The organism is Actinomycetospora corticicola (genome assembly GCF_013409505.1).
GTDB classification, from domain to species: Bacteria; Actinomycetota; Actinomycetes; order Mycobacteriales; family Pseudonocardiaceae; genus Actinomycetospora; species Actinomycetospora corticicola.
In genome coordinates, this window is sequence record NZ_JACCBN010000001.1 from 4,987,787 (window position 1) to 5,044,808 (window position 57,022).

Annotated in this window: 55 protein-coding genes (1 of these 55 only partly in view); 42 read left to right on the forward strand and 13 right to left on the reverse strand. The window is 73.3% G+C overall.

What is annotated here, in order from left to right; genetic code table 11:
- Positions 1-174: 174 nt before the first annotated feature.
- The 4 genes from BJ983_RS24245 to BJ983_RS24260 all read left to right on the forward strand — a co-directional run bounded on the left by BJ983_RS24245 (position 175) and on the right by BJ983_RS24260 (position 5,741).
- Positions 175-2,958, forward strand: coding sequence for a helix-turn-helix transcriptional regulator (locus tag BJ983_RS24245; protein WP_179796146.1), 2,784 nt, complete (start codon positions 175-177; stop codon positions 2,956-2,958).
- 81 nt (positions 2,959-3,039) lie between these two features.
- On the forward strand, positions 3,040-3,651 hold the full coding sequence (locus tag BJ983_RS24250; protein WP_179796147.1) for a sulfite oxidase-like oxidoreductase: 612 nt from the start codon (positions 3,040-3,042) through the stop codon (positions 3,649-3,651).
- Positions 3,641-4,351, forward strand: coding sequence for an FAD-binding oxidoreductase (locus tag BJ983_RS24255; RefSeq protein ID WP_179796148.1), 711 nt, complete (start codon positions 3,641-3,643; stop codon positions 4,349-4,351). The genes BJ983_RS24250 and BJ983_RS24255 overlap by 11 nt, the downstream gene beginning before the upstream one ends.
- Complete coding sequence (locus BJ983_RS24260; RefSeq protein WP_179796149.1) at positions 4,344-5,741, forward strand: dihydrolipoyl dehydrogenase family protein; 1,398 nt, start codon at positions 4,344-4,346, stop codon at positions 5,739-5,741. The genes BJ983_RS24255 and BJ983_RS24260 overlap by 8 nt, the downstream gene beginning before the upstream one ends.
- Before the next feature lie 66 nt (positions 5,742-5,807).
- Here BJ983_RS24260 and BJ983_RS24265 read toward each other — a convergent pair whose 3' ends face one another.
- The 3 genes from BJ983_RS24265 to mgtA are packed head-to-tail and all read right to left on the reverse strand — an operon-like array spanning position 5,808 to position 9,738.
- A complete protein-coding gene (locus BJ983_RS24265) occupies positions 5,808-6,446 on the reverse strand; it encodes an NAD(P)-dependent oxidoreductase (protein ID WP_179796150.1) in 639 nt (212 codons plus the stop codon).
- Positions 6,447-6,489: 43 nt separating this feature from the next.
- Entirely contained in the window at positions 6,490-7,089 is a 600-nt protein-coding gene (locus BJ983_RS24270) for a methyltransferase domain-containing protein (RefSeq protein WP_179796151.1), read from the reverse strand.
- Positions 7,090-7,125: 36 nt separating this feature from the next.
- A complete protein-coding gene (gene mgtA / locus BJ983_RS24275; protein WP_179796152.1) occupies positions 7,126-9,738 on the reverse strand; it encodes a magnesium-translocating P-type ATPase in 2,613 nt (870 codons plus the stop codon).
- A gap of 106 nt (positions 9,739-9,844) precedes the next feature.
- Here mgtA and BJ983_RS24280 point away from each other — a divergent pair, with 106 nt between their 5' ends.
- From BJ983_RS24280 to BJ983_RS24295, 4 genes are all read left to right on the forward strand, one after another.
- Positions 9,845-10,195, forward strand: coding sequence for an ArsR/SmtB family transcription factor (locus tag BJ983_RS24280; RefSeq protein WP_179796153.1), 351 nt, complete (start codon positions 9,845-9,847; stop codon positions 10,193-10,195).
- A 136-nt stretch (positions 10,196-10,331) separates the two neighbouring features.
- Positions 10,332-11,720: an LCP family glycopolymer transferase gene (locus BJ983_RS24285; RefSeq protein ID WP_179796154.1), complete on the forward strand. Its 1,389-nt coding sequence runs from the start codon at positions 10,332-10,334 to the stop codon at positions 11,718-11,720.
- A 22-nt stretch (positions 11,721-11,742) separates the two neighbouring features.
- Positions 11,743-13,212 (forward strand): FtsW/RodA/SpoVE family cell cycle protein, encoded by a 1,470-nt coding sequence (locus tag BJ983_RS24290; protein WP_179796155.1) that lies wholly within the window; start codon positions 11,743-11,745, stop codon positions 13,210-13,212.
- Complete coding sequence (locus BJ983_RS24295; RefSeq protein WP_179796156.1) at positions 13,209-13,385, forward strand: hypothetical protein; 177 nt, start codon at positions 13,209-13,211, stop codon at positions 13,383-13,385. Before BJ983_RS24290 ends, BJ983_RS24295 begins: the two co-directional genes overlap by 4 nt.
- Here BJ983_RS24295 and BJ983_RS24300 read toward each other — a convergent pair.
- Positions 13,374-14,327, reverse strand: a complete 954-nt coding sequence (locus BJ983_RS24300) for a TIGR03557 family F420-dependent LLM class oxidoreductase (protein ID WP_179796157.1) — start codon at positions 14,325-14,327, stop codon at positions 13,374-13,376. The two genes, BJ983_RS24295 and BJ983_RS24300, sit on opposite strands and share 12 nt — an antisense overlap.
- Before the next feature lie 53 nt (positions 14,328-14,380).
- On the opposite strand from BJ983_RS24300, the gene BJ983_RS24305 reads away from it, so the two are divergent.
- Positions 14,381-15,736 carry a serine hydrolase domain-containing protein gene (locus tag BJ983_RS24305; protein ID WP_343054337.1) on the forward strand — a complete coding sequence of 452 codons (1,356 nt, stop codon included), beginning with the start codon at positions 14,381-14,383 and terminating at the stop codon, positions 15,734-15,736.
- Here BJ983_RS24305 and BJ983_RS32540 read toward each other — a convergent pair.
- Positions 15,726-16,316: a TMEM165/GDT1 family protein gene (locus BJ983_RS32540; protein ID WP_179796158.1), complete on the reverse strand. Its 591-nt coding sequence runs from the start codon at positions 16,314-16,316 to the stop codon at positions 15,726-15,728. The two genes, BJ983_RS24305 and BJ983_RS32540, sit on opposite strands and share 11 nt — an antisense overlap.
- A 313-nt stretch (positions 16,317-16,629) precedes the next feature.
- Between BJ983_RS32540 and BJ983_RS24315 the strand changes: the two genes are divergently transcribed.
- Complete coding sequence (locus BJ983_RS24315) at positions 16,630-17,085, forward strand: BLUF domain-containing protein (RefSeq protein WP_179796159.1); 456 nt, start codon at positions 16,630-16,632, stop codon at positions 17,083-17,085.
- Positions 17,086-17,178: 93 nt separating this feature from the next.
- Positions 17,179-18,075, forward strand: a complete 897-nt coding sequence (locus BJ983_RS24320; RefSeq protein WP_218890453.1) for an ERCC4 domain-containing protein — start codon at positions 17,179-17,181, stop codon at positions 18,073-18,075.
- Here BJ983_RS24320 and BJ983_RS24325 read toward each other — a convergent pair.
- On the reverse strand, positions 18,072-19,649 hold the full coding sequence (locus BJ983_RS24325; protein ID WP_179796160.1) for a glutamate synthase-related protein: 1,578 nt from the start codon (positions 19,647-19,649) through the stop codon (positions 18,072-18,074). The genes BJ983_RS24320 and BJ983_RS24325 overlap by 4 nt on opposite strands.
- A gap of 109 nt (positions 19,650-19,758) precedes the next feature.
- Here BJ983_RS24325 and BJ983_RS24330 point away from each other — a divergent pair, with 109 nt between their 5' ends.
- Positions 19,759-21,717 carry an HNH endonuclease signature motif containing protein gene (locus BJ983_RS24330; RefSeq protein ID WP_179796161.1) on the forward strand — a complete coding sequence of 653 codons (1,959 nt, stop codon included), beginning with the start codon at positions 19,759-19,761 and terminating at the stop codon, positions 21,715-21,717.
- A gap of 8 nt (positions 21,718-21,725) precedes the next feature.
- On the opposite strand, the gene BJ983_RS24335 is transcribed toward BJ983_RS24330, so the two are convergent.
- Positions 21,726-22,478, reverse strand: coding sequence for an SDR family oxidoreductase (locus BJ983_RS24335; protein WP_179796162.1), 753 nt, complete (start codon positions 22,476-22,478; stop codon positions 21,726-21,728).
- 69 nt (positions 22,479-22,547) lie between these two features.
- Between BJ983_RS24335 and BJ983_RS24340 the strand changes: the two genes are divergently transcribed.
- The 3 genes from BJ983_RS24340 to BJ983_RS24350 all read left to right on the forward strand — a co-directional run bounded on the left by BJ983_RS24340 (position 22,548) and on the right by BJ983_RS24350 (position 24,693).
- A complete protein-coding gene (locus tag BJ983_RS24340) occupies positions 22,548-22,949 on the forward strand; it encodes a DUF3224 domain-containing protein (protein ID WP_179796163.1) in 402 nt (133 codons plus the stop codon).
- A 97-nt stretch (positions 22,950-23,046) separates the two neighbouring features.
- Positions 23,047-23,952: a hypothetical protein gene (locus BJ983_RS24345; protein ID WP_179796164.1), complete on the forward strand. Its 906-nt coding sequence runs from the start codon at positions 23,047-23,049 to the stop codon at positions 23,950-23,952.
- 258 nt (positions 23,953-24,210) lie between these two features.
- Complete coding sequence (locus BJ983_RS24350) at positions 24,211-24,693, forward strand: hypothetical protein (RefSeq protein ID WP_218890455.1); 483 nt, start codon at positions 24,211-24,213, stop codon at positions 24,691-24,693.
- Positions 24,694-24,755: 62 nt separating this feature from the next.
- Here BJ983_RS24350 and BJ983_RS24355 read toward each other — a convergent pair whose 3' ends face one another.
- Positions 24,756-25,304: a methyltransferase gene (locus tag BJ983_RS24355; protein ID WP_179796166.1), complete on the reverse strand. Its 549-nt coding sequence runs from the start codon at positions 25,302-25,304 to the stop codon at positions 24,756-24,758.
- Between the two features lie 53 nt (positions 25,305-25,357).
- Here BJ983_RS24355 and BJ983_RS24360 point away from each other — a divergent pair, with 53 nt between their 5' ends.
- The 7 genes from BJ983_RS24360 to BJ983_RS24385 are packed head-to-tail and all read left to right on the forward strand — an operon-like array spanning position 25,358 to position 31,516.
- Positions 25,358-25,813 (forward strand): redoxin domain-containing protein, encoded by a 456-nt coding sequence (locus tag BJ983_RS24360; protein ID WP_179796167.1) that lies wholly within the window; start codon positions 25,358-25,360, stop codon positions 25,811-25,813.
- A gap of 25 nt (positions 25,814-25,838) precedes the next feature.
- The gene (locus tag BJ983_RS24365) at positions 25,839-27,503 is read left to right on the forward strand and encodes a radical SAM protein (RefSeq protein ID WP_179796168.1); all 1,665 of its coding nucleotides are present in this window, start codon (positions 25,839-25,841) and stop codon (positions 27,501-27,503) included.
- Entirely contained in the window at positions 27,491-28,192 is a 702-nt protein-coding gene (locus BJ983_RS24370; protein WP_179796169.1) for a TIGR04283 family arsenosugar biosynthesis glycosyltransferase, read from the forward strand. Before BJ983_RS24365 ends, BJ983_RS24370 begins: the two co-directional genes overlap by 13 nt.
- Positions 28,189-29,565: a dihydrolipoyl dehydrogenase family protein gene (locus BJ983_RS24375; protein ID WP_179796170.1), complete on the forward strand. Its 1,377-nt coding sequence runs from the start codon at positions 28,189-28,191 to the stop codon at positions 29,563-29,565. The genes BJ983_RS24370 and BJ983_RS24375 overlap by 4 nt, the downstream gene beginning before the upstream one ends.
- A complete protein-coding gene (locus BJ983_RS24380) occupies positions 29,562-30,974 on the forward strand; it encodes a radical SAM family protein (protein WP_179796171.1) in 1,413 nt (470 codons plus the stop codon). Before BJ983_RS24375 ends, BJ983_RS24380 begins: the two co-directional genes overlap by 4 nt.
- Positions 30,974-31,105, forward strand: a complete 132-nt coding sequence (locus tag BJ983_RS31850; RefSeq protein WP_281376295.1) for a hypothetical protein — start codon at positions 30,974-30,976, stop codon at positions 31,103-31,105. Before BJ983_RS24380 ends, BJ983_RS31850 begins: the two co-directional genes overlap by 1 nt.
- Before the next feature lie 27 nt (positions 31,106-31,132).
- Positions 31,133-31,516, forward strand: a complete 384-nt coding sequence (locus tag BJ983_RS24385; protein ID WP_179796172.1) for an AhpC/TSA family protein — start codon at positions 31,133-31,135, stop codon at positions 31,514-31,516.
- Here BJ983_RS24385 and BJ983_RS24390 read toward each other — a convergent pair.
- Together BJ983_RS24390 and BJ983_RS24395 are read right to left on the reverse strand one after the other, a co-directional pair.
- Entirely contained in the window at positions 31,498-32,091 is a 594-nt protein-coding gene (locus tag BJ983_RS24390) for a hypothetical protein (protein ID WP_179796173.1), read from the reverse strand. The two genes, BJ983_RS24385 and BJ983_RS24390, sit on opposite strands and share 19 nt — an antisense overlap.
- 70 nt (positions 32,092-32,161) lie before the next feature.
- A complete protein-coding gene (locus BJ983_RS24395) occupies positions 32,162-32,599 on the reverse strand; it encodes a hypothetical protein (protein WP_179796174.1) in 438 nt (145 codons plus the stop codon).
- Positions 32,600-32,763: 164 nt separating this feature from the next.
- Between BJ983_RS24395 and BJ983_RS24400 the strand changes: the two genes are divergently transcribed.
- The 14 genes from BJ983_RS24400 to BJ983_RS24465 all read left to right on the forward strand — a co-directional run bounded on the left by BJ983_RS24400 (position 32,764) and on the right by BJ983_RS24465 (position 48,587).
- On the forward strand, positions 32,764-33,009 hold the full coding sequence (locus BJ983_RS24400) for a hypothetical protein (protein ID WP_179796175.1): 246 nt from the start codon (positions 32,764-32,766) through the stop codon (positions 33,007-33,009).
- Between the two features lie 297 nt (positions 33,010-33,306).
- A complete protein-coding gene (locus tag BJ983_RS24405) occupies positions 33,307-34,194 on the forward strand; it encodes an MlaE family ABC transporter permease (protein ID WP_343054338.1) in 888 nt (295 codons plus the stop codon).
- 10 nt (positions 34,195-34,204) lie between these two features.
- Positions 34,205-35,083, forward strand: coding sequence for an ABC transporter permease (locus BJ983_RS24410; RefSeq protein WP_179796176.1), 879 nt, complete (start codon positions 34,205-34,207; stop codon positions 35,081-35,083).
- Positions 35,084-35,280: 197 nt separating this feature from the next.
- The gene (locus tag BJ983_RS24415) at positions 35,281-36,102 is read left to right on the forward strand and encodes an ABC transporter ATP-binding protein (RefSeq protein WP_179796177.1); all 822 of its coding nucleotides are present in this window, start codon (positions 35,281-35,283) and stop codon (positions 36,100-36,102) included.
- Between the two features lie 5 nt (positions 36,103-36,107).
- A complete protein-coding gene (locus tag BJ983_RS24420) occupies positions 36,108-37,379 on the forward strand; it encodes an MlaD family protein (RefSeq protein ID WP_179796178.1) in 1,272 nt (423 codons plus the stop codon).
- Complete coding sequence (locus tag BJ983_RS24425) at positions 37,380-38,792, forward strand: MlaD family protein (RefSeq protein ID WP_179796179.1); 1,413 nt, start codon at positions 37,380-37,382, stop codon at positions 38,790-38,792.
- Positions 38,792-40,132, forward strand: a complete 1,341-nt coding sequence (locus BJ983_RS24430) for an MlaD family protein (protein WP_179796180.1) — start codon at positions 38,792-38,794, stop codon at positions 40,130-40,132. The genes BJ983_RS24425 and BJ983_RS24430 overlap by 1 nt, the downstream gene beginning before the upstream one ends.
- Positions 40,129-41,619, forward strand: coding sequence for an MlaD family protein (locus BJ983_RS24435; RefSeq protein ID WP_179796181.1), 1,491 nt, complete (start codon positions 40,129-40,131; stop codon positions 41,617-41,619). Before BJ983_RS24430 ends, BJ983_RS24435 begins: the two co-directional genes overlap by 4 nt.
- Positions 41,616-42,932 (forward strand): MlaD family protein, encoded by a 1,317-nt coding sequence (locus BJ983_RS24440; protein ID WP_179796182.1) that lies wholly within the window; start codon positions 41,616-41,618, stop codon positions 42,930-42,932. Before BJ983_RS24435 ends, BJ983_RS24440 begins: the two co-directional genes overlap by 4 nt.
- 9 nt (positions 42,933-42,941) lie before the next feature.
- The gene (locus tag BJ983_RS24445) at positions 42,942-44,270 is read left to right on the forward strand and encodes an MlaD family protein (protein ID WP_179796183.1); all 1,329 of its coding nucleotides are present in this window, start codon (positions 42,942-42,944) and stop codon (positions 44,268-44,270) included.
- 154 nt (positions 44,271-44,424) lie between these two features.
- Positions 44,425-46,710: an MMPL family transporter gene (locus BJ983_RS24450; RefSeq protein ID WP_179796184.1), complete on the forward strand. Its 2,286-nt coding sequence runs from the start codon at positions 44,425-44,427 to the stop codon at positions 46,708-46,710.
- On the forward strand, positions 46,710-47,822 hold the full coding sequence (locus tag BJ983_RS24455; RefSeq protein WP_179796185.1) for a peptidyl-prolyl cis-trans isomerase: 1,113 nt from the start codon (positions 46,710-46,712) through the stop codon (positions 47,820-47,822). The genes BJ983_RS24450 and BJ983_RS24455 overlap by 1 nt, the downstream gene beginning before the upstream one ends.
- On the forward strand, positions 47,819-48,031 hold the full coding sequence (locus BJ983_RS24460; RefSeq protein ID WP_179796186.1) for a hypothetical protein: 213 nt from the start codon (positions 47,819-47,821) through the stop codon (positions 48,029-48,031). The genes BJ983_RS24455 and BJ983_RS24460 overlap by 4 nt, the downstream gene beginning before the upstream one ends.
- Before the next feature lie 28 nt (positions 48,032-48,059).
- On the forward strand, positions 48,060-48,587 hold the full coding sequence (locus tag BJ983_RS24465; protein WP_179796187.1) for a COG4315 family predicted lipoprotein: 528 nt from the start codon (positions 48,060-48,062) through the stop codon (positions 48,585-48,587).
- Positions 48,588-48,633: 46 nt separating this feature from the next.
- Here BJ983_RS24465 and BJ983_RS24470 read toward each other — a convergent pair whose 3' ends face one another.
- Positions 48,634-49,563, reverse strand: coding sequence for an ATP-binding cassette domain-containing protein (locus tag BJ983_RS24470; RefSeq protein WP_179796188.1), 930 nt, complete (start codon positions 49,561-49,563; stop codon positions 48,634-48,636).
- 154 nt (positions 49,564-49,717) lie between these two features.
- Here BJ983_RS24470 and BJ983_RS24475 point away from each other — a divergent pair, with 154 nt between their 5' ends.
- From BJ983_RS24475 to BJ983_RS24495, 5 genes are all read left to right on the forward strand, one after another.
- Positions 49,718-50,203: a hypothetical protein gene (locus BJ983_RS24475; protein WP_179796189.1), complete on the forward strand. Its 486-nt coding sequence runs from the start codon at positions 49,718-49,720 to the stop codon at positions 50,201-50,203.
- Positions 50,203-50,709: a hypothetical protein gene (locus tag BJ983_RS24480; protein WP_179796190.1), complete on the forward strand. Its 507-nt coding sequence runs from the start codon at positions 50,203-50,205 to the stop codon at positions 50,707-50,709. Before BJ983_RS24475 ends, BJ983_RS24480 begins: the two co-directional genes overlap by 1 nt.
- 94 nt (positions 50,710-50,803) lie before the next feature.
- A complete protein-coding gene (locus BJ983_RS24485) occupies positions 50,804-51,475 on the forward strand; it encodes a hypothetical protein (RefSeq protein ID WP_179796191.1) in 672 nt (223 codons plus the stop codon).
- Between the two features lie 35 nt (positions 51,476-51,510).
- On the forward strand, positions 51,511-52,449 hold the full coding sequence (locus BJ983_RS24490; RefSeq protein WP_179796192.1) for an ATP-binding cassette domain-containing protein: 939 nt from the start codon (positions 51,511-51,513) through the stop codon (positions 52,447-52,449).
- 230 nt (positions 52,450-52,679) lie between these two features.
- Positions 52,680-53,477, forward strand: coding sequence for a hypothetical protein (locus BJ983_RS24495; protein WP_179796193.1), 798 nt, complete (start codon positions 52,680-52,682; stop codon positions 53,475-53,477).
- Between the two features lie 74 nt (positions 53,478-53,551).
- On the opposite strand, the gene BJ983_RS24500 is transcribed toward BJ983_RS24495, so the two are convergent.
- Together BJ983_RS24500 and BJ983_RS24505 are read right to left on the reverse strand one after the other, a co-directional pair.
- Complete coding sequence (locus BJ983_RS24500; protein ID WP_179796194.1) at positions 53,552-53,959, reverse strand: CBS domain-containing protein; 408 nt, start codon at positions 53,957-53,959, stop codon at positions 53,552-53,554.
- Between the two features lie 2 nt (positions 53,960-53,961).
- Positions 53,962-56,097 carry a molybdopterin-dependent oxidoreductase gene (locus BJ983_RS24505; protein WP_179796195.1) on the reverse strand — a complete coding sequence of 712 codons (2,136 nt, stop codon included), beginning with the start codon at positions 56,095-56,097 and terminating at the stop codon, positions 53,962-53,964.
- A 191-nt stretch (positions 56,098-56,288) separates the two neighbouring features.
- Between BJ983_RS24505 and BJ983_RS24510 the strand changes: the two genes are divergently transcribed.
- Positions 56,289-57,022 carry the 5' portion of a helix-turn-helix domain-containing protein gene (locus BJ983_RS24510; protein WP_179796196.1) on the forward strand. It continues 265 nt past the right edge of the window, so only the first 734 of its 999 coding nucleotides appear in the window; it begins with the start codon at positions 56,289-56,291; its stop codon lies beyond the right edge, outside the window.

Here is a 57,022-nt window from a genome sequence, read left to right on the forward strand (position 1 = left end):
TCCGAGCACGCTAGCGGTCGTTCACCCACGCAACCATCTCCCCGGTGCGGAAGCGGTCGACCGACCGATGGCCGGGGTGCGATGACGTACGGCGGGCCCCGACCCGGCCTCCCGACGACGGATGGCGGCGGCCGACGTCGCGACTACTGTGGCGCGGCGACGAGAGGAGCACCGATGAGCGGCCCTCCTCCTCCCGTGCCGCCGGTGATGCTCCTCGGTCGGGACGCCGAGCTGGCGGTGCTCGACGCCCTCGTCGACACGGTCGTCGCGACCACCACCCGACCTGCGGTCGCCGGTCGCCCCGCCGTCGTCGTGGTGGGTGAGGCCGGGATCGGCAAGACCGCCCTGCTCACGCACGCGGCCGGACGCGCAGCGGAACGCGGGGTCCGCGTCCTCGCCGCCGACGGCTGCCGGGCGGAGGCCGACCTCCCGTTCGCCGCGCTCGGCCAGCTGCTGTCCCCGGTCCTCGACCTCGTCGACGAGCTGCCGACCCACCCGCGGGCGGCCGTCACGGCCGCGCTGCTGGAGGGCGCCGCGGAGGTCCCGACCGGGGCGCTGCACCTCGGAGCGCTGATGCTGCTGCGCCGGGCGGCCCGCCGGGACCCGGTGCTGCTCGTCGTGGACGACGCCGACCGGCTGGACCAGGAGTCGCTGCGGGCCATCGTGTTCGTGACGCGTCGGCTGAGCGGGGTCGACCGCATCGGGCTCGTGCTGGCCGGACGCGGCGACGTCCGTCCCCTCCCCGGGGACGCCTCCCTCCCGACACTGTCCCTCGGACCGCTCGCGGAAGCCGACGCCGCGGCGGTGGTCGACCGTCGCGCCGCCGGGCTGGCCGACGGCGTCCGGCGCGAGGTCCTGACGGCGGGTCGGGGCAATCCGCTCGCGCTGGAGGAGTTCGCGGACGCAGGCAGCGCGCGGCCCGCGGAGATGTCGCGGCGCGTCGACGCCGTGTTCGGCGCCGCGATCCGCGAGCTGTCCGGGACCACGCGGCGGCTGCTCACGCACGCGGCCGTGGCCGAGGGGGAACCCGTCGCCACCGTGCACGTCGCCGCCGGGACCGACCCGGACGACCTGGGGCCGTGGGGACCCGCCGAGCGGGCGGGGCTCGTCCTCCTCGAGGACGGCGTCGTCTCCTTCCGGCACCCCCTGGCCCGCGCGGCCGCCGCAGCGACGGCCCCGGCCGCCGAGCGCCGCGCCGCCCGCCTCGCCCTCGCCGACGCGGGCCTCGACCCCGACCTCGCCGCCTGGCAGCGGGCCCGCGCCTCCCTCGCGCCGGACGAGACCGTCGCGCTGGCGCTCACCGCGTCCGCCGTCCGCGCGGAGTCCCGTGGCGACCCCCGGGCGGCGGCCCGCGCCTGGCGCCGGGCCGCGGACTGCTCGCCGGAGCCGCGCGACCGGCTCGACCGCCGGCACCGGGCCCTCCAGGCGTCGTACGCGGCGGGCGACGCCGACGCGGTGGCCGAGGAGCACGCGACCGTCCGCGAGGAGACCGACGACCCGACGGTGCGGGTGTACACGACGCTGCTCGCCGCGGCGGCGCTCATGCTGCACGCCCGCCAGCGCGAGGCCGTCCGACGGCTGCAGGAGGTGGTCCCGGCCATCGGTCGGACCACCCCCGCGGGGACCGCCCTGCTCGGCGCGTTCGTGCGCCTGGCCGCCGACTTCTCCGGGGTCCCCGAGCACCGTGCGCTCGCCGACGCCGTCCTGGCCCGCCCGGAGGTGACCGACGCGGCCCGCCGGGTGCTCGCCGAGGCCGACTCGCCCGCCGACCTGATGTGGCTGCGGGCCACCGTGTACGACCGCGGGGAGGCCGCCGAGCAGCTCGACCGCCTGCTCGCCGAGGGACGGGCCGGGGCCGGGGCGACCGCGGACGACCTGCAGAACCTGGGGTTCCTCGCGGACCGGGCCGACGACGTGCGGCGCGCGGTCGACCTGTTTGCCCGGGCGCACGACCGGATGCACCACGAGGGCCCGGCCGCGTTCGGGGTGCCGATCCTGGCCGCGCTGCTCGTCGAGCACGGCCGCTGGAGCGAGGCAGACGCGGTGATCGCCCGCTGGACCCCGGTGGCCGACGAGCGCGGCATGGACCGGGTGGCCGTCGAGCTGGCCGCGCCCCGTGCGGTGCTGGCGGCGCTGCGCGGCGATCCCGACACCGCCCACGCCGTCGTGGCCGCGGCCCGCCGGCGCGTCGACCTCGCCGACAACCTGTTCCTGCAGCTGCGGCTGCACTCCGCGGCGGCCCACGCCGCGCTGGTGGCGGGCGACCGGAACCGGGCCCACCGGCACCTCCGCGCCCTGTTCGCTCCGGACGGCACGCCGCTGCACCCGGGCCTGTCCCCCCGCGCCGTCGCCCTGCTCGCCGCCGCAGCTGGTGGCATCGGGCCCGAGGAGCGGCGGGACGTCGCCCGCGTCGTCGACCGGGTGCGGGCCACGCTCGGTTCGCGCCCCTCGGCCCACCTGCGCCTGCTCCTGCACCACGCGGACGCCCTCGTCGGCGACGAGGCGCACAGCGAGCACCACTTCCGGCTCGCGCTCGCGGACCCCACGGGCCAGGACTGGCCGGTCGAGCGGGCGAGCGTCCGGCTGCACTACGGCGAGTGGCTGCGTCGGCGGCGACGGCCCTCGGAGGCCCGCGAGATGCTGGAGGCCGCGCTCGAGGCGTTCGACACGCTCGGGGCGGCCGGCCCGGCCGAGCGGGTGCGGAGCGAGCTGCGGGCGGCCGGCGCCGCGGACCAGCGCGACGCCGCGGCGGGCGAGGACCCGCTCACCGAGCTGACCCCGCAGCAGCGCGAGATCGTGCGGCTCGCAGCCTCCGGGCTGCGCAACCGGGAGATCGCCGAGCGGCTGTTCCTCTCGCCACGCACCGTCGGGTCCCACCTGCACCACGCCTACCCGAAGCTCGGGATCAGCGGACGCCACCAGCTCGGGAGTGTGCTGCGCGACCCGTCGTCGGGATGATCCTCCCGTCCTGCGTCGTTCGACCGACGCGGACACCGGTCCGTCCTCCCTAGGGTGGGCGGAGGTCGAGAGGAGCCGGCGATGGCGATCACGCGGGGATTCACGGGACGACGCAAGCAGGCAGAGCGCGACCCGCGGCTGCCCCCGGGCCAGTACGACGTCGGGAAGTCGTGGCCCGTGCTCACCGCGGAGCCGACCGGTCGGGTCGACGCCGAGCGGTGGACGTTGACGATCGACGGACTCGTCGCGAACCCGACGTCGTGGTCGCTCAAGGACCTCAAGGCCCTCGGCACCGACACCTACCGCGGCGACATCCACTGCGTGACGACCTGGTCGAAGCTCGACACCTCGTTCACCGGCATCAGCCTCGACACGCTGCTGGACATCGCGCAGCCGCTGCCCGAGGCGCGGTTCGTGGTCGAGGAGTCGACGACGCGCTACCGCACCAACCTGCCCCTCGACGACGTCACGGGCGGCAAGGCGTGGATCGTCTGGGAGCACGAGGGCAAGCCGCTCACGCGGGAGCACGGCGGGCCGGTCCGGATGCTCGTGCCGCACCTGTACTTCTGGAAGTCCGCCAAGTGGATCTCCAAGGTCACCCTCCTCGACCACGACGAGCCCGGCTTCTGGGAGATCAACGGGTACCACCACCGCGGGGACCCGTGGCAGGAGCAGCGCTTCGATGGCGACTGATCCGCAGCGGGCCGCCACCTGGCGCGACGCGAAGGTCGTCTCCGTCGACCACCACGGCGAGCTCGGCGTGATCCTGCGCCTCCACGTGCCGGACCGGGTCGTCCACCGTCCCGGCCAGCACTACGTCCTGCGCCTGCGCGCCGAGGACGGCTACACGGCGAGCCGGTCCTACTCCGCGGTCTCGGGCCCGGCGGAGGACCTCGTCGAGCTGTACGTGGAGAAGGTGCCCGACGGCGAGGTGTCCGGGTTCCTCGCCGAGGTGGTCGAGCCGGGCGACGTCCTGGAGTGCCGCGGACCGATCGGACGCTGGTTCGCCTGGGACGGCGCGACCCCGGCGCTCGGGATCGGCGGCGGGAGCGGGGTCGCCCCGCTGGTGTCGATGCTGCGCCACGCCCGCGCCGTCGGTCGCCCGGAGCTGCTGCACCTCGCCGTGTCGGCGTGGACGGCCGAGCACCTGCCCTACCGCGAGGAGCTGGAGGCGGCCGGCGCGCTCGTCGCGTACTCGCGGCAGAAGGGCGGCTCGCGGCTCGACGCCGCCGTCATCGCCGCGATCGCCGACCCGGGGGCCACCGCGTTCGTGTGCGGCTCGGCACGATTCACCCTCGCGATGGAGTCACACCTCCTGTCCGCCGGGCAGCCGGAGGCGAGCATCCGGATCGAACGGTTCGGACCGACGGGAGAGAATGCGGAGCATGGCTGATCTGGACGTCGACGTCGTGGTGATCGGGGCGGGACCGGTGGGCGAGAACGTCGCCGACCGCGCCCACCAGCAGGGGCTGAGCGCCGCGGTCGTGGAGGCGGGGCTCGTCGGCGGCGAGTGCTCCTACTACGCCTGCATCCCCTCCAAGGCGCTGCTGCGCCCCGTCGACCTGAAGGCGGCGGTCGACCGCATGCCCGGCGTCGACGCCGGTCCGGTCGACGCCGCCAAGGTGTTCGAGCGGCGCGACCAGTTCGCGAACCCGGACGACTCCGGGCAGGCCGACTGGCTCGACGGCGCCGGCATCACGCTGCTGCGCGGTCGCGGGCGGATCACGGGTGAGCGGGCGGTGGCGGTGGAGCACGCCGACGGCACGACGACGGACGTGGCCGCCCGCTACGTCGTGGTCGCCACCGGGTCCGTGCCGACCTACCCGCCGGTGGACGGCATCGCCGACGTCGACGCCTGGACGAACCGCGAGGTCACCCAGGCCTCGCACGTGCCGGACTCGCTGCTGGTCCTCGGCGGCGGGGTCGTCGGCGTGGAGATGGCGACGGCCTACCAGCGCCTCGGCAGCCGCGTGACCGTCGTGCAGCACGGCGAGCGGCTCGTCCCCGGGGTCGAGCCCGAGGCGGCCCGGCGGCTGCAGGCCTCGCTCGAGGCCGACGGGGTCGACGTCCGGCTGGGCACGTCGATGACGGCGGTGAAGCGGGACGGGGCGGAAGTCGTGGCCTCGCTCGACGACGGGACCGAACTGCGGGGCGCGGAGCTGCTCGTGGCCGCGGGCCGGCGCCCGGGGACGGCCGACCTCGGGCTGGACACCGTCGGCCTGGAGCCGGGGAAGCCGCTCGACGCCGACGAGACGACGACGGTGCAGGGCGACTGGCTCTACGCCGTGGGGGACGCCTCGACCGGTGCGAAGCTGACGCACATGGGCAAGTACCAGGCCCGCATCTGCGGGGACGTGCTCGTCGCCCGGTCGAAGGGCGCGTCGGTCGGCGGCCGCTACGCGAAGACCGCGACCACGACCGAGCAGACCGCGGTGCCGCAGGTGATCTTCACCGACCCGCAGATCGCGGCCGTCGGGCACACCGAGGCGTCCGCGCAGCAGGCCGGGTTGCACGTCCGCGCGGTGAGCTACGAGATCGGGAACACCGCCGGCGGGTCGCTGCACGCCGACGGCTACGACGGCTTCGCGACGATCGTGGTCGACACCGACCGCGAGGTGATCGTCGGCGCGACCTTCGTCGGCCAGGACGTCGCCGACATGGTGCACGGGGCGACCATCGCGATCGTCGGCGAGGTGCCGCTGGCGCGCCTCTGGCACGCCGTCCCGTCGTTCCCGACGATGTCCGAGGTGTGGCTGCGCCTGCTGGAGACGTACGGGATGTGACCTTCGGTCCTGTGAGCACTAAAGGGGCCTATAGCCCCCTTTAGTGCTCACCTGGCCGCAGGCCACCTAGTTGCTGATCGCCGGCGACGCGTGCAGGTACGCGGTGCTGGTCAGCTGGTCGACCATGAACCGCGCGACGTCGGCGCGGGCCATCTCCACGCCGATCGGGTCGACGCCGAGGAAGCCCGACCGGATCGGGTTGCCGCCCGGGACGTCGATCGGCGCGAACATCCGGGCGACGGTCCAGTCGAGGTCGGACGTGGTCACGGCCTCGTGGATGCCCTGCACCTCGGCGAGCGCGCCGGGGATGAGGACGCCGATGCCGATCGGGACGAGCCGGTCGAGGAGACGCGGCCGGTCGCGGGGGTCGGGCACGCTCACCGTCACCAGCGACACCAGGCGCCGGACGTCCGCCGCGTGCATCGCCTTCACGATCGTCCGCGTGCCGTCGGTCAGCGGGGTGTCCGAGAGGAACGGGTCGATGGGCGGGCCGTACGCGGTGATGACGGCGTCGGCGCCGTCGACCGCCCGCGCCACGGCGTCGGTGTCGGACAGCTCCGCCTCGACGACCTCGACCGCGTACTGCTGGTCGCCCATCTTCCCGGGCGACCGCACGAAGGCGGTCACCTCGTGCCCGTCGGCGAGCAGGTGGTGGACGACGAACCGGCCGACCCCGCCGGTCGCCCCGAACACGGTGACCTTCATGGCGGTGGGATGGCTCACGGCGTCCGGTTCCAACCCCTCCGTGTCAGGCGGCACACCCGAGGTAGAGATGGGAGATGACCGACGGTCCCGGCATCCGGGCGTGCTCCAGCGACTCGATCTCGAAGCCCGCGGCAGTGATCCGGCGGTCGACGGCCCGCTCCAGATGACAGCCGGCCACGAGCCTCTGCTGCACGCCCGTCAACCGGTGCTGCCACCGCTGCACCCCGGGATCGGGGGCGAGCCCGTGGTCGAGGAACAGGAATCGGCCGCCCGGGCGCAGCACCCGCCGTGCCTCGCGCAGGGCCGCGTCGAGGTCCGGGATGGTGCACAGGGTGAACGTGGAGACGACGGTGTCCACGGCGTCGTCGGGCAGGTCCAGCGCCGCACCGTCGAGCCCGGCGTACTCGAGCGGCGGTCCGGTCCGCCGCCGGGCCAGGCGGCGCGCCGTCATCGACGGCTCGACCGCGAGGACCTTCCCGACGGCGGGCGGCATGAGCGGGAGGTTCGGCGCCGACCCCGAGCCGAGGTCGAGCACGACGCCGCGCGCGGGCGCCAGCGCCCGCTCCCGCAGCCGGGTCACGGGAGAGCGACCGAGGACGAGGTCCGTGACGCGGGGGACGACGTGCTCCGACCAGGGGTTCACGCGGCGGGACCCTAGACGCACGACCGTCGGGTGGGCCTAGAGCCAGCGGCCCCGTCGGCGGAGGTGGACGGCCTTGAGTGCCTGCGCGAGGCCGGCGTAGCCGAGCACCGCGACGGTGATCCACAGCAGGTAGACCGGCGGCGGGTTCTGCATCGAGAGCGCACCCGCCAGGGGCCCGAAACTCAGTCCGAGCCCGGTCACGGCCACGGCGAGCGCGGCCAGCACCACCGGACGGCGGGGGAGACGACGCCAGGGCGCGCCGCGGGTGCGCAGCACGAGCACGATCGCGAGCTGGGTGAGCAGGCCCTCGACGAACCAGCCGGCGCGGAACTGTGCGGGTGCACCGGAGGCGTCGAGGCCCCACCACAGGACCCCGAAGGTGGCGAGGTCGAAGAGCGACGAGAGCGGTCCGAACGTCAGCATGAACCGGACGAGCTCGGAAGTGTCCCACCGGCGGGGCCGCGCGGTGTACTCGGGGTCGACGCGGTCCCACGGCAACGCCAGCTGCGCGGCGTCGTAGAGCAGGTTCTGCACCACGAGCTGCAGCGGGAGCATGGGCAGGAAGGGCAGGAGGACGGCGGCCGCGACCAGGGCCAGCACGTTGCCGAAGTTCGAGCTCGCCGTGATCGTGACGTACTTCAGGGTGTTGCCGAGGGTCCGGCGTCCCTCGACCACGCCCGCCGCCAGGACGGCGAGGTCCGGGTCGGTGAGGACGAGGTCGGCGGCGCGTTTCGCGGCCGGGGTCGCCGAGTCGGGCGCGATGCCGACGTCGGCGATCCGCAGCGCGGGCGCGTCGTTCACACCGTCGCCGACGAAGCCGACCACTCGGCCTGCGCCCCGCAGGGCGGTGACCACCCGGACCTTGTGGGCGGGGGTGACCCGGGCGAAGACCCGCGCCCGCTCGAGCAGGCGCGCGAGCCGGACGTCGTCGAGCGCGTCGAGGTCCTCCCCGACGACCACCTCGGAGGCGGGGATCCCCGCCTGGTGGGCCACCCGGGCGGCGACGTGGCGGTTGTCGCCGGTGAGCAGGAGGACCTCGACGCCGTGCTCCGCAAGGCCGCGCACCGTCGCGGGGGCGCTCTCGCGCACCGGGTCGACGAAGCCCACGAAGCCGACCAGCGTGAGGTCCTGCTCGTCGGCCTCGTCCACCGCGCCGAGCCGGGGCAGCCGCTTCGCCGCCACCGCGAGCAGGCGCAGGCCCTGGTCGGCGTGGGCGCGGGCGAGGTCGTGCGCGGCGAACCGGCGACCCGCGTCCAGCTCGACCGCGTCGCCCTCGACCCGCGCCTGCGAGCACCGCGGGAGGACCTCGTCGGGGTCGCCCTTCGTGATCATGAGCCGCTCGCCGTCCTGGCGGCGGACCACCACCGAGGCCCGGCGGCGCACCTGGTCGAAGCCGATCTCGTCCTCGGGGGAGTAGACGGCGTCGTCGAGCGGGTCCGTCGGGTCGGCGAGCTGGTCGAGCACCGCCTCGTCGAGCCGGCCCGCCGGCGCGATCTGGGACCGGACCGCGAGCACCGCGTAGGCCGCGGCCTCGTCGTCGGGACGTCCCCACGGGTCCAGGCTGTGCGTGGCCACGAGCCGCTCCTCGGTGAGCGTGCCCGTCTTGTCCAGGCACACCACGTCGGCCGCACCGAGGTCCTGCACCGCGTTCAACCGGGTGACGATCACGTGGGCGCGGGCCAGCCGGCGGGCCCCCCGCGCGAGGGCGGTGGTGACGACGACGGGAAGCATCTCCGGCGTCAGGCCCACCGCCACCGCAGTGGCGAAGAGCAGCGCCTGCTCCCAGTCCCCGGTCACGGTGCCGTTGACGGCGAACACGATCGGGACCAGCACGAGCATGAAGCGCACGAGCGTCCGGCTCACCCCGCGGACCCCGCGGTCGAACGACGACTCCGGCCGCTCACGCCCGGCCCGGCGGGCCAGCGCCCCCGAGTAGGTGGCGCCGCCGACGGCGACGACCACGGCCGTCGCGGTCCCGGCGACCACCTCGGACCCGGCCAGGCAGAGCACGGCCGCGTCCTCCGGGCCGCCGTCGCACGCGCCGGTCGCGGACTTCGCCACCGGCAGCGTCTCGCCGGTGAGCACGGCCTGGTCGACGAACAGGTCCGCGCCGGTGACGAGTCGGAGGTCGGCGGGGACCACGTCGCCGGGTCCGAGGAGGACGACGTCGCCGGGGACGACGTCGGACAGCGGGACCTCGCGCGGACACGGGTCGGCGTCGTCGTCCGCACGTCGCCGGACGGTCACCGTGGTGACGAGTCGGGCGCCGACCGCGCGCACCGCCCGGTCGGACCGGACCTGCTGCCAGCGGCGCAAGGCCACCGAGGCCAGCACCATGACCGCGACCGTCACCGCGCCGCGGACGTCGCCGACGGCGGCGAACACGACGGCGAGCCCGGAGAGCAGGGCGACGAACGGGCTGCGCAGGGCCGCCCAGGTCGCGGCGAGCGGGGCCGTCGCCGGCTCGAGGTCGACGGTGTTCTCGCCGTGGGTGTCCTGACGGCGGGCGGCCTCGGCCTCGGTGAGGCCGTGCGGTCCGGTGTCGAGGGTGCGCAGCACCTCGAAGGCCGACGCGCTCGCGGCCTGCGTGAGCGCGGCGGTGTCGGGCAGCGCGCCGGTGGGCGGGCTGGTGGACGGGTGGGTCGGCATGGTCGGTCCCTGTCGCCGGTCGAGCGATGATCAGTAGACCCCGCGTCCACGGAACAGTCAAACGATCGTGCAAGTATGGTGGCTCACGTCGATCGAGGAGGAGCGCATGGCCCCACCGGGACCCGGGGAACGGCCGGACCCGGCCGTCGTCCAGGACGCCGCCGGGACGTTCGGGCTCCTCGCCGCCACCGTGCGCGTGGAGCTCGTCTGGCTGCTCGCACAGGAGGAACGCGACGTCGGCACGCTGGCCGAGCTGACCGGGCAGTCGGTCGCCACCGTCAGCCACCACCTCGGGAAGCTCCGGCTCGCCGGCCTGGTCAGTGCGCGTCGGGACGGCAAGCGGCAGATCTACGCCGTGGACGACCCGCACGTGGTCGACCTCGTCCGGGGCGCGGTGGCCCACCACGAGGAGCTGCGCCAGACCCCGCCCGCCCGCCGGCGACGCCGTGGTGCTTGACGCCGGGCGCCGCCCGGTCGGTCGGGGGTCGTCCCGCCCCCACCCGCCCCGTCCGCCGGTCGGTCCCGTTCCCCACCCCCCGACGACGACCGCGCCCCGTCCGCGCGGGGTGCGCGTCGGCCGGATCGTGGCCACGGTGTGCTCGGCCCTCGTGCTGCTCGCCGGCGGGACCGGCTACGCCCTCGACCGGTCGCTCACCGGCACGTCCCTCACGTCCCTGACGACCGGGTCGCACTCGGCCGACGGCTCGACGAACATCCTGCTCATCGGCCTGGACACCCGGCGCGACCAGGACGGCGGGCCGTTGCCGACGGCCGTCCTCGACGCGCTGCACGCGGGAGACGGCAACGAGGGCGGCTACAACACCAACACCCTGATCCTGCTCCACGTCCCGGACGACGGCGGCAAGGTCACCGCGTTCTCGATCCCGCGCGACGACCTCGTCCCGATCCCGGGCTACCGGCCGGACAAGATCAAGCAGGCGTACGGGGTGACCAAGGCCGCCGTCGAGGACCGGATGACCGCCCAGGGCGTCACCGACCCGGCCACCCTCGAACAGGCCGGTCGCGCCGCGGGCCGGCAGGCGACCGTCGGGGTGGTGCAGACCCTCACCGGCCTGCCGGTCGACCACGTCGCCGAGGTGACGCTCGCGGGCTTCTACGACCTCGCGAACGCGCTCGGGGGCGTCACGGTCTGCCTGAATCACGCCGTGCAGGACTCGTACTCCGGGGCCGACTTCCCCGCGGGCGTCCAGCAGATCACGGGCTCGCAGGCCCTGGCCTTCGTCCGGCAGCGGCACGGGCTCACGAACGGGGACCTGGACCGGACCCACCGCCAGCAGGCGTTCCTGTCCTCCGCGATGCACCAGGTCACCGCGGCCGGCACGTGGACCGACCCGTCGAAGCTCGCCGCGCTGCTCGACGTCGCCCACCGCGACGTGGTCCTCGACCAGGGGTTCGACGTGCTGTCCTTCGCCGCCTCCGCGTCCAACCTCACCAGCGGCGACGCCGCCTTCTACACGCTCCCGATCGAGGGCTACGTGCAGGCGAACGACGAGGACGACAACGAGGTCGACCCGGCGCACGTGCAGGCGTTCATCCGTCAGCAGATCGCGGCGGCCGCCGCACCCCCGGCCCCGCCGGCGGCGCCCGCCCCGCCCGTCGATCCCACCGCCGCGGCGGGCACCACCGTGCAGGTCGACAACGCCTCGGGGACGCCGGGCGAGGCCGCCTCGGCGGAGACGATGCTCGTCGGGCACGGGTTCAGCCCCGGGGCGACCGGCACCGTCACCGACCGCGCCGCCTCCACCGTCGTCGCCGCCCCCGGGGACGCGGCCGCCGCCACGCTCGCCGCCTCCCTGCTCGGCGGCGGGGTCACCACGGCGACCGACCCCGGGCTCACCGCGGGACACCTGCGGATCGTGCTCGGCACGGGCTACCGCCCGCCGGCCGCACCGTCCACCGCGTCCGCCGCCGGCCCCTCCGGGGGCCCCGTCCAGGCCGGAGGAGTCCCGTGCGTCGATTGACCGCGCCCCGCAGGAGGCCGTCGTGACCGTCCGCGACCGTCCCGCCGGGGCGGCGGACACGAGCCGCCCCGACCCGTCGTCGGGAACCCCCGCGCCCCCGACCGGGCGCCGCACCGAGCTGGCGCTGCTCGTCCTCGCGGCCGCGATCACCACGGCGTCGCTGGTGTCGGTGGAGCTGGACCAGCAGCACGAGCTGAGCTGGACGCTGGGCTACCTCGGGCTCGCCTACCTGGCGCTCTTCGCGGGGGCGCATCTCGCGGTCCGGCGGTGGGCGGCCTACGCGGACCCGCTGATCCTGCCGTGCGTCGCCCTGCTGACCGGGATCGGCCTCGTCATGATCCACCGCCTCGACCTCGGGGCCGTGACCGACGCGCTGCTCGCCGGCGACGCCGCACCCTCGGCCGACGCCCCCCGGCAGCTGGCCTGGGCCGCGGGCGCCGTGGTGCTGCTCGTCGTGGTCCTCTGGCGGCTCCCCGACCACCGCGTGCTCGCCCGCTACGGCTACCTGTTCGGCCTGGTCGGGCTGGTCCTGCTGGTGCTGCCCGGGCTGCTGCCGTCGAGCATCTCCGAGGTCAACGGCGCGAAGCTGTGGATCCGGATCGGCCCGTTCTCGCTGCAGCCCGGCGAGTTCGCGCGGCTCGCGATCATCGTGTTCGCGGCGGCCTTCCTGGTGGAGAAGCGCGCGCTGTTCGCGACGGCGGGTCGGCGGCTCGGGCGGATGGAGCTGCCGCGGCCGCGGGACCTCGCGCCGCTGCTGATCGCGTGGCTCGCCGCGGTCGGGGTGCTCGCGCTGGAGAAGGAGCTCGGGGCGTCCCTGCTGTTCTTCGGGATCGTCCTCGCGATGATCTACATCGCCACCGAGCGGGTCTCGTGGGTGCTGATCGGGCTCGGGTTCTTCGTCGGCTCCAGCATCCTCGCCGACCACCTCTTCGCCCACGTGGGCGTCCGTGTCGCGGTGTGGGCGGACCCGACCGCGGACTTCGCCAACACCGGCTACCAGCTCTCCGAGGGGCTGTTCGGGCTGGCCTACGGCGGTCTGCTCGGCACCGGGCTCGGGGCCGGTCACCCGGACCTCGTCCCCCTCGCGAACACCGACTTCATCATCGCCGCGCTGGGGGAGGAGCTCGGGCTGGCGGGTCTCACCGCCGTCCTGTGCGTGTTCCTCCTGCTCATCGGACGCGGCCTGCGGACCGCGACCGCCGCCCGGGACCCGTTCTCCACGCTGGTCGCGGCGGGCCTGTCGTTCTCCCTGGCCCTGCAGCTGTTCATCGTGGTCGGCGGGGTGACCGACCTGATCCCCGAGACCGGCCTGACGGCGCCGTTCCTGTCCTACGGCGGCTCGTCCCTGCTGGCCAACTACGTCCTGGTCGCCGTCCTGCTGCGGATCTCCCACCAGGTGCGTCGGCCGATCGAGCGCCCTGCCGCGCCGTCGGTCCCGCTGGCGCACGCGGCGACCGTCATGAGTCCCCGACCCGATCTGGAGCGATCGTGACCTACTGGGAGGGCGCCGGGGTCTTCGCCGGCATCCCGCTGCTCGTGCTGTTCCTCATCGCCGTCCCGATCTTCGGGCCGGTGTGGCTGGAGTGGCTGCGGGGCCGGCGGGCGGGCCGCCGGTCCGACGACCCGGCCCGTGACGACTCGGCCCGTACCGACTCAGCCCCGTAGCGCGGGCAGGACCTCCTTCGCGTACGCGGCGAAGAAGCCCTCGACGTCGGGGCCGATCTGCTGCACGTAGACCTCGTCGTACCCGGCGTCGGCGTAGGAGCGGAGCTGCCCGACGTGCTCGTCGACGTCGGATCCGCAGGAGAACAGACCGGGGACGGCGTCGCGCGCCAGGAGCTGTGCGGCGTCCTCGAAGTCCGACGGCCGGGGCAGGGTCTGGGCGAGCTGACCCGGGAAGCCGTCGTTGGGCCACATCCGGTGGGCGTGGTCGATCATGGCCTCGCGGTCGTCGCCCCAGCAGACCTTGGTGCCGCCCTGCGTCGGGCCCTGCCCGCCCGTGGACCGGTAGGTCTCCAGCAGCGAGGCGTCCGGGGCGACCCCGCAGTAGCCGTCCCCGATGCGGGCGGCGAGCTCGGTGGCCTGCTCGCCGAAGCCGGACACGTAGATCGGGACCGGCTGCTCCGGGAGCGTGTAGATGCGGGCGTCGGTGACGCGGTAGTGCTTGCCGCGGTGGTTGACCACGCCGCCCTCGTGCATCCGCCGGATGATCCCGATGGCCTCCTCGAGCATCTCGAAGCGCTCCCCGACCGGCGGCCACGGGTCGCCGAGGACGTGGTCGTTCAACGCCTCGCCGGTGCCGACGCCGAAGACGAAGCGGCCGTCGAGCAGCACCGAGGCGGTCGCGGTCGCCTGCGCGAGGATCGCCGGGTGGATGCGGATGATCGGGCTGGTCACCGCGGTCGTCACCGGGAGCGAGGTGACCTGGCTCAGGGCGCCGAGCAGACCCCACACGAACGGGCTCTGGCCCTGGGCGTCGTTCCACGGGTGGAAGTGGTCGGAGATCCACAGCCGCTCGAACCCGGCGTCCTCGGCGCGGCGGGCCTGGTCGAGGAGCTCGCGCGGCGAGTACTGCTCGCTGGAGAGGAAGTAGCCGTAGGAGGTCATGGCCGGCGGCTACCCGACACCGGCGCGTCGACCACCTGATCCACACTGGGCCGGTGCTTCTCGACACCACCGCCCACGCCCTGACCCACCGCCTCGCCGTCGAACAGTCCCGTGGCCGGGCGCCCTCGATGGTGGGAGCGGTGTCGCGGGGCGCCACGGTGCTGTGGAGCGGCGGGCGCGGAGAGGTCGACGGCGCGCCGCCCACCGACGACACCCAGTACCGCATCGGGTCCATCACGAAGACGTTCGTCGCGGTGCTGGTGCTCCGCCTGCGGGACGAGGGCCGGCTCGCGCTCGACGACCGCCTCGGCGACCACCTGCCCGACACCCCGGTCGCCGACGCGACGATCGCGCAGCTGCTCGCCCACTCCTCCGGCCTGCCGGCCGAGACCGGTGCTCCCTGGTGGGAGCGCTCCGACGGGTCCGTCCGGCCCGACCTCGCGAGCCTCGTCGCGGAGCCGCCGCTGCGTGCGCCGGGTCGTCGCCACCACTACTCGAACGTCGGGTACGGCCTGCTCGGAGCACTCGTCGGCCACCTGCGCGGCCACGACTGGTTCACCGCGGTCGGCACCGAGATCCTCGAGCCGATCGGGATGACGCGCACGACCTACCACCCGTCCGCCCCGCACGCGCACGGCTGGGCGGTCCACCCGTGGGCCGATCTCCTGCACCCCGAACCGGCCCACGATGCGGCGCTCATGGCGCCCGCCGGTCAGATGTGGTCGACGACGGCGGACCTCGCCCGCTTCGGCGCGTTCCTCCTGCACGGCGACGACCGGGTGCTCTCCGCACGCACCGTCGAGGAGATGCGCCGCCCCTCGGCGCCGTCCGAGGCCGGGGACGCCGACCGCTCCCACGGCCTGGGGCTGCAGCTGCTCCGCCACTCCGGGCGGGCGCTGGCCGGCCACACCGGGTCGATGCCGGGCTTCGTCGCGACGCTCTGGGTCGACCCCGCCGAGGACCTCGCGGCCGTCGCCTTCGCCAACGCCACGTCCGGACCGGCGATCGGTGGTCTCGTGGCCGAGCTGATCGGCATCGTCGCCGAGCGCGAGCCGCTCCTGCCCGAGCCGTGGCGACCCGCCGTCGTGACCGAGGAGGTCCTGGCGCTGCTCGGGCCCTGGTACTGGGGCGCGGCACCGATCGCGTTGCGTCTGCGCGGCACCGACGAGCTGACCGTCGGCGGGCTCGGCGGCGGGGCGCGGGCGTCGCGCTTCTCGCCGCGCCCGGACGGGACGTGGGTCGGCCTCGACGGCTACTACGCGGGGGAGACCCTCCGCGCGGTCCGGCACGCGGACGGGTCGGTGAGCCATCTCGACCTCGGCAGCTTCGTGTTCACCCGCGAGCCCTACGCCCCCGGCGAGGTCATCCCCGGAGGTGTTCCCGACGACGGGTGGGGCGCTACCCGCTGACGGCCGAGACCAGGCTGAACCCCGCCAGGACGATCATGACCACCGCGGCGATCCGCGTGAGCCAGGTCAGCGACAGGATCCGCTGCACCTTGCGGCCGCCGAGGATCGCGAGGCCGCCGACGGCCCACAACGCGAGGGTCGCGCCGACCCCGACGGCGAGCGGGTCCCGATAGTGCGCCGCGAGGTTGGCGGTGACGATCTGGGTGAGGTCCCCGAACTCCGCCACGAGGATGATGCCGAAGCTCGTGGCGGCGACCCGCCAACCGGCGACCGACGACGAGCCGGGAGTCGGCTCCTCCTCGCCCGCGTCCTCGCCGCGCGCCCCGCGCAGCAGCAGGACCGCGCCGATCAGGAACATCGCCCCGACCACGCCCTCGACGATCCGGTGCGGGAGCAGGGCGATGAGACTGCCCGCGGCGATGGCGAGACAGACGTGCACCAGGAAGGCGCCGGCGACCCCGACGAACACCGGTCGCGGGTCGTACCGACTGCCCAGCATCAGGCTCGCGAGGGCGGTCTTGTCCGGCAGTTCGGCCGGGAAGATGATCGCGAACACGAGGCCGGCGACGGCGAGGCTCACGGCTGGACCTCTCGGGACGTCACGCGACCGGACCGACCTCGGTGCGGCCGCGCGGGACGGCTGGGGCACCGAAGGTCTCGCCCACCCCGGATCGGGGCCACCGGGCCGGGCGGAGGACCGCCAGCATGTCGACACCGGTGCGGGGGGCTACTCCCCTTCGCTTCGGCAACGAACCGTACTCCTCGGGTCCACGCCTCGCGATCACCGGCGTCAGCATCTGCACATCGCGACGATTTGATGTGACACAACTCATCCGCCGCTAGCGTCGGGTGGCACCCGCCGACGGGTGCTCCACCACGAGGGGACGAGGCACATGGCCGACACCACCGCGGGCGCCGACGGCGATCAGGTCTTCCGCCTGACCTACCGGAGCCGGTTGCGCGTGCCGCCGCACGACCGCAAGGCCGAGCTGGGAGCCATCTTCAGCACCGCGCGCTCGAAGAACACGAAGTCGGGCATCACCGGCGCCCTGCTCGTGTGGGAGGACCAGGTCGTCCAGACGCTCGAGGGCGACGAGACCGCGGTGCGGGAGCTCTACGACGTGATCGAGCGCGACCCCCGGCACGACCGCGTCGAGATGCTCGGTACCGGGACGGCCGCCCGCGTGTTCGGCCGGTGGTCGATGGCACGGGTCACCGAGGACGGCGAGCCGGACATCCCCCTGCTGATGAACAAGGACAAGGGCGGCATCTCCCCGGCGGCACCCCGGCCCACGACGGCGGAGCAGGACGCCGCCCTCGACGCCATGCGCGAGCAGATCCGCGGCTGACCACTACCGTCGACCGGGTGGCGGAACTCCTGATCGCCCGCAACCCCGACCCGGACTCGACGCTTCCCTTCCTGCTCCGGGTCCCGACGGCGGGTGGGCTCGTCTTCCGCACGTCGGGGACGTGGCCCCCGGACGAAGGCGCTCTACTGCCACCCGGTCGGGCTCGACGAGTGGCCGGAGGATCCGGAGGTCGTCGAGCGCGTGCCACTGGTGTCCTGCTCCCGGACCGGCGCGGCGATCGACGTGATCGCCGACCGCCGCACCGAACGGCGATCGCAGATCGTGCACACGCGGGCCCGCGGGCGCGAGATGGTGTTCTGGCAGTCGCCCAACACCCGGAAGCAGGCGCGCCCGCAGGTCCGCACGCCGACCGCGCGGGCAGCCGGCACCGAGGCGGAGCTGGAGATCCTCGTCGACTCCCACGAGCGCTACGCCTACCGGTTCTCCGGGCAACAGGTCCGTACGACGAAGCGGACCCTGCGCTGCGGGGACTACGGCGTCGAGGTCGACGGGCGGGTCGTCGCGGCCGTCGAGCGGAAGTCGCTGCCCGACCTCGTGTCGAGCCTGACGAACTCGACGCTCCGGCACGCGGTGGCCGAGCTGGCCACGCTGCCCCGCGCGGCCGTCGTCGTGGAGGAGCGCTACTCGAAGGTCTTCGCGCTGGAGTACGTGCGGCCCGCTCTGGTCGCGGACGGGATCGCGGAGCTCGCCGTGCGCTACCCCGGGGTGCCGATCGTCTTCACCGACACCCGGGGCCTGGCGGAGGAGTGGACCTACCGCTTCCTCGCCGCGGCGTGGACCTGGGCGCAGGACGAGGCGGTCATCGGGGCGCGGATCCCGGGCGCCGCGTCCGAACTCGGGACCGCCGGCCCCGCGCGGGAGCCGACGACGGCCCAGGTCAGGTCGTGGGCGCGCTCCGCCGGGTGGGAGGTGCCGGACCGCGGCCGGCTCCGTCCGGAGGTCTGGGCGGCCTACCGGTCCGCGCACTAGAAGCGGTCGGGGTCCGCGCGCTCCCAGTCGTCGACCCAGCCCATCGGCGGCTCGGCGAGGAGCTGACCGGGGCGCAGCCACTCGTAGAGCTCGGCGTAGGAGCGCGTGTCGGTCGGGGTGATCCGGCGCCGGAGCATCCGCGGGTGCAGCTCGGCGGGGCACGAGGCACCGAGCGAGGCGGTCATGCGGGTCGCCTCCATGACGGTGGCCCGCTGGTAGCGGTGGACCCGGTGCAGCTTGTCGTCGACGACGAGCGCCCGGGCCCGCTTCGGGTCCTGCGTCGCGACGCCGACCGGGCACTGGTTGGTGTGGCAGCGCTGGCTCTGGATGCAGCCGGTCGCCATCATCATCGCCCGCGCCGAGTTGGTGTAGTCCGCGCCCTGGATGAGCCGCTTGACGATGTCGGTGCCGGTGGCGACCTTGCCCGAGGCCCCGATCCGCACGCGGTCGCGCAGGCCCGCGCCGACCAGCGCGTTGTGCACCAGGATCAGGCCCTCCGTGAGCGGCGTCCCCATGTGGTCCTCGTACTCCAGCGGCGCCGCACCGGTCCCGCCCTCGGACCCGTCGACGACGATGAAGTCCGGCGTGGTGCCCTCGTCGACCATGGCCTTCACGACGGCGAGCACGTCGACCCGGGTGCCCACGCACAGCTTGAAGCCCGCGGGCTTGCCGCCCGCCAGCTCCCGCATGTGCGCGATGAAGCGCACCAGCTCCCGTGGGGTGGAGAAGGCGGTGTGCCGGGACGGGCTGGTGACGGTCTCGCCCACCGGGACGGCCCGCGCCTCGGCGATCTCGGGGGTCACCTTCGGGCCGGGCAGCACGCCGCCGATCCCGGGCTTGGCGCCCTGGCTCAGCTTCAGCGACACGCACTTCACCGCGTGGTGGGAGGCCTTGTCGGCGAACTGGGCCGCGTCGAACCCGCCGTCGGGAAGCCTGGCGCCGAAGTAGCCGCTGCCGAGCTCCCAGATCAGATCCCCGCCGCGCTCGAGGTGGTATTTCGACAGTCCGCCCTCGCCGGTGTCGTGGGCGAAGCCGCCGAGCGCGGCCCCGGCGTTGAGGGCTCGGATCGCGTTCGCCGACAGCGACCCGAAGCTCATCGCCGAGACGTTGAGCAGCGCCATGTCGTAGGGCTTCGTGCAGTCCGGCCCGCCGACCCGGACGTAGTGCGGCTGCGCCGGCTCGTCAGCGGGGGCCGCGGAGTGCACGAGGTACTCGTAGCCGACCGCGTTGACGTCGAGCTCGGTGCCGAACGCCTTCTCCCCGGCGATCCCCTTGGCGCGTTCGTAGACGATCGTGCGGGTGTCGCGGGGGAAGGGGCGTCCGTCGACGTTGCGCTCGATGAAGTACTGCTGCAGCTCGGGGCGGATCTTCTCGAGCAGGAACCGCAGGTGCCCGATCACGGGGTAGTTGCGGAGGATCGAGTGCCGGGTCTGGACCACGTCGACGACCCCGACGACGAGCAGGACGCCGATCAGCCCGAGCAGCACCCACCACGCCGCGGAGCCGACCGCCGCCGCGAGGACCGTGAGCGCCCCGAGCACCACGAGGAACCCGAGGATGAAGAAGGCCAGCACGTGATCACGTTAGGGCGGGGTCGGGTCGCGGGCGCGCTGAGCAGGGGGACGACGGTGCCGGTGGGCGAATCGTCCGTGATTGTCGGACCCTCGAACTAGTATTCGAACCATGGCCGCCGTCGTGCTCACCGAGACCCCGGGCGGGGACCCGTTCGCCGGGGTCCCCGCCGGGCCGGTACTCGCTGCGGCGCTGGCGGCGGTGACGGTGTCCGACCTGCCCGGCGAGCACGTCGCGGCGTGGCTGCGGGCGAGTTTCCGGCAACGCAACCACGACGACGCGGTGTTCCTCGACGCGGTCCGCCAGACCTGCCGCTCCCGCGCCGGGACGTGTCGCCGGGTCCTCGACGACGGGTTCGCGCCGCGGGTCGTCGCGGCCAATCTGGGCTGGTCGGCGATCACCGCCTCGGCCCGCTACGGGCTGGCGCTGTTCGTGCTCGACGCCCACCCCGCCCTGGGCGCGGCGATGTCCAGCGGTGAGCTGGAGCAGCGCAAGGCCGAGATCTTCGAGGCGGCCACCGAGGGCCTCGCCGACCACCAGATCGCCGAGGTGATCCGGATCGTGCTGCCCGAGGCGCCGGGGCTGGCCTACCAGGCGCTGCGGGAACGGATCCTCGAGGTCGCCCGCGCCCTGGACCCGGCGTGGGCGGCGGCACGGCTCGCGGCGGCGGTCGCCCGGGCGCGGGTGGCGACCCGCCCCTCACCGTCGGGGGCGGTCGACCTGTGTGGCTACGACCTGCCCCCGGATCTGGCCCAGGACGCGAAGGCCCACCTCGACGCGCTGGCCGGGCCGGTGCAGGCGCGGCTGGCGTGGCTCGGGGTCGACCTCGGGATCGGGTTCATCTCCGCCCGCATCTTCACCCGGCTGCTCGACGGCACCCTCGCCGGCCTCGACGACCCGGGCGTGCAGGACGCCATCGTCGCCGAACTCGACGGCGCCGGGCCGCCACCCGCAGGCTTCGACGGCCCCGGCAGCCCTGGCCCGAACGACACCCCCGGGCCCGACGACAACGGCTCGGATGACAGCCCCGACGGTGGAGGGCCACCCGACGACAGCCCCTCCGAAGGCGGCTCGGATGGCGACGGCCCGGACGACCACGGCCTCGACGACCAGGGCCCGGACGATCAGGGTCCGGACGACGCCGGCCCGCTCGGCGGTGCTGCACCGGCCCGCTCCGGGAGAGACCTTCCAGATCGCAGGATCGGTCGACGCGAGCCCACGGTCGAGCCCTACCTCCCCGAGGTGGCGCTGCGGATGCGGCTGTCGACCATGCTCGGCCACGACGATCATCCCGCCGAACTACCCGCCCTCGGCGGCACCCTGCCCGAGATCGCCCGCCGCCGCGCCCACGACCTCGGCGCCGCCACCTGGCAGGTCCTCGTCCACGACGACCACGGCCACCTCACCCACCTCCTGGCCCTGCGCGCCCCACCCCACGCCGACCGCGACCCCCGACACCGCCGACGCACCGTGCAGATCACCGCCGGTGCGGCACTGCTCGACGCCCTCGAACAACAGGGACAGAACGACCCGTGGCTGGTCGCGCTGCTCGCCGCCTACCACCGATCCCGCGCCGCCGGGCCCGACGAGCACCCCGCCACCACCGGCCGCGACAGCGACCGACGCCTGCCCGGCGCCGCCCTCGCCCGCTGGATCGACGCCCGCGACCCCGTCTGCGTCGCCCCCGGCTGCCGCACCCTCGCCCGGCGCTGCGAACACGACCACACCCGCGACTGGCAGGACGGCGGCCGCACCCGCGCCGACGGCCTGGCCAACCTCTGCACAGCCGACCACCGCGCCAAACATGCCTGCGGCTGGACGCACGAACAACCGGCCCCCGGCCGGTTTACCATCTCCGACCCCACCGGCACCGTCCACCACACCGAGAGTCGCGTCGTTCGCCCCCTACCCGACCCGATGCCCGCCCACCGCACCCACGACCGGACCGACCACTATGACCAGCGCGACCACGTCTCGAGCACCGCGGGCGGCACCCTCGAATACCTGCACGCCACCCGCCCCGCCCGCCGAACGACAGCACCCGCGCAGGACGACGACCCACCCTTCTGAGGGTCGACTCAGCCCCGGCCGAGGTAGGGCATCGTCGTCGCCATGACCGTCAGGAAGGGGACGTTCGCGTCGAGCGGCAGCCCGACCATGTAGCGGACCGCGTCGGCGACGTGCTCGGCCTCGAAGGTCGGCTCGACCATCCGCTCGCCGTTCGGCTGCACGATCCCCTCCCGCATGCGGGCGGTCATGTCGGTGGCGGCGTTGCCCACGTCGAACTGCCCGCAGGCGATCCCGAACGGCCGCCCGTCCAGGGCGATCGTCTTCGTCATCCCCGTGATCGCGTGCTTGGTCGCGGTGTAGGCGATTCCGCCCGGCCGTCCGACGTGCGCCGCGATCGAGCCGTTGTTGACGATGCGTCCGCCCTGCGGGTCCTGGGCGCGCATGATCCGAAAGGCCTCGCGCGCGCAGAGGAACGAGCCGGTGAGGTTGACCCCGACCGTCGCGTTCCAGCCCTCCACGTCGACCTCGTCGGGGGTGCCCACCGGTCCGGTCATCCCGGCGTTGTTCACGAGCAGGTCGAGCCGCCCCCACCGGTCGAGCACGGCCCGGAAGAGCGCCGCCACGGCGTCGGCGTCCGCCACGTCGGTCGGAACGACGAGCGCGTCGTCGCGCCCACCGGCCGTCTCCTCCAGCGCCTCCGTCCGGCGACCGGCCAGCGCGACCCGCCACCGGTCGTCGAGCAGGGCCCGCGTGATCACCCGTCCCAGCCCGGAGCCCGCTCCGGTGACGACGGCGATCCCGGGCGCGGTGTGGCTGACCATGGCGTCACCCTGGCACGGGGTCGCGAATCTTCAATCCCGACGATGGGCCACGTCCCTAGCGTCCGCGTCATGCAGACCAGCGGCACCTTCGAGGTGACCCTCTTCGAGGCCGTCGACGTCCCCCTGGCCCCACCGGTCGAGACTGCCCTCCCGATCGGGGTCGCCCGGATGACCAAGACCTACGCCGGAGGGGTGACCGGGCACTCGGCGACGGTCTTCACCTCGGCGTACGGCGGCGAGGTCGGGACCTACGTCGCGCTCGAGGCGTTCGAGGGGACGCTCGACGGGCGGAGCGGGACGTTCGCCTACGTGCACTCCGCCTCGACCGGCGGCACCGACCGCAGCGACACGTTCTTCCGCATCGTCGCGGGCAGCGGGACCGGCGACCTCACCGGTATCCACGGGGGCGGGAGCCTCACGGTCGACGATGACGGCACACACCTAGTGGACTTCGACTACGAGTTGAACTGAGAACGTCACTCGTTCGAGTGGCAACGGCTAACGAGCGTCTCGCTGCACCGATGCAGAGGGTGAACGGTCGGGAGTCACCCGACCAGGTCGTCGGGGGATGATCGTGATGGCGCGCTGCCGGTGTGGGGCCTCGCTGGTTCCGGATCTGCACTTCTGCGTGAGCTGCGGCGCGCGCCGAACCGCGGTCGCCCCGCGCGTCCCGGCGATGGCCGGGCCGGGCTACCCGGCGCCCGCGGCGATGCCCACCCCGCCGCCCGCGGCGATGCCCACCCCGCCGCCCGCGCCGAGGCCGCCCAGCCCCATGGCGTCACTCCCGAACGTCGCCGTGCCGATGACGGCCGCCCCGTTCGGTCACCCGCCGATGCCGATGACCCACCCCGGGCCGGCCGTCACCCCGCACCGCTCGAACGCGCCGTGGATCGTCGCGGGGGTCTCCGCCGCGGTCGCCGCCGTGCTGCTCGCTCTCGGACTGCTGCTGGCTCTGCGGCCCGCCGACCCGACGACGGTCGCGGTGCCGGCCCCGGTCGCCGTGCCGACGGTGACGGTCGGCGTGCCGGTCGCGCGGGAGGCGTCGAGCGGAACCGACACCGGGACGAGCACCGACCCGTCGTCCGGAACGGACTCCGCGGCCGCCGCGACCCTGCAGGGCCTCGTGGAGTCGGACCGGTCGACGGTGGAGGGTGTCGTCGGCTCCTGGGTGCCCCAGCTGTCGGCGAAGCACGAGGGCACGAAGGCCGACGGCATCACCTACGACGACGCGTCGATCCTGTCCCACTACTCCTCGCTCGCCGCTCGCTACCCGTCGGCGGCCGTCCTGTGGTCCGGCGACTGGCCGGTGTTCAACGGCAGCGACTACTGGGTGGTCGTCTACCCGCAGTCCTTCACGACGGCGGCCGCGGCCAACGCCTGGTGCGACGCCCAGGGCTTCCCCGCCGACGACTGCCTCGCGAAGAAGCTGTCGCACTCGGGCGGTCCCGCCGGCACCACCGTGCCGCGGTCCTGAGACGCCTGCGAGAAGGAGATCGCGACCATGAACACCCTCGCCCGCGACGACGCTCCCACCGTCCGACTTCCGATCCAGCGCCCTGCGGTCGGCGGCCGCCACGCCCGCCCCGAGGGCTGGGCCCCGCCCGCCGCTCCGTTCCCCTCTGCCCACCTGACCTCCGCCTACCTGCACCCCACGGAGGCGCCGGCCGGACTCGGGATGGCGTGGGCCCACGGCGGCGGACCGACAGGGGCCAGGACGCCTCTCGGTCGGCGGTTGGAGGAGGCGTTCGGCCCGAACGGGCTGCACGAGATTCCACCGCCGATCCGCCGGCACCCGCGGATCGCTTTCGCGGTCCTGGGCGGATTCGTCCTCTCCGCCGTCATCCTGCTGGCCACGCTCGCGATGCCCGGGACGATGACGGTGCAGGGCGCGTTCACGGCGCATGGCAGCGCGCCGCTAGCCAGCGGGGCGGAATGCTGGTCGGGGCTGTATGCGCCGGGCACGCCGGTCACGGTCGTGGACGGGCGTGGCGCGCTCGTCGCCACGGGCAGGCTCGACAGCGGGCAGGTCACCACCGACAGCACCAGCGCCTACGGGCGCTACGGCTACGCGACCGACTGCACGTTCTCCTTCACCGTTTCCGGCGTGCCCACGGGTGAGGACGCGTACGGCATCCGGATCGGGTCGATGCGCAACACCGTCGTCTTCTCCGAGGCCGAGATGGCGGACTCCCCGGCCATCGAGACGACGAACTGATCTCAGTGGCACCGGGATGAGCTGACAGCACCGGATGCCGCTGAAGTCGGGTCGGCCCGACGTCAGGAACCTCCGGGGGAGGGCCGCGACGCCGCGACTGCGGCCGCCACGTCGATCCGCTCCACCCGGGCCTCGACGCCCTGCAGCCCCACGAGGCTGACCAGCGCGAACAGCAGGTAGACCGCGTCGGCCTCGCGCAGCGCCAGGCTGACGAAGCTGAGGGTGTAGGCCACGTACATCGGGTCGCGGAGCCGGCCGTAGATGCCGCCCTCGGCGAAGCGGGCCCGCCCGAAGAAGTTGCCGTTGAACAGCGCCTGGGCGCCCAGGGCCCGGATCGCCTGCCCGAAGATCAGGGTGGCGGCGAGGCTCACCGCCAGCCCGATCGGTCGCACCCACACCGGCAGCGGCCACGAGATCTCCGGGCCCTCCAGCACCAGCACCACGATCAGCACGATCGCCGCGCCCCACACGGCGACCAGCAGGGCGATGTGGGCGGGCCAGGCCCGGCGTCCGAACACCCGGTCGTAGAACCGGTGGCGCTTCTGGGTCCACACCGCGACGCAGTTGACCGCGATGGCCCCCGCGAGGGCCGCGAGCGCGATCCAGAGCATGGAGGTCCCACCGGTCGGGGTCGTCGGCGTGAGTCAACTTATAGTGCGCTGCTGTGAACGGAGCAGCCGAGGTGGGGCAGCCGGCCCCGGACTTCACGCTCGAGGGCACGGACGGCCCCTTCACCCTCTCCGAGCACCGTGGCGAGCGGGTCGTGCTGCTCTTCTACACGATGGACCGCGGCTCGGTCTGCGCTCGCCAGTTCCGCTCCTACGCGGCCAACCAGGACGCCCTGGACGAGCTCGGCGCCACCGTCGTCGGGATCAACGGCCAGGGCCTGGAGTCCCACCGCCGCTTCGTCCGGCGGGACGACCTCACCGTCCCGCTGCTCTCCGATCCCGACCTCACGGTGGCCGCGGCGTACGGGGCGGCGGTCCCGGTGGTGGGGACGCGGCGCTCGGTGATGGTCGTCGACGAGGACGGCCTCCTGCGCCACCGCCACGTGCATACCGTCGGGTTCGGCTTCGCCACCGTCGCCGACCTCCGCCGGGTCCTGGCGGACCTGGACTGATCGGACTCTCGCCTACGGTGGAGGTGTGACACGCCTGGCGCTGTGCGGGGGGATCTACTCGAACCCCTACGCCCTGCGCGCCTTCGTGGCCGACGCCCGCCGTCGGGGGGCCGAGCGCCTGATCTGCCTCGGCGACCTCGGCGCCTACGGGGCCGAACCCGAGGCGGTGTGGCCGCTGCTCGAGGAGCACGGGGTCGAGTGCATCGCCGGCAACTACGAGGTCGCGATCGGCTCCCGCCAGGCCGACTGCCTGTGCGGCTACACCGACGACACCGACAACGTCTTCGGGCAGATCGCCTACGACTACACCTTCGCGCACACCTCCGAGGCGTTCGCGTCCTGGATGACCACGCTGTCCACCGAGCGGCGTCTCGCCGTCGGGGGCGTCGACCTGCACCTCGTCCACGGGTCACCGCTCGCGCTCAACGACTTCTGGTGGGAGTCGCTCGACGACGACGCCCACCGCCTGCGGGCCGACGCCTCGGGCGCGGACGTCGTCTGCTGCACCCACTCCGGCCTCCCGTGGACCCGGACGATCACGCGCTCCGACGGCGGCGAGACGCTCGCGGTCAACGTCGGGGTGCTCGGACGTCCGGCCAACGACGGCGGGCGCCACGTCTGGTACGCCCTGCTCGATCTCGACGACGGGTCCGCGTCCGTCGAGCTGGTCCCGCTGGACTACGACTGGCGCGCGCAGGCGGCCTCGATCCGGGCCGCCGGCCTACCGGAGGCGTTCGCCGAGGTGATCGAGACCGGGTGGTGGACCTCCTGCCTGGAGATCCTTCCGCCCACGGAACGTTCCCGCGGCCGCTTCCAGCTCTACCGCTCGGTGCTGGCGCAGCTGAGCGGCGAGGAGCCGGCGCCCTCCGAGCGACCCGTCGTCCCGCTGTTCGGCTCCGCGCTCTTCCCCGACCGGCTCTGGATCTACACGAACTTCGACTGCAACCTCGCCTGCGGCTACTGCTCGGTGGCCTCCTCCCCGCGGGCGGTCCCGCGGCGACTCGGCCTCGACCGCTTCACCGCGCTGGTGGACGAGGCCGTCGACGCCGGGGTCGGCGAGATCTACGTGACCGGGGGCGAGCCGTTCCTGGAGCCCGACCTCGTCGAGATGCTGCTCTACGCCTCCGAGCGGCTCCCGGTCGTCTGCCTGACGAACGGGATGCTCTACCGCGGCCGCCGTCGGCAGGAGCTCGGGCGCCTCGCGGGTCGCCCCGGGCTGACACTGCAGACCTCGCTCGACGGCACCGAGGCCGCCCACGACGCGCAACGCGGCCGCGGCTCCTGGGCCCGCGCGCTCGCGGGGGTCGACGTCGCCCGGTCGTTGGGCCTCCCGGTCCGGGTGGGGATGACCGAGACGAGCGCCAACGCGGGTCAGGGCGACGCGCTGCGCGACCTCCTCGCACGCCACGACGTCGCCCCGGACCAGGTGGCGGTCCGGCCGCTCGTGGCCCGCGGGCACTCCACCGACGGGATGCCGGTCGACCAGGCCGGCACCGTCCCCGAACTCACCGTCGCCGCCGACGGCTGGTTCTGGCACCCGGCCGGGGCCGACCGGGCGACCTCGCCCGACCTGCTCGTCGGCGGCCCGGAGCTGTCGCTGGTCGAGGCCCGCCGTCGGGTCGTGGAGCGCTTCCTGACCCTCCGGCAGCGCGACGGGTCGCTGCCGACGATCTACCGGTGCGCGGTCTGAGCACCGTGCCCACCGTCTCGATCGTCGTCCCGGTCCGCGACGAGGAGGCGGGGATCGAGCGGACGCTCCGGGGCCTCCGGGCGTCGTTCGCCGACTGCGAGCTGATCGTCGTCGACGGCGGGAGCCGCGACGCCACGGTGGCGCGGGCGGAACCGTTCGCCATGGTCGTCCACGCGGACGGCGGGCGCGGGCCGCAGCTCAACGCGGGTGCGGCGGCGGCGCGGGGCGAGGTCCTCTGGTTCGTGCACGCCGACGCCGAGGTGGATCCGCGGGCGTTGCCCCTGCTGCGGGCGGCGCTCGCGGACCCCCGGGTCGTCGGCGGGGGCTGCCGGCTGCGCTTCGACCGTGACGGCCCGGTGCTGCGGTGGCTGCAGTGGACCTCGAACCTGCGGGCCCGGTACCTGCACTGGATCTTCGGCGACCAGGCGATGTTCGTCCGGCGCACCGTGTTCGACGAGGTGGGCGGCTTCCCGGCGATCCCGATCATGGAGGACCTCGAGATGTCCCGGCGCCTCGCCCGCCGTGGGCGCCTCGCGGTCCTGCCGACGACGTGTACGGCCTCCGCCCGACGACTGGTGGAGCAGGGGCCGTTCCGGATGCTGGTGCTCATGCAGGTCTACAAGCTGCAGTACCTCCTCGGCACCGAGCCCGAGGTCATCCGCCGCCGCTACGAGGCGCAGCGCCGATGACCCATGACCTGCTCGTGATCGGCGCCGGCGCCGGCGGACTCTCCGCCGCCCGCGCCGGGGTCCGCGCGGGGCTCTCGACCGCCCTGGTGACGGACGGTCCGATCGGCGGCGACTGCACGTTCACCGGCTGCGTGCCCTCGAAGACGCTGCTCGCCGCGGCGGCCGCGGGGACCGGGGCCGCCGACACGTTCGCCCGGGTGCGGGCGACCGTCGCCCGGGTCGCCGCCACCGAGACCGCGACGGTCCTGCGCGGCGAGGGCGTCGACGTCGTCGAGGGGCGGGCGGGCTTCACCGGCGACCGGCGGATCACGGTCGGGGGCAGCGTCCTCTCGGCGCCCCGCGTCGTCCTCGCCACCGGAGCGGATCCGCTGCTCCCGGACCTGCCCGGGCTCGCGGCCGCCCGCCCGCTGACCACCGACACCGTCTTCGCGCTCGAGGACGCCCCGCAGACGCTGGTGGTCCTGGGGGCGGGGCCCGCCGGGTGCGAGCTCGCCCAGGCGTTCGCGCGGCTCGGCACCACCGTCACGCTCGTCGATCGCGCACGGCAGGTGCTCCCCGGCCTCGACGCCGACGCGGGCGCGGTGGTCGCCGACGCGTTGCGGCGGGACGGCGTCGATCTGCGGCCCGGCACCACCCCCGACGGGGTCGAGGCGCTGCCGGGCGACCGGGTGCGGGTGGCGGGGATCGAGGCCGACCGCCTCCTCGTCGTCGCGGGCCGACGCCCCACGACGACGGGCCTCGCCCTCGACCGAGCAGGGGTCGCCGTCGACCTTCGCGGCGCCGTCGTCGTCGACGGGCACCTGGCCACCACCGCGCCCGGCGTCTTCGCGGTCGGCGACGTCACCGGGCTCTCGCCCCTCACCCACGCCGCCGACGAGATGGGACGGCTCGCCGTCGGGAACCTCGGCCGACCGCGGTGGCGGCGGCACCGCTTCCGCGCCGACCGCATCCCCCGCGCGGTGTTCACCGACCCGGAGGTGGCCACCGTCGGCCTCCCCGAGGACGAGGCCGGACCGGACGCGTGGGTCGCGGAGATCCCGCTGTCCGCCGTGGACCGGGCCGTCACCGCGGGACGGGAGGACGGGTTCGTCCGCCTCGTCGCCGGCCCGCTGCCCGGGACCTCGCGCCTGACCCGCGACGGGCTGCGGCGCGTCGGCGGGGGACGGCTGCTCGGTGCGACGATCGTGGCGGCGCACGCGGGGGAGATGATCGCGGAGGTGGCACTGGCGATGCGGATCGGTGCGGTCACGGGACGCCTCGCGCAGACCGTCCACGCCTACCCGACGTGGACCCTCGCCGTCCGCCAGGCCGCGGCGGCGCTCGCCACCGGCAGCGGCCCCGGCGTCACGCTCCGGCGGGCGGGCCGGCGGTGAGGCGGCTCCGCGCCTGGTGGCGGAGCACCCGACCCGCCGACCCGGAGTTCGTCGCGGCCCTCGCCCGGCGCTGGGCCGAGCTCCCCGCGATCGCACGGACCCCGGCGCAGGTCATCGGACGGCACGCCGTCGGCTGCGAGGGCACCCACGGCGTCTTCCCGCGCTGCAACCTGTCCTGCACCCCCTGCTACCACTCCCGCGACGCCAACCGGGTGCGGACCGACGGCGCCCACACCGTGGGCGAGGTCGACGCGCAGATGGCCCTGCTGCGCCGTCGCCGGGGCCCCGTCGCGCACGCGCAGCTCATCGGCGGGGAGGTGACGCTGCTCGGCCCGGACGACCACGCCGCCGCGCTCCTGACGATGCGCGGTCACGGCCGCGAGCCGATGAGCATGACCCACGGCGACCTCGACGACGACTACCTGGAACGCCTCGCGCTCGGCCCCGACGGACGCCGGCGCCTGCGCCGGATCTCGTTCGCCGGGCACTTCGACTCGCTCATGACGGGCCGGCGCGGCATCCCCCGTCCGCCCGACGAGGCGTCCCTGCACCCCTACCGGCGCGCCTTCGTGGAGCGCTTCGAGCGCCTGCGCCGCGAGCACGGCGTGCGCTTCTTCGTGGCCCACACGATGACGGTGTCGCCCGCCAACCTCGCCGAGGTCGCCGAGGTCGCACACGCGGCCGGCCGCATGGGGTTCGGCATGCTCGCCTTCCAGCCCGCCGCCTTCGTCGGGGACCACCGTCGCTGGCACGAGCCCTACCGCGCCATGACCGACGACGACGTCTGGGCCGAGATCGAGCGCGGCCTCGGCGCCCGGCTGGACCACACGTTCGTCCAGCACGGGGACCTGCGGTGCAACCGCGTCGTCTACGGCTTCTGGGTCGGCGAACGGTGGTACCCGCTCGCCGACGGCGACGACCCGCGCGACCTCGCCGCCCGCGACGCGTTCCTCGAGCACTTCGGGCCGGTGAACTTCATCGGGTCGAGCGCCCCGGTCCTCCTGGTGAAGGTCCTCCGGGTGGTGCTCCGGCATCCCCGGACCGTGCCGATCGCGCTCGGCTGGTCCCGACGACGGGTGCTGGCGGTGGGAGACGGAGCGGAGCGGAGCTCGACCCTCAGCGGTCTGCGCCGCGTGCTCCGGCACGGGGCCCGGCCGATGTCGGTGGTGATGCACTCGTTCATCGATGCCGCCGACGTCGCGCCCGCCTGGGAGGCGACGCAGCGCGGGGAGGTCGCCGCCGACCCGTCCGTGCGCGACATCCAGGAGCGGCTCGCCGCCTGTCACTACACGATGGCCCATCCTGACGACGGGTCGCTGGTCCCGGCGTGCGTCCAGCACTCCGTGCTCGACCCGGGGGAGAACGCCGAGCTCCGGCGACTGCTGCCGATCACGCCGGTGCGCCGCTGATGCCCCGGCTGCGGACCGACCCGGTGGACCTCGCCGGCCTGGTGCTCCCCGACGTCCGCGACGGTCGCGTGGTCGACCTCGGGGCCCTGGACGGTCCGGCCGCCCTCGTGGTGATCCGGCACCGGCATTGACTGCCCTGCCAGCACCATCTGGTCCAGGTGGCCACGGAGGCCTCGGCCGCAGGTGACGTCCCCGTCGTCGCGGTGGGGTTCGAGGCCCCCGGCGACCTCGCTCCGCTCGTCGACCACCTCGGGTGGACCGCGCCGTTCCTGGCCGACCCCGCACGCCGACTCCACGCCCGCCTCGGCATGGGGCGGGCGCCCTGGTGGCGGGTGTGGTCACCGCGCACGCTGGCCTTCTACCGCCGCGCGGCGCGGACCGGGCCGGTGCCCGTGGGCCGGGTCGACGTGCACCAGATGGGCGGGGACGCCGTGGTCGTCGACGGCGTCGCGGTCCGGCGCTGGCTGCCGCGCACGCCGGTGGACCGGGTCAACCCCGCCGTCGTGGTGGCGGCGGCGCGAGCTCAGACCGAGAGCATGTAGAGCATGCCGAGCGCGAGCACGGCCAGGGCGATCGGCACCACGGCGTCGGCGCGGGTGGTGGTCGGAGCCGCCAGACCGTCGGACGTCGGACGACCGCTCGGGTCGACGAGCGTCCGGGAGGCCCGCTGCGGGGCGCCGCGCAGCGCCCGGACGGCGACGGTGAGCCGCAGCGCGACCTGCACCGCGAGGTAGCAGGCGAAGAGCACGCAGACGATCACCGGCCGGACGTCCGCCGGGATCTGGATGTAGGCCAGCGTGACCACGTCGACCACCGCGATCACCCAGGGCGCGGTGATCCCGCCCCGGAATCCGGCGACGACGACGGTCGCGAGCCCGATCAGCGCGATCACGAACACGGTCAGTGCCGCACCGTTGAAGCCCGGGGTGTCCATCGGGTTGGCCGCGTACATGACGACCATGCAGGCCGCGGCGCCCGCGTACACGGCGTGCCAGGCCCGGGGGCGACCGGTCACCCGGGCCGCGGCGAGGGCCAGGACCACGAGGACACCGAGGAGGAGCACCACCCAGACCGCCCGCCACCACGTGGGGAGGAGTACGTCCGCCGTCGGATACATCGTGGGCCTCCCGGTCGCACGCCACTGGTCCGTCCAGCGGAAGCTACGCCAATCGGACAGACGTTAGCGCTCAGCCCACCAGGGCCCGGAACCGCTGCATGCGCTTCCCGCCCGGGTTGAGGCTCGTGTGGGACGGCATCCGCATCACCGAGATCCGGCGGGTCCACACCCCTCCCGGGTGGCCCGCCGCGACGACCGCCGCGGTGATCCGCTCGACCATCGCGGGTTCGAAGGTGCGCGCCCGCGGGTGGGGGTGGCAGAAGTACATCCGGTGGGTCCGGCCCTCGACGGTGAGGTCGCAGACCGGGAGCCCGGCGACCTCCGGCCAGGCGTGGTCGGCCGCTCCCAGGTCCCCCGAGCAGACCACGCCGGCCACCGTCGCGAGCACGAACGTGGTGCCGCGGACCAGGAACAGGGCCGGCTCGAACGAACTCGCGTCCAGGACGACGCGGCGGACCTTCGGGTCCCACCACACCGGAGACTCGACGTCGTAGTCGCCCTCGTCCATGCGCGGGATCGGACCACACCTGGACCGGCGGCGGCCATCGCGGGCGCACCGGGGCCGGTGGCGGGTCGTTGGGGTCAGCGATCACCCTCCCGGGGGAGACGCGGTGGTGGGTCCGGCCCGGCGACGCTCGTGGCGACGGACGACGTCGAGCGAGGAGGAGCGGGATGCTCGCAGCGGTACACCAGGGGTTGGTCTCCGACCCGGGCGCGCCCTGCTGGGCCCGGTCCGCGGTCGGACTCGCGGTGGCGCTGATCTGCTGGCTCGGCTTCCTCGGCGTGCGGACCTCCTACCGCTACCACCAGGACGGCCGGGTGGGCACCGCGCGCGCCACGGGAGCGGCGGTGGCCGTGGGGGTACTCGCCGCGCTGGCGCTCGTGTGGGTGGGCTTCACCCACCTCTTCCCCGCCTGAGCCCCGGCGTCCGGGGGTGACCGACCCCCCAAGGGGTACGGCATGTCCTCCCTGAGGCAGATGTTCGGCTGCTGTCCCACGCCGACCATGGTCGTCGGGGGTCCGTGGCCGCGCGCACACACGGGCCTCCGCTCCGTGAGGGCCCCTCGGTCGGCGTGTCTCCGTCCGACACCCCCTCGTAGGGCGAGGTTCTCTGCCCCTTTCGGCAGGGACGACGTGACGTCGGTGTGACGTCCACGTTGAGCGCGACGTGATCCGCACAGCATCTGCGTGGGTCTCTCGAGAGGAGGAAGCCCAGTGAGCACCGACACCAGCAGGCTGGACGGCGGCTCGGTGCCCGGGACCGCGGGAGCCATCCCCGACACCCGGGAGCGCAGCTCGACGCTGACCCCGCCGCGGTGGATCGGGAAGTCGCTGGACCCGCTCGTCACCATCGGCGAGATCTTCCGCCTCGGTTTCCGCGTCTTCGGGATGGCGATCCGGCAGCCCTACGGCTATTGGGCCGACACCCGCGACCAGAGCTACAGCATCCTCAAGCTGTGCTGGTTCCCGATGGCGGTGGCCACCTTCGGGTTCGGCTTCGGGGCCCCCGGCCTGTCCGGCGGCGCGATCTTCCACATCTTCGGCATCCCCTCCCGGCTCGGCTCCTTCTTCGTGTTCGCGAGCATCCGGGAGTTCGCCCCGTTCATCGACGGCATGGTGGTCGCCGGCGTGGTCGGGACGGCGGTCACCGCCGACCTCGGCGCCCGCAAGATCCGCGAGGAGCTCGACGCCATGGAGGTCCTCGGCGTCGACCCGGTGCGGACGCTGGTCCTCCCGCGGGTCCTCGCCATCACCTTCATGACGGCGATCTTCGACATCATGGCGCTGATCATGGGTCTGGTGAGCGGCTACCTCGCCGCCGGTCCGGTGTTCGGGGCCAACCTGCCCGCCTACATCGCGAGCATGTACGACCTGCTCAACCTGCCCGACGTCATCGCGAGCCTCGGGAAGGCCGCGGTGTTCGGGCTGGTGATCGGGGTGGTCTCCACCTACATGGGCCTGAACGTCAAGGGCGGCTCGATCGGCGTCGGTCGCGCCGTGAACCAGTCCGTCGTCATCGCCTTCGCCGGCGTCTGGATCGTGAACTTCGTGTTCACGAGCCTGCTGCTCGGCCTCAGCCCGTCGCTCTACGTCTTCAAGTGAGGGGGGCAGCATGAGCATCGACGACCAGACGAGACAGCTCGACCGGGAGAGCGCGCCGAACCGGGCGCCCAAGCCGGAGCCGGTCACCGTCTCCTTCTCCACCCTGGGTGCGAAGGTCAGGGACGGTCTCCACGTCGCCGGCGAGATCGGCGTCTTCGTCCAGGGCACCATCCGCGACTTCCCGGACATGATCCGGCGCTACGTCCCGGAGATGTTCCGCCAGCTCGGCCTCCTGATCATCTCCAGCGCCCTCGTGCTCTGGATGATGATGTTCATCATGGGGCTGGAGTGCGGCCTCGAGGCCGGCTACGTCCTCAAGCAGATCGGCGCCCCGCTGTACTCCGGCGTGTTCAACGCCTACTGCGGCCTGCGCGAGTGTTCGGTCTACATGTGGGGCTGGATCCTCGCGGCCAAGGTCGGCTGCGGCTACGTCGCCGAGATCGGCTCCATGCGCATCTCCGACGAGATCGACGCCATGGAGGTCATGGGCGTCAAGTCCAAGAGCTACCTGGTCGGTACGCGCATCGCCTCCGCGATGATCGCCTTCCCGTTCCTCTGGGCCACGGGCCTCGGGATGCTCTACCTGGGCCAGTACCTGATGACGGTGGTCAACATCGGCGAGGTCTCGCCCGGTGGCTACTTCTACATCTTCTGGCTCTATCAGAGCCCCTACGACCTCTTCGCCTCACTCACGAAAGTGATGGTGGAATCGCTCGTCATCTGCGGAGTCGGCCTCTACTACGGCTACAACGCGAGTGGCGGACCCGTCGGGGTGGGTCAGGCGACAGCGAAATCGATGATTCTCAACATGGTGCTGATCTCGGTGATCGGCGCACTCGGGACACTGTTCTTCTGGGGCATCGACGTGAACGCGCCGATCTCCAACTGACCGTTCCGGAAATCTAGGCACGACCCAGGTCCAGGGGACCTCGAGGGGTTCCCCTGGGGCTGGGTCGTGCCTTTTTTCGTTTGTCCACTGAATGTCGTACCCACTCGCGAACATTCCGTAACTCTCGTCGTCCCCCGTCGTTTGACGGGAAAAGGCGCTCCCGGAGGGCAGTCATGTCGGAAACCGAACCCATCCCCATGAACACGGCCCGGGGCGTGCAGCAGCAGGGCCCCACGCAGTCGAGCAGCGGCAAGGTCCCGGGCACCACGAGCAAGCTGCAGGTGCACAACCTGTCGAAGTCGTTCGGGTCGTCCCAGGTCATGAAGAACATCAACTTCGACTTCGTCGAGAACTCGATCACGACCGTGCTCGGGCCCTCGGGCACGGGCAAGAGCGTGCTGATCAAGCACCTCGTCGGCCTGCTCGAGCCGGACACCGGCGAGGTCCTGGTCGACGGCGACGACATCTGGGCGATGTCCGAGGACGAGCGCTACTCCATGCGCACGCGGTTCGGCGTGTGCTGGCAGGACGGCGCGCTCTTCGGGTCGATGAACCTCTACGACAACACGGCCTTCCCGCTCCGCACGCACACCAAGATGTCGGAGTCGGAGATCGAGGCGAAGGTCATGCCGCTCCTCGAGGAGGTCGGTCTCGGCCATTCCGCCCACAAGGCTCCGAACGAGATCTCCGGCGGTATGAAGAAGCGCGCCGGCTTCGCGCGGGCGATGGTGATGGACCCCGAGTTCGTCATCTTCGACGAGCCCGATTCGGGTCTCGACCCGGTTCGCACCAGCCTGCTCTGCGACATCATCCTCGATGTCCACTCCCGCCACGGCGGCACGTATCTGCTGGTCACTCACGACATGGCGACCGCGCGCAAGGTCAGTGACTACATCGGCGTCATCTGGAAGGGCGAGGTCGTGCACTACGGCCCCGCCAAGGAAGCCTTCGAACTCGAAGACCCGTTCGTCAAGCAGTTCCTCGCCGGCGACTCGGCCGGCCCCCTCGGAATGGACTGACCGACATGCGATCCACACGCGCCCGCGTCCTCGCGGGGGTGATCATCCTCCTGCTCGTGGCCGGCGCCGTCACCCTGTTCGTGACGCCGACGAGCTACAAGGCGACGGCATTCCTGCCGGCCGGCAACCCGAACATCATCGTGGGCGCCCCGGTGCTCATCAACGGGTTCGACAAGGGCACGGTCGACAGCCTCGTCCCCTCGGGGCAGGGCGCCGAGATCACCATCGCCGCGGACCGCGACGTGGCGCCCTTCCACGCGGGCGCGGTCGTGTTCGTGCAGTGGAGCTCGACGGTCGGTGAGCGCCGCATCCAGGTCAACGACGGCCCGGTCACCAATCCGGAGATCCCGAACGGCGGCCGCATCGAGGGGAAGATGCCGCAGCCGATGGAGCTCAGCGACGTCCTCGCCGGGCTGGACCCCGCCACCCGGAGCCGCATCGCGCCGGTGGTGGACCAGCTGCGGACGACACTGGCCGGCCACGAGCAGGACCTGAACAACACCCTCGGCACGGCGGGTCCTGCCTTCGTCGCGATCGGCAACGTGCTCAAGGGCGTGGCCCTCGACGGGCCCGCGATCAACCAGCTCGTCACCGACACCAACGGGCTCGTGGCCCGGATCGGCGCCCGCAGCCAGGACCTGTCCGGCGTGGTGAACGACCTGTCGGTGAGCGCCAACGACACCGCGCAGGTGCGCCAGCAGCTCGGGGACGTTCTCCACAAGCTCCCGCCGGTGCTCGACCAGGCGAAGGACACGCTGGGCAAGGTCCCGGGCACGACGGACGCCACGGTGCCGCTGCTCGAGGACGCGAAGACCACGACGGACAAGCTGCCGTCGGTCGCCTCGCACCTCGCTCCCGTGCTCAAGGACCTCCGTCCCACCATCGCGGAGCTGAAGCCCACGCTCGAGGCGGCCTCCCAGCTGCTCGACGTGACCCCGGGCCTGCTCGACAGCGGCGACGTGACCCTGCCGAAGGTCGGGGACACGTTCGGCAAGTACGCCCCCATCGTCCGCGAGCTGCAGCCCTTCTCCCCCTGTGCCGTGGGCTTCCTGTCCACCTGGGGCTCCGCGTCGGCCTACTACGACGCGAAGGGCCAGTACGTCCACGTCCCGGTCCGTGAAGGCCCGGAGAGCGTCGACGACACCCCTGTCGACCTCGGCGCGGCGTTCGCGAAGTCGATCGAGCGCGGCTGCACCCCGGAGCACCAGGGTCCCCTCGGCGGCACGGGTGGCGGCGTGATCAACAAGGTCGCGAACGGACTCGGAGGACTGAACTAGATGGCCACGCGCTCCCCGCGTACTACCTCCGGCCCGAGCCCGTTCCGGTCGGTCGGCAAGGTCAAGATCCTGCTGCTCGCGCTCGTGGCGCTCCTCGGGGCCACGGCCGCGACCACGAGCCTCGCGGCGGCCCAGGGCGACGGGCAGCTCGTCGTCGCCGAGTTCAAGAACATCGGTTCGATGACCAGCCAGGCGCAGGTCAAGATCGGCGGCGTCGTCGTCGGCACCACCGGTGACTCCACGGTGGACCCCGACCGCAAGCTCGCCATCGTGCCGATGAACCTCGAGCAGAAGGCGCTGCCGCTGCACACCGACGCCAAGGCGACGATCCGGCAGCTCAGCCTCATCGGTGAGAAGTTCATCGACCTCGACCCGGGCACCCCGTCGGCGCCGGTGCTCGAGGCGGGCCAGTCCATCCCGGTGACGCAGACCGCGTTCGCCGAGGACTACCAGAACATCGTCCAGGCGCTGAACGACCCGACCGCGGCCGGCCTCTCGTCGATCCTGCGCACCCTCGGCGGCGGCGTCGAGGACCGGGGCATGAAGGTCCAGACCCTCATCCGCGAGCTGCAGCCGGCCTTCGGCGACACGGCGGCGCTGGCGAACTCGCTGGGTCGGCAGAACCAGCTGCTCGGCCAGGTCATCGACCAGGTCCAGCCGGTGACCAACGGACTCGCCGCGGACCAGGGGAAGACCCTGGACCGCACGGTGGGCTCCGCGACGGACCTCCTCGCCACCACCGCGGCGAAGGAGCAGCAGCTCCGCGACACGCTGACCGAGCTGCCCTCGACCCTGTCGGCCGCCCAGAAGACGCTCGACGACCTGACCGGCACGGCAGGGGCCACCCAGGAGACGCTGGCGAACCTGCGTCCGACCTCGGACAACCTCGCGGCGATCTCCGGCGAGCTGAGCACCTTCACCGACTCCGCGCAGCCCGCGCTGGAGTCGCTGAACCCGCTGCTCGACCGCGCCAACGAGCTGCTCGACGAGGCCCGGCCGCTCGCGGCCGAGGCGAAGACGACCGGCAAGCCGTTGTACGACACGGTCCACGCGGCCCGACCGATCGTCGATTCGCTCTCGAAGAACATCGGTGGCCCGTACGGCACGGGGCCCGACAAGGTCTGCGGACCGGCGGCGCCGGTCGCGAACTGCCAGGACCCGCGGATCCAGGGGCTGCTCGGCTTCCTGCACAACTGGGCGCTCACCACCAACGGCGGTGACGCGCTGAGCCACTACTTCCGCGTCTTCTTCGTCCTCGGCGCTCCGGCCGGGCTCCCCGCCGGCCTTCCCCAGGTGCTCCCCACCGCAGGGAACACGCTGCTCCAGGGCCAGCCCACCGCCTCCGGGAGCGCCACCGGTCTCACCCCGACCCAGGAGCAGAGCGCTCTGGGCACCCTCATGGGAGGACGCTGATGGCCGGCAAGCCGAAGCGGTCGGCACGCTTCACCTCCGGCGTCATCGGCGTCGTCGTGGTCGTGGCCTCGGCGCTGATCGCCCTGTTCGCCCTGAACTCCGCCAAGGGGTTCCCGGGTCAGGACCACACCTACGTCAAGGCGCAGTTCACCGAGACCGGTGACCTGCACGTCGGTGACGACCTCCGCGAGGCCGACGTCCGCGTCGGCCGGGTCGACTCCATCGACTACGAGGGTGGCGGCGTCGCCACGGTGCGGCTCGCCTTCGACGACACGCGGCCGGTGTTCAAGAACGCCGTCGTCACCGTCGTCTCCCGCTCGGGCCTGGGGCAGAAGTACGTCAACATCGCCCGCGGCGACCAGGCATCGGGGACGCTCGCCTCCGACGCCGTCATCCCGACGAGCCAGACCCAGCCCGCCGTCGAGATCCTGGACCTGGCCGACATCTTCGACCCGAGGACGACCCTCGCGGCCCAGGGCGCGCTCGGGCAGCTCGGGGCCGGCCTCGAGGGCCACGGCAAGGACCTCAGCGACGCGGTCGACGGCATCTCGTACAACCTCCCGCGGCTCGGGACGGTGGCGCAGGCGCTCAACAACAACAACGGACGGGACATCCAGACCGTCCTGACCTCGCTGCGCAACCTCTCCGATCGCTTCGAGGGTCGCCAGCAGCAGATCACCGACCTCAACCGGCAGCTCGCGACGACGTTCGACGCCGTCAACGTCGACCGCGGGAAGTCGCTGGGCGACCTGCTGCAGGTGGCGCCGGGTGCGCTCCGGGACGTCCGCAAGGCGTTGATCGACCTGCAGCAGCCGCTGGAGACGACCACCGCGGCCGTCACCAACATCCGCCCCGGGGTCCGCGACCTGGCGGGGGCGACCCCGGACGTGCGCGGCGTCCTCCGTGAGGCACCGCCGGTCCTGGACAAGGTCCCCGGTGTCTCCGACGTCGGGCAGCCGGCCCTCAAGGCCCTCACCCCCGCCCTGCGCGACCTGCGTCCGCTGATCGTGGACATCCGCACGGCGGCCCAGAACGCCCGGCTCCCGCTGGTGTGCCTGGCCGACATGCGCTCGCAGGCCGACCGCTACAAGAACGCGCAGACCGGGGTCGGCGAGGTCTTCTCCAGCCTGGCCGAGGTCACGAAGCAGGGCGACGAGACGGGCAACGCGGCCCGCTTCGAGCTCGTCCCGCAGGGCGGCCTCATCGGCGGTGTGCCGATCCGGACCGAGCTCAACGCGGTCAACAACGTGACGTGCCCGCAGCCGAACTTCAACGACAACGACCACGGTGACAGCTGGGGTGACCACGGCAGCAGCTGGGGCGGAGGGAACCACCGATGAAGCTCAGCTCCGTGCTGCCCGGCAAGGGCGACGGCGGGAACGGCGGGGAGAACGGCACCGTCAAGCGCCCGAACGTCCGCAAGGTCAACTACGCGCTCGTCGGCACCGTCGTGGCCGTCGTCATCGCCATCGGCATGCTCCTCGGGATCACGAAATCCGAGTGGCAGCAGTACCTCATGTGGGGTTTCACCACGCGTGACGTGCACACCACCGGCGACTACTTCATCCTGGACAACTCCAGCAAGGTGAAGGTCGGCGGCGTCGAGGTCGGACGCATCGACTCGGTCGAGCGTCAGCCGGACGGTACCGCGGTGATGCACCTGCGGATCGCGGACGACGTCGCGCAGAAGGTCGGCTCCGCCCCCTCGGCGAACGTGCGTCCGGTCAGCCTCCTCGGCGGTGTCATCTACATCGACATCATCCCGGGCGGCGACCGCACGCAGCCGTGGGTCGACGACATCCCGATCGAGCGCACGCAGCTCCCGACGGAGGTCGGCGCGGTCGTCCAGGCGATCCAGCCGGACGCCATCAAGGGCATCCCCGGTGCGATCAACGGCTTCGACCGCGCGTTCAAGGCGGGCGCGGGGCAGTCGCTCCAGGGCCTGGCGAAGGACGCGCCGTCCGTGCTCGGCCCGGGCGCCGGGGTCATCGACTCGCTGCAGGGCACGCAGCCGGGCACCGACCTGCCCGCCGTGGTGAACGGGCTCCAGCAGACCACCGCGGTGCTCTCCCGCCAGGACGGGCAGATCGAGTCCATCCTCGGGAACCTCCACGCCACCACCACCGCCTTCCGGGACTCGAGCAAGGCGACCTCGCAGGCGATCCGGGAGCTGCCCGACGCGCTCGACACCGCCAAGCCGGGCCTCGCCCGGCTCGGCGGCTCGCTGGACCGCCTGCGCGACACCGCCGGCCCCGCCCGCCCCGTCGTGCAGCAGGCCGGCGTGCTCCTGGACCACCTCGACCCGGTGCTGGTCAAGGCGCGCCCGGTGATCGGCGACCTGCGGGCGGCGCTGTACGACCTGCGCCCGGTGGTGCAGGACCTCACGCCCGTCAGCCGGGACCTCACGACGATCTTCGACGGGCTGAACCCGACGCTGGACCGTGTCAACGGACCGATCTACGACACCCTCACGGGGCCCTACGCGGCGAACCAAGGTGCGGACGCAGGTCGCCGTCACACGCCGATCCCGACGACCCGCGAGTCGGCCGACCAGCTCTACAAGGAGGTCGGTCCGATGCTGCGCGGCGTCAACGGCGTGGCCGGGTACAACGACGCCAACGGCCACGGCATCGCCTTCAACGTCGGGGTGGGCTCCGGAAGCATCGCCGGCGCGAACGGCATCTCCCTGCCGAACCTCTACCTGCTGCTGACCGCGCTCCAGGGCGGCGGGGCGGCGACCGCCGCGCCGACCGCTGCGCTGACCGGGGCGGTGCCCGCCCCCGTCGCCGGCCTGCTGGGGCAGGGAACCACCGGAGGGACCCGATGAGCGCTGACAACCCCGGACGGCTCCGCCGGGCGGCCAAGTTCGTCCGGACCGAGCCAGGGCTGCTCCGCAACGTGATCGCCGTCGCGGTGGTCGTGGTGCTGGGTCTCGGGATCGGGGGGACGGTGCTGGCCAACCAGCGCTTCACCCCGCCGTGGCAGGGCCAGACCGAGGTCTGGGCCACCTTCGCCGAGGCGGCGTCGGTGGCCCCTGGCCTCGGCCAGGCCGTGCAGATCAACGGCGTCGGGGTCGGCCAGATCCAGGACGCGAAGATCGACAACAAGGGTCACGCGCTGGTCCTCATGTCGATCAACCAGGACCTGTACGACCGGCCGATCTACCAGAACGCCACGGCCGTCATGCGGCCCACCACGCCGCTGAACACCATGTACATCGAGCTCGACCCCGGTAACCCGTCGGCGCCCGCGGTGCCCGAGCAGGGGGTCCTGCCGCTCGCGAACAGCACCTCGCCGGTCGAGATCGACCAGCCGCTGAGCCACCTGGACGAGAACACCCGGGAGGCCACCCGCGCGCTGCTGAGCCAGGCCGACGTCGCGCTCGCCCGGGCGGGGCAGGACCTGCCCGGCGGCGTGGACGCCGTCCACGACTTCACCGTCGAGCTCAAGCCCGTCGTGGCCCAGCTGGACTCGCGGCGTGACAAGATCCGTCAGCTCATCACCGCGGTCGGGCAGCTCTCGCAGGCCGTGGGTGGCAACGACGTCCGCCTGACCAACCTGGCGAACTCGCTGCAGATCACGCTGAAGGCGGTGTCCGACCGGAGCGACCAGCTGCGGGACAGCTTCAACCAGCTACCGGGCGTCACCGAGAAGCTCAAGTCGAGCACCGGGGCGATCCAGGGGCTGTCCGACCAGCTCGACCCGACGCTGGACAACATCAAGGCCGCCAGCGACACGCTCCCCGACTCGCTCTCGAAGCTGACCGACACCGTCGACACGGCGAGCGCCACCGTCGACAAGCTCGCGCCGGTGGCGGCGAAGCTCCGGCCCACCGCGGCCGACCTGCGTCCGTTCGTCAGCGACGTCAAGCGGACGACGCCCGACCTCAAGCCGATCGTGAAGCAGCTGGACAACCCGATCACGACGAACCTGCTGCCCTACCTGCCGGACCTCACGGCGTTCGTCTACCAGGTGCGGTCGATCTCCGACCTCGGCGACGGCAACGGGAGGAACAGCGCCCGCGCCCTGCTCCAGGGCGGTGTGTGCACCATCCCGGGCGTGCCGCCGCTGTGCGGGACCGGCGCATCCGGCTCCGCCAGCCCGGCTGCGGCCCCGAACAACCAGACCACCGGTCGATAGGAGCCTTCGGTGAAGATTTCGCAGAAAGCGCTCCCGTGGATCCAGACCGCGATCCTCGTCGTGTTCATGGTGGTCAGCCTGGTGTTCTACGCGATCTTCTGGGTGGGGGCCGGCGGCAAGATTCCGCTCGTCACGTCCACGCCCTACTCGGTGACGTTCCTGTCGCCGATCAACAAGAACCTGGTCGACCAGAGCCAGGTGACGCTGAACGGCGTGCCCGCCGGGCGGGTCATCGGCCTCGAGGTGATCGACGGGATCGCGCACGTGCGGACCGGCCTCGGGGACCTGCCCGACTACGGCCCGCTCCACGAGGGCGTCAAGGCCCAGGTGAAGACGAAGACCCTCATCAATGAGACCTACGTCGACATCACCGACGGGAACGGCCCGCCGCTGCCGGACCAGGCGGTCATCCCGATGGGCAACGTGACCCCGCCGGTCGACACCGACGAGGTCATCCGGGCCCTGCCCCAGGCCGACCGGAAGAACCTCGGCGCGACCATCCAGTCGCTGGACAAGGTCACCCAGGGCCAGCAGGCCGGTATCTCGCAGACCATCGGCAGCCTGGGGGAGCCCACCCGGTACGTGCCGGCCGCGCTCGACGCCCTGAGCCGCCAGGAGGTGGCCCTGCGCCAGCTCTCGTCGAACACGGCGAAGGTGCTCGACGCGCTGGACACCCGGCAGGGGCAGATCGCACAGCTCGTCGAGGACGCGCAGAAGGTCACCAAGGTGACCGCGGACAGCCGGGACGATCTCTCCGCCGTCATCCAGAAGCTCCCGCCGACGCTGGTGACCGCCCAGGCCGCCAGCCCGGATCTGTCCCGGCTCGGGGCGGCGCTGCAGCCGGTGGCGGAGAACCTCAACGAGGCCTCCGGACCGCTGAACGACGCACTCCACCAGCTGCCGGGGACGGCGAAGGACCTGCGCGGACTGCTGCCGGCGCTGAACTCGGTGCTCGATAAGGCACCGGCCACGCTGCAGCGGGTGCCGGACTTCTCGGACAACCTGCGGGCCGTGGTGCCCCCGGGCCGGGAGTTCTTCTCGGCGCTCAACCCGGTCCTGGCCTACCTCAAGCCCTGTGGCCCGAACGTCGCGCCGTTCTTCGTGAACTTCTCGAAGGGCCTCGTCCGGCCCAACGGCCTCGACGGCGGAACGGTGGGTGGCGTCGCCCCGCAGTTCGGCTACGACACCCTCCAGCCGCCCGCGGCGCTCCCGCTGAACCTCAGCCCGTTCGCGTTCAGCTACGACGTCGGCAATCCGCCGAACCGCAACGCGGTCGGTCAGCAGCCGGGCCTCAACAATGCGGGCTGCAACACCCCGTTGAAGCCCTACACTCGGTAACTGGCCAGAATCGCTCCGTATGTGGACATCACGGCTCTTACGGCGAGGCGCCCCCGCTGCCGCGGGCGCCTCGCCGCGGGTCTCCCCGACAGAGCGGCTCGCGGCGCTCGGGCGGCGGCTCCGCCGCCCGGGCCGGCGGGACGTGGTGGGCCTGGTGGCGGGGCTCCTGGTCGCCGTCTTCCTCGTCGGTGGCCTCGCCCAGGTCCGGGTCGAGACCGGCGCGGACTCGTTCCTCCCGTCGGGCGATCCCTCGCTGGCCCGGCTGAACGAGCTGGGCCAGTCCTTCGGCGGGGACCCGATCGTCGTCCTGCTCGAGAACCCGCAGCCGCGGGCCCTGCTCGCGACCCAGCAGCTGCCCGGGGTCCTCGACCTCGAGCAGCAGCTCGGCAGCGCCCCGGACGTGGCGGCGCTCTACGGGCCGGTGACGACCCTCAACAACATCGCCGGTCAGGCACAGCTCGTCATCGCCGAGATGCTCGGTCGGCGCGACGGCCTCGGGAACGCGGCCCGACAGGACGCCCTGAAGGCCGGCGCGTCCGCGGCGGACGCCGACGCGGCCGCCGCCCAGGCCCAGGCCCAGTTCGACAACCGGTACGCGCCGACGATCATCGAGGCGCTGCCGACTGGCCTCCCCACGCTCAAGAACCCCCGGTTCGTCTCCAACGTGGTCTTCGACCCGACTGGCACGGTCAAGCCGCGGTGGCACTACGTGGTGCCGAACGCGAACTCGTTGGCGATCCTCGTCCGCCCCCGTGCCGAGCTCGACCAGGCCGGCACGCAGCGGCTCGTCGCCACCGTCGAGCAGGCCGCCCACAGCGCCGCCCTGCCGCCGGGGACGACGGTGACCGTCTCGGGTGTGCCGACGATCGTCGCGGCGCTCGGCGCGTCGGTCGACACGCAGATACCGATCATCGGAGCGGTCGCGGTCGCAGCCATCGGACTGGTGCTGTTCCTGGTGCCGTGGACCGGACGCCGACGTCGGCTCCTCCCGCTCGCGGTGACCCTGCTGGCCACCGGGATGACGGTGGCGGGTCTCGGCTGGGTGGGCCATCCCCTCTCGCTCGGGGTCCTCGCCTTCCTCCCGGTCCTGCTCGGCCTCGGCAGCTACTACCCGACCTACTTCGCCCAGCGGGCGCGGAGCCGGGTCGTGTTCGTGGTCGCGGGGGCGTCCGCCCTCAGCTTCGCGACGCTCGCCCTCACCCCGTTGGCGTTCGTCCGCGACCTCGGGATCACCCTCGCCGTCGGGATCGCCTTCGCCGTCGCACTCGGTGCCGTGCTGGTCCGGCGGGGGGCGGACGGTGCCGTGGCCGCACCCGTCCCGGTCCTTCCCGAGCCTGCTCCTGCGGCGCCTCGTGGGGTCCGGTTCGGGCTGGGTGCCGGAGTGCTCGCCCTTGCGCTGGCCGGATGGGCGCTCCTCGGCACGATGCCGCTGCAGACCAACATCCAGGACCTGGCGCGCGGCCTGCCCGCCCTCGCGGACGCCAACCACGTCCAGGACGTGATCGGCACGAACGGTGAGCTCAACCTGGTGCTGCGCTCCGACGACGACCCGGCGACCCCGGAGGCCGACGTGCGCAGCCCGGAGGCCTGGCAGTGGATGCAGGCCGCCAACCAGCGCATCGTCGTCGACCACGGTGACGTGATGAGCCCGGTGCTCTCGCTGCCGGGACTGCTGGACTTCCTCGGCCCCGCCCCCACCGCCGACCAGATCCAGGCCGGTCTGCGGCTCATGCCGAGTGCGTTGACGAGCTCGGTGGTCCGTGGGGACGGCCGGATGGCCAACATGTCCTACGGGGTGTCGCTCGACGATCTCGGCGCGCTGGCCGCCGTGACCCGGCAGGTCACGGCCGAACTCCCGCCGCCACCGCCCGGGATGACGGCCGAGCTGACCGGCCTGCCGACCGTGGCCGTCCGGGGCTACGAGGTCGTGTCCTCCGACCGCTACCTGGCCAGCGTGGCCGGGGTGCTGGCCGCGGGCCTCGTGCTGGCTCTCGGGCTGCGCCGTCGGGTGGACGCCGTCCGGGCGGTCCTGGCGGCGGTCATCGCCACCGGCGGCACACTCGTCCTGCTGTGGTCGACGGGGACCGCGCTGAGCCCTCTGACCGTGGCCCTCGGTTCGCTCACGGCCGCCGTCGGGTGCGAGTTCACCGTGATGGTGTCGCAGTCCGTGCGGCGCCGTGACCGCAGTCTGCGGCGCGCGGTGTCGCTCGCCGCCGGGACGTCGGCCATCGGCTACGCCGTGCTGGCGGTCTCGCCTCTCGCCCTGATGCGGGAGTTCGGTCTCCTCCTCGCGGCCTCGGTCGTCCTGTCCTGGGCCGCGGCCCTCTTCGTGGTCTGGGTGTGGCCCCCGAGTGACGCGCCGGTCACCGCGACCGCGCCCGAGGCCGCGCCGGAGCCCGATCCCGCGTCCTCCGTCCCCGCGAGCATGGGAGCCCGCTGATGCTGACCGTCGAACGCCCCCGCCTCTCCTCGACCGTGGACGCGATCCGGCGCCCACGGCCGCCCCGGACACGGCTGCGTCGGATCCTCGTCGGCGTCCTCGTCGCCGTGCTGACCGTTGCGTCGGCCGTCGCCGTCCCGGTCGTGATGGGTCTGGTCCCCGCCGTGTACTCGCCGCCGCTGCCGGCCGACGCCGCCTTCGCCGTGGGCGACCGGACGGTGACCAGGGCGGAGTACGACAAGCGACTGAAGACGATCCAGGCGCTCTACGGTGCGCAGGAGCCGACCGACCCGGCCGGCGCCGACCGCTTCCGGCGGGACTCGGCGAAGGCGATGGCCGTGGCCGACGTCCTGACGAACGCCGAGGCCGACCGCGGCATCGTCATCCCGGACACCAGGATCCGGCAGGCGATGGATCAGATGGTCCAGGCCCAGTTCGGTCAGGGACCCGACGGGTACCAGAAGTTCGTCGGCGCCCTCGGGCAGGTGGGGACGTCGGAGGCGGAGGTCCTGGACGAGATCCGGCAGCAGTACGCGTCGGCGGAGCTGATCAAGCAGGTCACGGACCCGGTCCAGGTCAGCGACGCCGAACTCCCCGCCGAGTTCCCGAAGTACGCCGCGCAGCTCGGCACGCCGGAACAGCGCAAGCTCTCCAACATCGTCGTCCAGACGCAGGACCAGGCGAACGACGTCCTCGCGAAGCTCCGCGCCGGCACCCCGTTCGCCGACCTCGCCCGCACGCAGAGCCTGGACGGCAGCACGAAGGACGCCGGCGGCGACCTCGGGCAGCCGGTGACGGCGGACAAGCTCCAGGCCGGCTACGCCCAGGCTGCGTTCGCAGCTCCGAAGGGACAGCCGTTCGGGCCGGTGCAGACCCAGCAGGGCTGGAACGTCGGCCTCGTGAACGACGTCGTCCCCGGGGTGCCGGCCGACTTCGCGCAGGCGCAGATCCCTCTGAAGCAGGCCGTCCTCACCGACCGCAAGACCGCGGCCTGGAGCGCCTGGCTCGAGAACGAGCTGCGCTCCTCCCACGTCCGCTACGCCGACGCCTACCGCCCGGCCGACCCCGACGGCGCTCCGGTGGGTCTCGGCGGGACCCCGGGTGGCTCGTGACCATCAGCGCCCTCTGGCTCCTGATCCCGGCCGCCCTGCTCGTCGTGGTCGGGGTCTGGGGCTGGCGCAACGCGGACGCGCTCGCGCTCTCGATGCCGCTCGACGAGCGCACGCAGGAGAAGCGCCGCGGCGTCTACAAGCGCGGTTCGGTGGCCTGCCTGGTGGTCGCGGTCGCCTTCGTCGGCCTGATCATCGCGTCCTACCTCTGATGTCCCTCCCTCCCGACCTGGAGCTCCCATGACCGTCGTCCGGCGCGCCACCGCGCTGCCCGTCCTCTTCGTGGCCCTCGTCGGCCTCGCCGGCTGCGGCCAGTCCGTGGACGAGGGGCCGGCACCGCAGCTCGCCGGGACCGACACGACGCTGCAGGTCCGGCCGAGCTTCTACGGAGCCACGCTGGCCGACGGCACGGGCCGCACGCTCTACCAGTTCGCCGGGGACAGCCCCGGGCGTCCCACCTGCAACGACGCGTGCGCCGAGGTGTGGAAGCCCTACCTCGCGAACGGCGAGCCCCGGTCGGCCGACGGGAACAAGAACGCCCTGGACGACGATCAGATCGGCACGATCACGCGCACCGACGGCCGCGCGCAGGTGACCTATGCCGGCCACCCGCTGTACTACTACGCCGAGGACGGTGCGCCGGGCGACCCGGTCCGCCCGACGGACATCCGCGGGGCCGGGCTGAACCAGTTCGGCGGCGTCTGGTCCGCCGTCAGCGGCTCCGGCGCCCCGGTCGCCCCGACCTCGCCGGTCATCGCCCCGCTGTAGTGCGGTGGCCGTCCCGGACACCTCGTGGGGCGGGGTGTCCGGGACGTCAGATCAGGTGCGCCAGCGTCAGCGTCATGACGACGAGGGTGACCACGACGATCCCGATGATCGCCGCCCGCACCATCATCGGGTCGATCGTCATCTGCAGGCCGCGCCGTGACTCCCGGTCCCGCTCCCGGTCGGCGAGGATGTCCGCCATCCGGGGAGGTCCGAGGAAGTCCGACACCCGGAACCGGTGGTCGAAGTCCTCGTTCGAGTCGATGCCGTTCAGCAGCTCGGCCGCGCTGCCGGTGGTGATGATCCGCCCGTTGCAGAGAATCGCCAGGTGATCGCCCAGCTCGCGGGCCAGCCGGATGTTGTGCGTGGTCAGCAGCAGCGTCCCCTGCGTGCGCTCCCGCCAGCCCGCGAGCGCGGCCAGGATGCGCGGCGAGTGGGCCGCGTCGAGGCAGACGTCGATGTCGTCGAGGATGAGGGCCGGGCGGTCGGCCACCAGGGCCCGTGCGAGCCCCAGCCGACGGCGGGCGTGGGCGGGCATCGCGTCGGGCAGGGACGACGCCACCCCGTCGAGCGCGAGGTCGTGCAGCATCGCCATCGCCCGCTGCTCGCGCTCGGCCTCGCCGAACCCGTGGTGCTTGAGGACGTAGTCGAGGTTCTCGTAGGCGGTGAGCGAGGCGAACAGCGACGAGTCGAACAGCGACGAGCCACCCAGCAGGACGCCCATCCCGTTGCGGATCTCCCGCAGACCGTCGGGGCCGGAGCCCCAGACGTCGCGGCCGCCGATCTCGACGGTGCCGCGGTCGGGCTCGAGCAACCCGGTCAGGTGCCGCACCACCGTGGTCTTCCCCGCCCCGGAGGGGCCCATCACGACGGTGATCTCCCCGGCCGGCACGTCGAGGCCGAGCCGGTGCAGCACGGGGGAGTCGTCGATGACGGTGGTGATCCCCGTCAGTCGCATCCCCGGCGCCGCTGCACGCACGAGGAGCCACTGTAGGAGAACTGTGAGGGAACAGACCCCGACGACGGGGAAGCGTGTCCGTCCGAGGGAGGCCCCTGCCCCGGGCGGGGGACGCGAGCGCGTCCGGACGGCCTTCTATCATGCAAACGTGATTCTGCCCAAGGTGACGCGTCCCATGGCTGCGGTCGTCCAGGACTGGAGGGTGGGCCGCTACCCGTGGCAGCTCCTGGTGGCCGTCGTGTGCTGGGTGGTGGTGGCGGTCTCGCTGCTCACCTCGCAGATCGGGGTGCCGACCCCCACCGACGCCGACGCTCAGCGGGACACGCTGAACGACGCGGGCACGGTCGTGTCCACCACCGCGCAGGACAACTGGTTCGTGCCGCTGCTGCCCTGGCTGGGCGTGGTGGTGGTCCTGCTCGCCGTGGCCCTGCTGCTGGCGCAGGGCTGGTCGCGGATCCCGCTGGCCGCCTGTGGCCTGATCGCGGTCGTCGGGCTCGCGCTGGGCGCGGCCTGGCAGGTGTTCCCCGCGATGGCGGGCTTCCTCGTCGGCTCGGTCTTCCTCGTCCTGCTCCCGACGCACCGCTACCTCCAGGGCCCGCGCCAGGATGACTCCGCGGTCGGGCCGCCGGCCGAGTCGACCGAGAGGACCGTGACGCCCTGATGGCCTCCAAGCCCGCCGGCAAGCAGAAGCCGCTGCCGAAGCCGCCCAAGGGCGCGACCACCCCGCCGCAGCCGCGGACGGCGTCGTCCACGCGGCCCTCCCCGGCCAAGCCCACCTCCACGACGGCCGCCCCGGCGGCCCGGCCCGCGCAGGTCGACGTCGGCGCCATCGCCCGTGGCATCAGCTCGGGCTTCATGATCCTGGTCTTCGGCGGGCTCATCCAGCCCGTCGTCACCGCCTTCGTGCCGGTCGTCGGCATGTTCTGGCTGATCCTCGTCGCGGTCACGGCCTTCGCCTTCGCCGGCTACCGCGTGGGGCTCGCCTGCCCGAACCCGCCGCTGCACGGTGCGGGCGCCGCGGTCGGTAGCTACCTGCTCGTGGTGCCGCTGATGTTCCTGCAGGGCACGTTCGACCCGCTGTACACCGTCTTCTCGTTCGTGGCGGCAGCAGTCGTCGGTGGAGCGGCCGGCCGGATCGCCGGCCGCTCGCGGTCCACCGCGAGCTGAGCGAGAGCCGACCGGGCTCCCCACCGGTCCCGTCGTCACACCGGACATCGCCGTGCCGGTCCCCACCACGGCGCCCAGGGAGGACCTCCGTCCCATGCTCATCGGCGTTCTCGTGGTCGTGGCCCTCGCGCTCCTCATCAGCGCCTTCCTCACCGGCACCACCGTGCTGGCGGGAGCGGCCCTCGTGGTCAGCCTCGCGGCCGCCGTCCTGTACGTGATCGCGCTGCGGCGCGACCCGGACGGCGCCGACGGCTCGGCCGCTGCCACGGCGGAGGACGGGCCGGAGGCGCCGGTCGAGAAGACCGCTGCGGCTGCGGGCACCGACCAGGAACGGGCGACGGCGACCGAAGCCGCCGTCGCGAAGACGCCGGAGAAGAAGACGCCGCAGAAGAAGGCGCCGGAGAAGGCGGCCGCGCCCGCCGTCGCGAAGACACCGGAGAAGGCGCCGGAGACGAAGGCGCCCGAGAAGAAGGCGCCGGAGAAGGCGGCCACGCCCGCCGTCGCGAAGGCGCCCGAGAAGAAGGCGCCGGAGAAGGCGACCTCGCCCGCCGTGACGACGGCGCCCGAGACGTCCGCGGCGGCACCGGAGCTCGCGGGGACGACCGTCGTCCACGTCGTCCCGGGCCGGATGCGCTACCACGTGCAGGGCTGCCAGGTGATCGACGGCCAGCAGGTCGAGGACCTCACCGTCGACGACGCCCGCGACGAGGGCTTCACGGCCTGCAGCCGCTGCGCGGCGCGCGGACGGTCGCACGCCACGGCATGACCCCGGCGCGTCGACGGCCGAACCGGGACGGGGCGGTGCGGCTCACGACCGCGCCGGCGATCCAGGTCGACGGCATCAGCAAGTCCTTCGAGGGCGACCGCGTCCTCGAGGACATCTCGCTCGACGTCGCCCCGGGTCGGACCCTGGTGGTGATGGGGCCGTCGGGGGTCGGGAAGACGACCCTCACGCGGATCCTGCTGGGCCTGGAGACGGCCGACGACGGGTCCGGTGACGTGACGATCGGCGGCCATGTCGTCGGCGACCTCGACCCGGCGCGACTCCGGGAGTTCCGTCAGGGCTTCGGAGTCCTCCTCGGCGGCACGTCGGTCTACGAGGGCTCGGTCTTCGCCTCCATGAGCGCGTGGGCGAACGTCCGCTATCCCCTCGAGGCCCGCGGCTACGACGCGGCCACGGTCGAGGCGCGGGGGTGGAACCGGATGGTCGAGTTCGACCTCGTCGACGTGGCCCACCATCTCCCGGACGCACTGTCCTCGGGCACGCGACGGCGGCTCGCGCTCGCGAAGTCGTTCGTCGACGACCCGCACCTGCTGGTCCTCGACGATCCCGGTGCGGCGATGGACCGCACCAACCGCACGACCCTCGTCGAGTCGATCCGCCGGGCCCGGGCGCACACCGACGCGACCATGGTCCTGACGTGCCACGACATCGAGATGGCTCGCGCCCTGGGAGACGACCTCGTCGTCATCCTCGCCGGCCGCATCGTCGAGACCGGGCCCGTGGCGGAGCTCCTCGACGGTGTCGTCGACGCCGAGACCTGGGACCGGCGGTTCGGCTTCAGCACGTCCTTCGCCGAGACCGACGACCGGAGCCGGAGCACCTACGCGCGGGTCGAGGACGCCCGCCGCGAGGTGACCTCGTGGCACTGGGCGGTCTACCTCGTCCTCCTGCTCATGGGGCTGGCCACCCTGATCGCGATCCTGTCGGGCGTCATCGACAACGTCGTCACGTTCTGATCATTCGTCGCAGGGCGCCCACGATCGGCCCCGGACGCCGACCCGGCGGGGTGGACGCTCGGCAGCGGGACGGTCCCGGGGCCTACCCCCAGCGGGGGATCGGTGCCCTCGATCGGCAGATACGGGCCCGGGATCGCACCGCTGCGCCATGGGACTCGTTACGTCGACAACATCCCCCGGCGGGTCCGCCCCGTCTGCTCGTCCAGCTCCCCCCGCAGTGGAGGTCGTCCGTGTCCCTGTCCGCGCGCACCCGCGCTCTGACCGTCGGCGTGCTCGCCGTGGCCGCCGCCTCGCCGGCCGTCGCGCTCGCCGCCCCGGCCCCCGCCGCCGCCCCGGCCCCGGCCGCCGCTCAGCCCGCTGCCGCGCAGCCGGCCGCTGCTCAGCCGGCCGCTGCTCAGCCCGCTGCGGCCCAGCCCGCTGCGGCCCAGCCGGCCGCTGCTCAGCCCGCTGCGGCCCAGCCGGCCGCCGCGCAGCCCGCCGCCGCGCAGCCCGCTGCGGCTCAGCCCGCTGCGGCTCAGCCCGCTGCGGCTCAGCCCGCCGCCGCGCAGCCGGCCGCGGCCCAGCCAGCCGCGGCCCAGCCGGCCGCCACGCAGCCCGCCGCCGCTCAGCCCGCTGCGGCCCAGCCGGCCGCCGCTCAGCCGGCCGCGGCCCAGCCCGCCGCCGCTCAGCCCGCTGCGGCTCAGCCGGCCGCGCAGCCAGCCGCTCCGGAGTCGCCGATCATGAGCGTGTTCAGCGCGCTCACCGGCGTGCCGGCGCCCGCCCCGGCCGCGCAGCCCGCCGCCGCGCAGCCCGCGACCGCCCAGCCCGCCGCCGCGCAGCCCGCGGCCGCCCAGCAGGTGGCGCCGGCCCAGGAGGCCGGCAAGCACCGCGCCGCCGACACCACGAAGGCGGCCGAGAAGAAGGCCGACACCGGCGAGGGCAAGCACGCCAAGAAGGACGACGGCGCCAAGAAGGACGACGGCGCCAAGAAGGACGAGGCGAAGGACGGCTCGAAGGCCGCCCTCAGCGGGATGCACCTCAACCTCTGAGGCCTGCCCACGACGACGAAGCCGGCCCTCCCGCGACGGGAGGGCCGGCTTCGGTCGTGTCGGGGGTGGTGCGCTCAGCCCACCTGGTGAGCCGCCCGGTCCGCGTCGCGCGCGGCGACGTCGGCGGCCGAGCAGAACCCGCGCCCGTGCCGCTTGAGGCACAGCAGGCCGAGCAGGACCCCGGCGGCGTCCACGACGGCGAGCCGCCGCTGACCGCGGGCCGCCATCGCCCGCCGGGTGGTCTCCAGGTCGTCCCCCGGAGCGGCCACCCGCCCGGTCACCGCACCCACCGAGCGGGCCCGGGCCGCGTCGGGGACGCCCTCGAGGTCCGCCCGCTCGACGACCGCGACGAGGACGTCGCGGTCGACGAGCAGCAGCGCGTGCACGTGACCGTCGAGGAAGAACGCGCGTGCCGCGCCCACGGACACGTCGGGTCCGTGGACCTTGGGTGTCCGCAGGTGGGCCTCGGCGACGGTCCCCATGATCAGACCGGGGTGACCTCGACGCGGGTGTCGGAGAACGTCGGTGCGTTCCCCAGGTCCGCGAAGACGAACGGGTTGACGGCGTTCACCGTGGTGCCCTCCTTCGCGTTCTTGCCCCACGATCCCATGGGACAGACCACGACGCCGGGTGCGATCTCCTCGGAAATCTTCGCGAGGGCAACGAACCGGCCGCGGTCGTTGGACACCGCGACGTAGTTCCCCTCGTCGATGCCCCGGGCCTGCGCGTCGGCCGGGTGGATCGTCACCGTCTGCTCGCCCTGGACCCGCTTCTGCATCGCCTGGTCGCCCGCGCTCGAGTTGATGTACGCGTGGGACTTCGGCGAGAGCAGGTTCAGCGGATACAGCTCGCTGCGTTCGCGCGGGGCGATGTAGTGCGGCAGCGGGTCGACCGGGGTGCCCGGCTGGTGGTCGTCGGAGAGCTGCCGGAACAAGTTCACGACGAAGTTGCCCATCGCCTCCAGCGCGGAGCTCCTGAACTCCGTCTTCCCCGACGGCGTCGGGAAGTTGCCGTCGGCGTGCGGGCGGTACTCGTCGGGACCGGGGAGGTTGAGCCGGGCCCATCCGGTCTCGCGCAGCGACTCGAGGGTGATGCCCTCCATCGCGGGGGCCGACCAGTCGTAGGCCTGGGCGAGCAGTTCCTCGTCGGAGAGCTGGAAGAAGTCGTCGTCGAAGCCCATGGCCGCGGCGAGGCGGCGGAACAGCTCGGTGTTGGGCACCGACTCGCCCTCCGGCTCGATCGCCGGGATGTTCAGCGTGACGTAGAAGTGGCCCCAGCTGAACATGATGTCGTGCTGCTCGAGCTGGGTGGTCGCGGGCAGCACGATGTCGGCGTACCGCGCGGTGTCGGTCAGGAAGTGGTCGCTGACCACCGTGAAGAGGTCCTCGCGCTCCAGGCCCTTGGCGATCTTCTCCTGCTCGGGGGAGACGACCATGGGGTTCGAGTTGTAGACCATCAACGCCGTCACCGGGATGTCGAGGTCCATCTCGCCGGTCAGCGCCCGCCCCAGCAGGAACTGGTTGATCACCCGGGTGCCGGGGGTGCGGTACTCGGGGTGGATGAACGCGGGCCAGTTGACCGGGTGCGCCCACAGCGGCAGCTGCAGCAGGCCGCCGCCGACGTGCTTCCAGGCCCCGACGAGGGCGGGGAGGCAGGCGATCGAGCGGACGGTCTGTCCACCGCCGGCGTGGCGCTCGATGGCGACGCCGATGCGGATCATCGAGGGGTCGGTGGTGGCGTACTCGCGGGCGAGGGTGCGGATGTCCTCGGCCGGGATGCCGGTCTCCTCGGAGGCCCACTCCGGGGTGTACTGCGCCACGCGCTCGGAGAGCTCGTCGAACCCGAGGGTGTGCTCGCGGACGTACTCCTCGTCGTGCAGGCCCTCGGTGATGATCACGTGCATCATCGCGAGGGCGAGCGCGCCGTCGGTGCCCGGGCGGATCGGGATGTGCCAGTCGGCGCGGCGGGCGGTCTTGTGGCGCATCGGGTCGATGCAGACGACCTTCGCGCCGCGCTTCTGCGCCTCGGCGATGACCGGCCAGAGGTGCAGGTTCGTGGAGATCGTGTTCGAGGCCCAGATGATGATGTACTTCGAGTGCACGATGCTCTCGGGGTCCACGCCCGCCGTCGCGCCGACGGTGGAGGCGTAGGCGGTGCAGGCGCCGGAGTCGCAGTAGGTGCGCTCGGTGACCGTGGCGCCCATGCGGTGGAAGAAGGCGTCGCCGGCCGACAGGCCGTTGAGGATGCCCTGCGTCCCGAGGTAGCTGACCGGCATCACGGTCTCGGCCCCGTGCTCGGCGATCTTCGCCTGGAACGTCGACGCGATGGTCTCCAGCGCCTCGTCCCAGGAGATCCGCTCGAAGCGGCCGAGGCCCTTCGGTCCGACCCGCTTCATCGGGTACAGCAGGCGGTCCGGGCTGTAGGTCTTGTCGGGGTAGTTGTTGACCTTGACGCAGAGCCCGCCGCGGGTGACCGGGTGGTCGGGGTCGCCGGCGACGTTGGTCGCGCGGCCGTCCTCGACGGTCACGAGCATCGCGCAGGTGTCCGGGCAGTCGTGCGGGCAGGCGGCGCGGACCGTGGTGGTGGTCGGCGTCAGGGTCAGGTCGTCCAGAGCGGTCACGTGCACTCCTGGTGGTGGTCGGGAGGCCGGTCGATCTCCGGATGCTCGCCCCCGCTCCGGCGAGCGGGCTTGTCACTCCGTGCCAGAAGGTCGCGCGGGCACCGACCGCTACACGACGGAAACACGGCCGACCTTGCGGGAGGGTGACCGGCGCCATAGCGTCGGGCGACCACCACCGGAAGCATCCGCCCATGACACGAGCCATGCACCCCGTCGGGCCCTTCGACGAGCCCGGGAACGCGTGCGCCGCCGAGACGGCGGAGGGGCTCGGCCGGTGGAACGACCTGCTGCGGGAGCACTTCGTCGCGCTCGACGTGGACGACACGGTGGACGCCGACCGGGGGTTCGTCTCCACCGTGCGCAGCACGCTGGTCGGCCACCTCTCGGCGTCGGTGGTCAGCTCGATGCCCCAGAGCGCCCGCCGCACCTCCCGCCTGGTGCGCAGCGACCCCCGGACCTACCTTCAGGTGGGCATGGTGACGCGGGGCCGCGCGGTGCTCGAGCAGGACGGCCGGGAGGCGGTCCTGACGCCGGGTCGCTACGCCGTCTACGAGACCGACCGGCCCTTCGCGTGGCACTTCGACGGCCCCTGGACGCTCAACGTGCTGACCTGGCCCCGCGAGCTGGTGCCCCTCGGGGTCGACGTCACGCGCGCGGCCACCGCCCGCACCCTCGGCGAGGACCGGCTCGGTGTGATCGTCGGCCACGCCCTGGCGGAGACCGCGACCGCGCCGCCGGACCTGGGCGACCCCGCGGGCGGCCGCCTCGCGGGCCAGCTCGCGGCGCTGCTCGGCACGGCCGTGGGGGAGTCCCTGCGCCGCGACGAGGTGCTGTCGCCGAGCAGCGCCGAGGACCTGCGACGGCGGGTCGACGCCTACGTCACCGACCACCTCGCCGACCCCGAGCTCGGCCCCGAGGACATCGC

Coding starts and splice junctions, on each gene's coding strand:
- BJ983_RS24315 (WP_179796159.1), top strand. CDS start 16,630: ATGGCCGACACCACCGCGGGCGCCGACGGCGATCAGGTCTTCCGCCTG.
- BJ983_RS24260 (WP_179796149.1), top strand. CDS start 4,344: ATGGCTGATCTGGACGTCGACGTCGTGGTGATCGGGGCGGGACCGGTG.
- BJ983_RS24415 (WP_179796177.1), top strand. CDS start 35,281: ATGAACACGGCCCGGGGCGTGCAGCAGCAGGGCCCCACGCAGTCGAGC.
- BJ983_RS24265 (WP_179796150.1), bottom strand. CDS start 6,446: ATGAAGGTCACCGTGTTCGGGGCGACCGGCGGGGTCGGCCGGTTCGTC.
- BJ983_RS24345 (WP_179796164.1), top strand. CDS start 23,047: ATGATCGTGATGGCGCGCTGCCGGTGTGGGGCCTCGCTGGTTCCGGAT.
- BJ983_RS31850 (WP_281376295.1), top strand. CDS start 30,974: ATGCCCCGGCTGCGGACCGACCCGGTGGACCTCGCCGGCCTGGTGCTC.
- BJ983_RS24420 (WP_179796178.1), top strand. CDS start 36,108: ATGCGATCCACACGCGCCCGCGTCCTCGCGGGGGTGATCATCCTCCTG.
- BJ983_RS24330 (WP_179796161.1), top strand. CDS start 19,759: ATGGCCGCCGTCGTGCTCACCGAGACCCCGGGCGGGGACCCGTTCGCC.
- BJ983_RS24485 (WP_179796191.1), top strand. CDS start 50,804: ATGCTCATCGGCGTTCTCGTGGTCGTGGCCCTCGCGCTCCTCATCAGC.
- BJ983_RS24480 (WP_179796190.1), top strand. CDS start 50,203: ATGGCCTCCAAGCCCGCCGGCAAGCAGAAGCCGCTGCCGAAGCCGCCC.
- BJ983_RS24395 (WP_179796174.1), bottom strand. CDS start 32,599: ATGGACGAGGGCGACTACGACGTCGAGTCTCCGGTGTGGTGGGACCCG.
- BJ983_RS24435 (WP_179796181.1), top strand. CDS start 40,129: ATGAAGCTCAGCTCCGTGCTGCCCGGCAAGGGCGACGGCGGGAACGGC.
- BJ983_RS24375 (WP_179796170.1), top strand. CDS start 28,189: ATGACCCATGACCTGCTCGTGATCGGCGCCGGCGCCGGCGGACTCTCC.
- BJ983_RS24400 (WP_179796175.1), top strand. CDS start 32,764: ATGCTCGCAGCGGTACACCAGGGGTTGGTCTCCGACCCGGGCGCGCCC.
- mgtA (WP_179796152.1), bottom strand. CDS start 9,738: ATGCCGACCCACCCGTCCACCAGCCCGCCCACCGGCGCGCTGCCCGAC.
- BJ983_RS24430 (WP_179796180.1), top strand. CDS start 38,792: ATGGCCGGCAAGCCGAAGCGGTCGGCACGCTTCACCTCCGGCGTCATC.
- BJ983_RS24355 (WP_179796166.1), bottom strand. CDS start 25,304: ATGCTCTGGATCGCGCTCGCGGCCCTCGCGGGGGCCATCGCGGTCAAC.
- BJ983_RS24425 (WP_179796179.1), top strand. CDS start 37,380: ATGGCCACGCGCTCCCCGCGTACTACCTCCGGCCCGAGCCCGTTCCGG.
- BJ983_RS24410 (WP_179796176.1), top strand. CDS start 34,205: ATGAGCATCGACGACCAGACGAGACAGCTCGACCGGGAGAGCGCGCCG.
- BJ983_RS24250 (WP_179796147.1), top strand. CDS start 3,040: ATGGCGATCACGCGGGGATTCACGGGACGACGCAAGCAGGCAGAGCGC.
- BJ983_RS24300 (WP_179796157.1), bottom strand. CDS start 14,327: ATGACCTCCTACGGCTACTTCCTCTCCAGCGAGCAGTACTCGCCGCGC.
- BJ983_RS24390 (WP_179796173.1), bottom strand. CDS start 32,091: ATGTATCCGACGGCGGACGTACTCCTCCCCACGTGGTGGCGGGCGGTC.
- BJ983_RS24255 (WP_179796148.1), top strand. CDS start 3,641: ATGGCGACTGATCCGCAGCGGGCCGCCACCTGGCGCGACGCGAAGGTC.
- BJ983_RS24280 (WP_179796153.1), top strand. CDS start 9,845: ATGGCCCCACCGGGACCCGGGGAACGGCCGGACCCGGCCGTCGTCCAG.
- BJ983_RS24465 (WP_179796187.1), top strand. CDS start 48,060: ATGACCGTCGTCCGGCGCGCCACCGCGCTGCCCGTCCTCTTCGTGGCC.
- BJ983_RS24335 (WP_179796162.1), bottom strand. CDS start 22,478: ATGGTCAGCCACACCGCGCCCGGGATCGCCGTCGTCACCGGAGCGGGC.
- BJ983_RS24440 (WP_179796182.1), top strand. CDS start 41,616: ATGAGCGCTGACAACCCCGGACGGCTCCGCCGGGCGGCCAAGTTCGTC.
- BJ983_RS24245 (WP_179796146.1), top strand. CDS start 175: ATGAGCGGCCCTCCTCCTCCCGTGCCGCCGGTGATGCTCCTCGGTCGG.
- BJ983_RS24500 (WP_179796194.1), bottom strand. CDS start 53,959: ATGGGGACCGTCGCCGAGGCCCACCTGCGGACACCCAAGGTCCACGGA.
- BJ983_RS24475 (WP_179796189.1), top strand. CDS start 49,718: ATGGCTGCGGTCGTCCAGGACTGGAGGGTGGGCCGCTACCCGTGGCAG.
- BJ983_RS24455 (WP_179796185.1), top strand. CDS start 46,710: ATGCTGACCGTCGAACGCCCCCGCCTCTCCTCGACCGTGGACGCGATC.
- BJ983_RS24340 (WP_179796163.1), top strand. CDS start 22,548: ATGCAGACCAGCGGCACCTTCGAGGTGACCCTCTTCGAGGCCGTCGAC.